The 57671-nt window shown below is 33.4% G+C and carries 48 protein-coding genes, 1 tRNA gene and 2 pseudogenes (2 of these 51 only partly in view); 27 read left to right on the plus strand and 24 right to left on the minus strand.

Annotated elements, in window-relative coordinates; genetic code table 11:
• The 6 genes from CHHT_RS06245 to pheS form a co-directional block, all read right to left on the minus strand.
• Nucleotides 1-445 carry the 5' portion of a hypothetical protein gene (locus CHHT_RS06245; RefSeq protein ID WP_034963840.1) on the minus strand. 29 nt of this gene lie to the left of the window's left edge, so the window shows 445 of its 474 coding nt (coding positions 1-445); it begins with the start codon at nt 443-445; its stop codon lies beyond the left edge, outside the window.
• Between the two features lie 3 nt (nt 446-448).
• Entirely contained in the window at nt 449-2125 is a 1677-nt protein-coding gene (locus CHHT_RS06250; protein WP_034963839.1) for a 30S ribosomal protein S1, read from the minus strand.
• A gap of 98 nt (nt 2126-2223) precedes the next feature.
• Nucleotides 2224-3060, minus strand: a complete 837-nt coding sequence (locus CHHT_RS06255; RefSeq protein WP_034963838.1) for a 4-hydroxy-3-methylbut-2-enyl diphosphate reductase — start codon at nt 3058-3060, stop codon at nt 2224-2226.
• Nucleotides 3050-4327 carry a 3-phosphoshikimate 1-carboxyvinyltransferase gene (gene aroA, locus CHHT_RS06260; protein WP_034963836.1) on the minus strand — a complete coding sequence of 426 codons (1278 nt, stop codon included), beginning with the start codon at nt 4325-4327 and terminating at the stop codon, nt 3050-3052. The genes CHHT_RS06255 and aroA overlap by 11 nt, the downstream gene beginning before the upstream one ends.
• Nucleotides 4324-6663: a phenylalanine--tRNA ligase subunit beta gene (pheT, locus tag CHHT_RS06265; RefSeq protein ID WP_034963835.1), complete on the minus strand. Its 2340-nt coding sequence runs from the start codon at nt 6661-6663 to the stop codon at nt 4324-4326. Before pheT ends, aroA begins: the two co-directional genes overlap by 4 nt.
• The gene (pheS, locus tag CHHT_RS06270) at nt 6660-7652 is read right to left on the minus strand and encodes a phenylalanine--tRNA ligase subunit alpha (RefSeq protein WP_034963833.1); all 993 of its coding nucleotides are present in this window, start codon (nt 7650-7652) and stop codon (nt 6660-6662) included. The genes pheT and pheS overlap by 4 nt, the downstream gene beginning before the upstream one ends.
• Before the next feature lie 117 nt (nt 7653-7769).
• Here pheS and CHHT_RS06275 point away from each other — a divergent pair, with 117 nt between their 5' ends.
• Nucleotides 7770-8129: a histidine triad nucleotide-binding protein gene (locus CHHT_RS06275; protein WP_034963832.1), complete on the plus strand. Its 360-nt coding sequence runs from the start codon at nt 7770-7772 to the stop codon at nt 8127-8129.
• 36 nt (nt 8130-8165) lie between these two features.
• On the opposite strand, the gene CHHT_RS06280 is transcribed toward CHHT_RS06275, so the two are convergent.
• The 12 genes from CHHT_RS06280 to CHHT_RS06335 form a co-directional block, all read right to left on the minus strand.
• Entirely contained in the window at nt 8166-9014 is an 849-nt protein-coding gene (locus CHHT_RS06280) for a universal stress protein (protein WP_034963830.1), read from the minus strand.
• A 9-nt stretch (nt 9015-9023) separates the two neighbouring features.
• Complete coding sequence (locus CHHT_RS06285; protein ID WP_034963829.1) at nt 9024-11210, minus strand: polyribonucleotide nucleotidyltransferase; 2187 nt, start codon at nt 11208-11210, stop codon at nt 9024-9026.
• Nucleotides 11211-11221: 11 nt separating this feature from the next.
• The gene (locus tag CHHT_RS06290) at nt 11222-11902 is read right to left on the minus strand and encodes a phosphoribosyltransferase family protein (RefSeq protein ID WP_034963827.1); all 681 of its coding nucleotides are present in this window, start codon (nt 11900-11902) and stop codon (nt 11222-11224) included.
• Complete coding sequence (locus tag CHHT_RS06295; protein WP_064019815.1) at nt 11899-14088, minus strand: LPS-assembly protein LptD; 2190 nt, start codon at nt 14086-14088, stop codon at nt 11899-11901. The genes CHHT_RS06290 and CHHT_RS06295 overlap by 4 nt, the downstream gene beginning before the upstream one ends.
• Nucleotides 14078-14533 carry an RDD family protein gene (locus tag CHHT_RS06300; protein WP_034963826.1) on the minus strand — a complete coding sequence of 152 codons (456 nt, stop codon included), beginning with the start codon at nt 14531-14533 and terminating at the stop codon, nt 14078-14080. The genes CHHT_RS06295 and CHHT_RS06300 overlap by 11 nt, the downstream gene beginning before the upstream one ends.
• On the minus strand, nt 14530-15777 hold the full coding sequence (gene purD, locus CHHT_RS06305; protein ID WP_034963824.1) for a phosphoribosylamine--glycine ligase: 1248 nt from the start codon (nt 15775-15777) through the stop codon (nt 14530-14532). Before purD ends, CHHT_RS06300 begins: the two co-directional genes overlap by 4 nt.
• A 257-nt stretch (nt 15778-16034) precedes the next feature.
• On the minus strand, nt 16035-16670 hold the full coding sequence (locus CHHT_RS06310; protein ID WP_034963822.1) for a uroporphyrinogen-III synthase: 636 nt from the start codon (nt 16668-16670) through the stop codon (nt 16035-16037).
• 4 nt (nt 16671-16674) lie between these two features.
• Nucleotides 16675-17148, minus strand: coding sequence for a DNA-deoxyinosine glycosylase (locus CHHT_RS06315; protein WP_034963820.1), 474 nt, complete (start codon nt 17146-17148; stop codon nt 16675-16677).
• Between the two features lie 21 nt (nt 17149-17169).
• Nucleotides 17170-18702 (minus strand): glutamine-hydrolyzing GMP synthase, encoded by a 1533-nt coding sequence (gene guaA, locus CHHT_RS06320; protein ID WP_034963818.1) that lies wholly within the window; start codon nt 18700-18702, stop codon nt 17170-17172.
• Between the two features lie 395 nt (nt 18703-19097).
• Entirely contained in the window at nt 19098-21266 is a 2169-nt protein-coding gene (locus CHHT_RS06325; RefSeq protein ID WP_034963817.1) for a hypothetical protein, read from the minus strand.
• Nucleotides 21263-21769, minus strand: a complete 507-nt coding sequence (locus CHHT_RS06330; RefSeq protein WP_034963815.1) for a hypothetical protein — start codon at nt 21767-21769, stop codon at nt 21263-21265. The genes CHHT_RS06325 and CHHT_RS06330 overlap by 4 nt, the downstream gene beginning before the upstream one ends.
• Nucleotides 21770-21781: 12 nt before the next feature.
• On the minus strand, nt 21782-27556 hold the full coding sequence (locus CHHT_RS06335) for a putative barnase/colicin E5 family endoribonuclease (protein WP_172506189.1): 5775 nt from the start codon (nt 27554-27556) through the stop codon (nt 21782-21784).
• 461 nt (nt 27557-28017) lie between these two features.
• Between CHHT_RS06335 and CHHT_RS06340 the strand changes: the two genes are divergently transcribed.
• The 5 genes from CHHT_RS06340 (at nt 28018) to CHHT_RS06360 (ending at nt 34640) form a co-directional block, all read left to right on the plus strand.
• Nucleotides 28018-28467 carry a hypothetical protein gene (locus CHHT_RS06340; RefSeq protein ID WP_034963226.1) on the plus strand — a complete coding sequence of 150 codons (450 nt, stop codon included), beginning with the start codon at nt 28018-28020 and terminating at the stop codon, nt 28465-28467.
• Entirely contained in the window at nt 28454-30262 is a 1809-nt protein-coding gene (uvrC, locus tag CHHT_RS06345) for an excinuclease ABC subunit UvrC (RefSeq protein WP_034963228.1), read from the plus strand. The genes CHHT_RS06340 and uvrC overlap by 14 nt, the downstream gene beginning before the upstream one ends.
• A gap of 71 nt (nt 30263-30333) precedes the next feature.
• Complete coding sequence (locus CHHT_RS06350) at nt 30334-31098, plus strand: hypothetical protein (protein ID WP_034963230.1); 765 nt, start codon at nt 30334-30336, stop codon at nt 31096-31098.
• Nucleotides 31082-34171: a response regulator gene (locus CHHT_RS06355; RefSeq protein ID WP_034963232.1), complete on the plus strand. Its 3090-nt coding sequence runs from the start codon at nt 31082-31084 to the stop codon at nt 34169-34171. The genes CHHT_RS06350 and CHHT_RS06355 overlap by 17 nt, the downstream gene beginning before the upstream one ends.
• Before the next feature lie 31 nt (nt 34172-34202).
• The gene (locus CHHT_RS06360; protein ID WP_255199056.1) at nt 34203-34640 is read left to right on the plus strand and encodes a response regulator; all 438 of its coding nucleotides are present in this window, start codon (nt 34203-34205) and stop codon (nt 34638-34640) included.
• Here CHHT_RS06360 and CHHT_RS06365 read toward each other — a convergent pair.
• Nucleotides 34623-35036 (minus strand): pyridoxamine 5'-phosphate oxidase family protein, encoded by a 414-nt coding sequence (locus CHHT_RS06365; RefSeq protein WP_034963237.1) that lies wholly within the window; start codon nt 35034-35036, stop codon nt 34623-34625. The genes CHHT_RS06360 and CHHT_RS06365 overlap by 18 nt on opposite strands.
• Nucleotides 35037-35124: 88 nt before the next feature.
• Between CHHT_RS06365 and CHHT_RS06370 the strand changes: the two genes are divergently transcribed.
• From CHHT_RS06370 to CHHT_RS06390, 5 genes are all read left to right on the plus strand, one after another.
• On the plus strand, nt 35125-35640 hold the full coding sequence (locus CHHT_RS06370; protein ID WP_034963239.1) for a hypothetical protein: 516 nt from the start codon (nt 35125-35127) through the stop codon (nt 35638-35640).
• Between the two features lie 63 nt (nt 35641-35703).
• Nucleotides 35704-36399, plus strand: a complete 696-nt coding sequence (gene dut / locus CHHT_RS06375) for a dUTPase (protein ID WP_034963241.1) — start codon at nt 35704-35706, stop codon at nt 36397-36399.
• Nucleotides 36396-37130 carry an EI24 domain-containing protein gene (locus CHHT_RS06380; RefSeq protein ID WP_034963242.1) on the plus strand — a complete coding sequence of 245 codons (735 nt, stop codon included), beginning with the start codon at nt 36396-36398 and terminating at the stop codon, nt 37128-37130. The genes dut and CHHT_RS06380 overlap by 4 nt, the downstream gene beginning before the upstream one ends.
• A 51-nt stretch (nt 37131-37181) precedes the next feature.
• Nucleotides 37182-38900 carry a Na/Pi cotransporter family protein gene (locus tag CHHT_RS06385; RefSeq protein ID WP_172506190.1) on the plus strand — a complete coding sequence of 573 codons (1719 nt, stop codon included), beginning with the start codon at nt 37182-37184 and terminating at the stop codon, nt 38898-38900.
• 60 nt (nt 38901-38960) lie between these two features.
• Nucleotides 38961-39143, plus strand: a complete 183-nt coding sequence (locus tag CHHT_RS06390; protein WP_034963246.1) for a hypothetical protein — start codon at nt 38961-38963, stop codon at nt 39141-39143.
• Between the two features lie 191 nt (nt 39144-39334).
• On the opposite strand, the gene CHHT_RS06395 is transcribed toward CHHT_RS06390, so the two are convergent.
• Nucleotides 39335-39556, minus strand: coding sequence for a hypothetical protein (locus tag CHHT_RS06395; RefSeq protein ID WP_034963248.1), 222 nt, complete (start codon nt 39554-39556; stop codon nt 39335-39337).
• 157 nt (nt 39557-39713) lie between these two features.
• On the opposite strand from CHHT_RS06395, the pseudogene actP reads away from it, so the two are divergent.
• Nucleotides 39714-39994 (plus strand): annotated as a pseudogene (gene actP, locus CHHT_RS09325) (cation acetate symporter); the annotation flags it as partial.
• Nucleotides 39995-40027: 33 nt separating this feature from the next.
• Here the strand turns inward: actP and CHHT_RS06405 are convergent.
• Nucleotides 40028-40438, minus strand: a complete 411-nt coding sequence (locus tag CHHT_RS06405; protein WP_034963388.1) for an acyl-CoA thioesterase — start codon at nt 40436-40438, stop codon at nt 40028-40030.
• 80 nt (nt 40439-40518) lie between these two features.
• Nucleotides 40519-41496 (minus strand): peptide-methionine (R)-S-oxide reductase MsrB, encoded by a 978-nt coding sequence (msrB, locus tag CHHT_RS06410; RefSeq protein ID WP_370510344.1) that lies wholly within the window; start codon nt 41494-41496, stop codon nt 40519-40521.
• 187 nt (nt 41497-41683) lie between these two features.
• Between msrB and ciaB the strand changes: the two genes are divergently transcribed.
• The 8 genes from ciaB (at nt 41684) to CHHT_RS06450 (ending at nt 46769) form a co-directional block, all read left to right on the plus strand.
• Nucleotides 41684-43504 (plus strand): invasion protein CiaB, encoded by a 1821-nt coding sequence (gene ciaB, locus CHHT_RS06415; RefSeq protein ID WP_034963252.1) that lies wholly within the window; start codon nt 41684-41686, stop codon nt 43502-43504.
• Between the two features lie 110 nt (nt 43505-43614).
• The gene (locus CHHT_RS06420; RefSeq protein ID WP_002850080.1) at nt 43615-43917 is read left to right on the plus strand and encodes a F0F1 ATP synthase subunit C; all 303 of its coding nucleotides are present in this window, start codon (nt 43615-43617) and stop codon (nt 43915-43917) included.
• 32 nt (nt 43918-43949) lie between these two features.
• Nucleotides 43950-44035, plus strand: a tRNA-Leu gene (locus CHHT_RS06425).
• 119 nt (nt 44036-44154) lie between these two features.
• Nucleotides 44155-44358, plus strand: a complete 204-nt coding sequence (locus CHHT_RS06430) for a YnfA family protein (protein WP_051663777.1) — start codon at nt 44155-44157, stop codon at nt 44356-44358.
• A gap of 65 nt (nt 44359-44423) precedes the next feature.
• The gene (locus CHHT_RS06435; RefSeq protein ID WP_034963254.1) at nt 44424-44795 is read left to right on the plus strand and encodes a YopX family protein; all 372 of its coding nucleotides are present in this window, start codon (nt 44424-44426) and stop codon (nt 44793-44795) included.
• 11 nt (nt 44796-44806) lie between these two features.
• The gene (locus tag CHHT_RS06440; protein ID WP_051663778.1) at nt 44807-45265 is read left to right on the plus strand and encodes a metal-dependent hydrolase; all 459 of its coding nucleotides are present in this window, start codon (nt 44807-44809) and stop codon (nt 45263-45265) included.
• Nucleotides 45266-46024: 759 nt separating this feature from the next.
• Entirely contained in the window at nt 46025-46402 is a 378-nt protein-coding gene (locus CHHT_RS06445) for a hypothetical protein (RefSeq protein WP_034963257.1), read from the plus strand.
• Nucleotides 46403-46451: 49 nt separating this feature from the next.
• A complete protein-coding gene (locus CHHT_RS06450; RefSeq protein WP_034963259.1) occupies nt 46452-46769 on the plus strand; it encodes a hypothetical protein in 318 nt (105 codons plus the stop codon).
• Between the two features lie 508 nt (nt 46770-47277).
• Here CHHT_RS06450 and CHHT_RS09065 read toward each other — a convergent pair.
• Nucleotides 47278-47544 carry a Fic family protein gene (locus tag CHHT_RS09065; protein WP_197736255.1) on the minus strand — a complete coding sequence of 89 codons (267 nt, stop codon included), beginning with the start codon at nt 47542-47544 and terminating at the stop codon, nt 47278-47280.
• Complete coding sequence (locus CHHT_RS06455; RefSeq protein ID WP_197736256.1) at nt 47535-48248, minus strand: virulence RhuM family protein; 714 nt, start codon at nt 48246-48248, stop codon at nt 47535-47537. The genes CHHT_RS09065 and CHHT_RS06455 overlap by 10 nt, the downstream gene beginning before the upstream one ends.
• 353 nt (nt 48249-48601) lie before the next feature.
• Here CHHT_RS06455 and CHHT_RS09440 point away from each other — a divergent pair.
• From CHHT_RS09440 to argH, 7 genes and pseudogenes are all read left to right on the plus strand, one after another.
• Nucleotides 48602-49078, plus strand: a pseudogene (locus tag CHHT_RS09440) (zinc ribbon domain-containing protein).
• Between the two features lie 220 nt (nt 49079-49298).
• A complete protein-coding gene (locus CHHT_RS06470; RefSeq protein WP_034963261.1) occupies nt 49299-50183 on the plus strand; it encodes an AraC family transcriptional regulator in 885 nt (294 codons plus the stop codon).
• Between the two features lie 92 nt (nt 50184-50275).
• On the plus strand, nt 50276-51421 hold the full coding sequence (locus CHHT_RS06475; protein WP_034963263.1) for an iron-containing alcohol dehydrogenase: 1146 nt from the start codon (nt 50276-50278) through the stop codon (nt 51419-51421).
• Between the two features lie 387 nt (nt 51422-51808).
• Nucleotides 51809-53185, plus strand: coding sequence for a sodium-dependent transporter (locus CHHT_RS06480; protein WP_034963265.1), 1377 nt, complete (start codon nt 51809-51811; stop codon nt 53183-53185).
• Nucleotides 53186-53212: 27 nt separating this feature from the next.
• Nucleotides 53213-55036 carry a biotin/lipoyl-containing protein gene (locus CHHT_RS06485; protein WP_034963267.1) on the plus strand — a complete coding sequence of 608 codons (1824 nt, stop codon included), beginning with the start codon at nt 53213-53215 and terminating at the stop codon, nt 55034-55036.
• A gap of 149 nt (nt 55037-55185) precedes the next feature.
• Entirely contained in the window at nt 55186-56760 is a 1575-nt protein-coding gene (pckA, locus tag CHHT_RS06490) for a phosphoenolpyruvate carboxykinase (ATP) (protein WP_115600659.1), read from the plus strand.
• Nucleotides 56761-56874: 114 nt separating this feature from the next.
• Nucleotides 56875-57671 carry the 5' portion of an argininosuccinate lyase gene (gene argH, locus CHHT_RS06495; protein WP_034963269.1) on the plus strand. 592 nt of this gene lie beyond the right edge of the window, so the window shows 797 of its 1389 coding nt (coding positions 1-797); its start codon is at nt 56875-56877; the stop codon falls past the right edge of the window.

The following is a 57671-nucleotide window of genomic DNA, read 5'->3' on the forward strand; positions in this document are numbered from 1 at the left end:
TATATTTTTTTAAATTTAAAACTATATTTTGTGCTATATTTTTATTGTCTGTGTTTAGATATATAAGACTTTCATCACCTTTTTTCATCACAGTAGAATCAACGCCAAATTCTTTAGTTACTCTATTTATACAAAAAATAGAGTAAAAATCACATTTATCAAGAAGTAGTTCAAAATACCTTCCTCCTTTGACAAATTTAGAGTTGCCGTCGATTTCGATAAGCATTAAATTTGTAGGTAAAACATAGTCTTTTTTTGCGAACATAGCAACTTTTTCAAACCAAGTTCCAGCTTCTTTATATGTAAATTCTGTGCTACTATTTATATCTTTTGGTTGGTAAAATCTCGGTGCGGGAACTTCTGCAAATTTCCACAAAAACGCACCGGCTCCAAAAAGCAGCAAGGTTAAAAAGCATATTATTATAAAGAAGCTGTTTAACTTCATCTATTAATCAGCTAGCTGCTCTTTTATGATATCGCCAAGAGTCATTTTGCCCTCGTCGTTTATCTCATTTAGAACTTCACGTTCTTTTTGTTTAGCAAGTCTTCTTACGCTTAGACGAATTCTGTTTTTCTTCTCATCTATAAAAGTTATCGCAGCTTCTATACTGTCGCCGACTTTTAAAGAGTTGATATCTAAATTTCCGATATCTTCTTTTCTTATAAGCGCATCAACTCCATCTTCAAGAGATACAAACACGCCAAAATCTTTTATATCCCTGATAGTTCCAGATACGATATCGCCGTTTCCGTGAGTCTTAGCATATTTTGTTACAGGACTCTCTTTTAGATATTTTTGACTAAGTGAGATTTTTTGGTTTTTATCATCAATTTTAATGATTTTTACTTGAATATTATCGCCTGTTTTAAAGATATCTTTGCATTTATCATTTCTATCCCATGAAGAATCTTCATTGTGTAACAATCCTTCTAAAGCGCCTATTCTGACAAATGCACCAAAATTTGTTAGAGTTGTAACAACTCCATCAACTATATCACCTTCGCTAAATTTAGCATTAAATTCATCAAAAGGTTTTGGAAGTAAATTTTTAAGACTTACTCTAAGCCTTCTATCATTAGCGTCTATTTCGATAACTTCAACGTCTAGCTCTTCGCCTTCTTTTATAAAGTCTTTAGGATTTTTGATATTTTTATCCCAAGAAATTTCACTTATATGTAAAAATCCCTCTATATCATTTCCTAGATCAACAAATGCGCCATAAGGTTCTATATTGCTAACAGTAACTTTTATGGTATCGCCTACTTCTAAGCTATCTTTTATCTCTTCCCAAGGATCTGGAGTAGCAGCTTTTACAGATAGAGATAAGTGTTTTTTATCAGTATCGTATTTGATGATCTTAACATCTACCTTATCGCCCTCTTTATATAATGTATTTGGATTTACCGGACCTTTATAGCTAATCTCGCTATAATGAACAAGTCCGTCTATACCGCCGACATCAACAAACATACCATAGGTTGTGATTTTTTTGATAGTTCCTTCGATAATATCAGTATTATCGATAATATTTTCTATAGCTTCTTTACGTTTTTTTCTATCTTCATCGATAAGTTTTTTACGAGATACGATAATGCTTTGCTCATCTTTATCTATTTTTAAAACTTTTACTTTGAATGTTTTATTTATTACTTGATTTGCATCTCTAAAGCCACTTTGTGATTTTGGCATAAAAAACTCAACATCATCATTGCTAAGTGCAACAAATCCGCCCTTGTTTTTAGATACGATTTTTGCATCATAGATATTGTCTGCATTTTCATCGAAATTGTCTATGAAAGCCTTAACTTTCTCTTTTCTAAGAGCCTTTTTATGAGATACGATCGGTCTACCGTTTCTAGATCCTGTTATAGCAACTTTGATAGTATCGCCTATCTTGTATTGTAAAGTGCCATCATTGTTTGTGATCTCAGAGATATTCATAATACCCTCTGACTTCTTACGAACATCAACAAATACCTCAGTATCTTTTATATTGACGATAACACCATCGCAAACTGTACTCTCTTCAGCCTTTAAAGACTCCTCAAACATAGCGGCAAAATCTTCTTCATAATCCATTTTATCGCTTATGTCGTTACGAACATTTTTGTTCACCTCAGCCATCTTGGTCCTTTTATCTATAGATTTTTCCTAGTGTCATATGACGAAAAGTGATATATATTAGCTTAATTTAGCTTTGAATTTAATTAACTATAATAAATTCAAATATTTGAGTTTAAATTATTTATCTTATCTACGACTTTTTCTATTATCCAATCTGGAGTGCTTGCACCAGCGCTTATGCCGCATAATTTTTTATCTTTAAACCAAATTTGTTCTATCTCGTCTCCACTTTCTACTAAGTAGCTATCTTCACATAATTTTTTTGAAATAAGATATAATTGTTTTGTATTTGAACTATTTTTTCCACCTATGATGATCATCACGTCAGCCCTACTAGAAAGCTCTCTAACGGCCTCTTGATTTTCAAGAGTTGCATTACAAATAGTATTAAAAACTCTAACTTCTTTAACTCTTTGCATTAGATAATTTACTATTTGCATAAATTTTTCTATTTTTTTTGTTGTCTGGGATACGACAGCGACTTTAGACGCAAGCCTTATATTATCAAGTTCGCTCTCATCTAAAATAACATGAACTTTCGTGCTTGCATAACTCATCACACCTTTAACTTCAGGATGATTTATATCGCCAAAAAAGATGATTTCATAGCCTTCATTACTCATCTTTTCGACTATTTGCTGCGGCTTCGTGACAAATGGACAAGTAGCATCTATGATCTCGATACCGCGTGATTTTAAATTTGCCAAACCATCTTTCGTGATACCATGAGTTCTTATAATGGCTTTTTTTTCATCTTTTAACTCATTTATATCTTTTAAAGTTTTAACGTTAAAGTTTTTTTTCAGTCTATCTATCTCTAAGCTATTATGGATGAGCTCACCTATAGTAGATGCATTTTTTGAATTTTCGGCTATTTTTATAGCTCTTTTTACTCCAAAACAAAATCCATAACTTTTAGCTAGTTCAATCTTCAACATTTGCTCCTAAACTCCTTAAAAAACAGCTAAATTTAGGAAAGGATGTCGCTATAAATTCGCTCTTTTGTATATCCATACCACAAAGCAGTCCAAGCACGGCAAAACTCATAGCAATGCGGTGATCTCCGTGGCTATCTATACTGGCCTTTTTAGGAACCCCACCTATGACCTCAAAACCATCTTCAAGCTCACTTGCTTCTATACCGCAACTTTTAAGTGCATTAACAGTTACTGCTATACGATCGCACTCTTTTACTCTTAGCTCTTTTGCATTTCTTAGTACGCTTTTTCCGCTTGCCCTTGAAAATGCAACGGCTAAAGCAGGGGCTTCATCTATAAGCCACGAGATATTTTGTGTAACTTCTACTGCTTTGAGCGGTGCGTATTCAACACTTATATCACCGATATCGTCATAATCACTACTTGTTAGGTCATAACTTATCTTAGTGCCCATTTTTTCTAGAATTTTATATGCTTCTATGCGAGTTTTATTTAAAAGTATATTTTTGATTTTGATTTTCGCGCCAGGGGTTATCGCTGCGGCAACGGCGTAAAAAAAGCACGAACTAGGATCATTTGGAACACTTAAATTTAGTGGTCTTAATTTTCTATCATTAAGTGGATTTATCTGTAAGCTAAGTCCATCTCTTTTGATGTCTGCTCCCATACCTAAAAGCATTCTCTCACTATGATCTCTGCTAAGTTCTGGTTCGCTAAATTTACAACCGTTTCCACAGAGTCCAGCTAAAATAAGTGCTGTTTTTACTTGAGCAGAAGGGATATGGCTATCATACTCGAAATACTTCAGCTTAGTACCCCTAATTGCTAATGGCGCTTTATTTGCAAAGTCTCTACCATCTATCTGAGCACCTATCTTAACAAGTGGATCAGCTATCCTTTTCATAGGTCTTTCGTTTAGATATTTATCTCCACTAAGCACAAAAAAACCATCATTTCCAGCAAGTAATCCCATAAATATTCTCATAGCCGTGCCAGAATTTCCACACTCTAAAATCTTGTTTGGCGATGAGATATTTTTTGGTGGAGTTATATAGTAAGAATTTTCTTGCTTTTCAACTTTAGCGCCTAAAGCGCTTATGATCTTTAGAGAATTTATGGTATCTTCTGCCTCTAAATAATCGCTAATAACGCTCGTTTCATCACTCAAAAGTGAAAATATAGCGCACCTATGACTTATGGATTTGTCTGTAGAAATATTTTTAAACTCAGCGTCAAACGCGTGCTTAAGCGCTTCTATTTTCATCTTAATCCTATGCCTAGTTTATTATTTAAAGCTTGTAAAATTTGATCCATAACAACAGATATCTCTTCATCTTCTAATGTTTTTTGCATATCTTGAAATATAAATTTAATACTCAAGCTTACCTTTGAGTTCAAACTTTTATCCTCATAGATATCAACAGGCAAAAACTCTTTTAAAATACCTATCTTTAGCTCGTCAATACAATTTTTGATCTCTAAATATTCTAAATCTTTATCTATTATTACGCTTAGATCTCTACTTATGCTAGGAAATTTAGAGTAGGTTTTTGCTATCTTATTTTCAAATTTGATCCGCTCAAAATCAAGCTCACAAACATATGTTTTTGGTAAATCTCTTTTTAGTTCTAAATTTAGATCTATTCTACCGATATATCCGATATACTCATTATTTTGATAAACTTTAGCTTGTTCAAATTCACTTAAAAACGGTATGTCATCGCTTTTTACGAGTTCTATTTTTCCAACTGAGTTTTGTATCAAACTAGCAAAATCAAAAAAGTTTATCTCTGAAGGTTTTGCACCATTTAAAAGCGTAGGTTCATTTTTTAAACCACTTGCTAAAAAAGCAAATTTAGCGCTTTGGTCGCCGTCTTCATTAAACACATCACCAAATTCAAAAAGCTTAACTGATTTTTTTGAATTTTTGATATTTCTTTCACATGAGTTTAATAAATGATTTATCAAAGTCGGTTTTAAAACTGCAAGTTCGTTATTTATAGGATTTAAAATTTGTGCTTTACAAGGCTTAAATCCTAAAGCGTCAAGCTCTCCTGCGTTATCAAATACGTAATGCACACACTCGAAAAAACCAAGCGCAGCGGCGTTGTGTCTAAGGCGTTTTGAGTTTTTATAAGATATGTAAGTGTTATTATTTATACGACTTTTTTCACTAAAGATCAAAGGCTTAGAAGGGATATTGTCGATGCCTATTATCCTTACGATCTCTTCGCAAATATCGTGAGAATTCAGTATATCATGGCGATAAAACGGTACTTTTGCATAGATATGCTCTTGTTCAGTGTTAAATGTTATATCAAATCCAAGTCTTTTTAGGATCTTTACAACATCGTTTCTAGAAATTTCTGCGCCTATCATATTTGAAAGTTCTGTACAATTAAAACTTATGATAATTTGATCTTTTTCGAGTAAAATTTGTTGCATTCCAGCATATGGGGTAATATGCTTGTTTTTAGCAAATATATCAAATAAAAAGTTCATAGCCATACTTAGCTTTGGTTCGCTACCTCTGCTACTTCTATAGACTGCTTCATCGCGAGGCTGTTCTTTGTCTTTAAGGGCTGCTTCAGAGACTATTTTTGGGTCTACATAACTAGCTTCTATGATAATAATCTTAGAGTTATTGTCTATGTTTGCCTCTTTTGTCTGCCAAATTCCTAATTGACCTAGGCATTTTGAATCAAAATAAACACCATATGATCCGTTATTAAGGACTTTTATATCTATGACTATTTTCTCTTCTTTATTTGTTGCTAATTTTTCATAATCATAAGCTCTAAAGATAACACCAGTAGAGTGAGTCATATATGATAAAATCTTTTCTACTGGATGTTCTTTAGTCTGCTCTGTATAAGCAAGCCTTAGTTCTGTTTTTAAATTTAAAGATAGCTCTTCTTTTAGCTCTATAGCCCTATATGCTACTGAAGCCTCTATTTTATCTTCACAGCGAATGCTGATAATCCTACCTATACCAAGAAGCTTTTCCTCATCTTCTCTTGGTTCTCGCTCTTTAAGCGGTAGATCAAATCCCGCAGATAGATCACGTGCAACGCCGTGTATGCTTAGGCAGTCACCTCTATTTGGCGTAAGCTCTATCTCTATGAGCTCATCATTTAAAATAGGATACTCTTTTAGTTCGCGTCCTAGCACAAGCTCGCCTATACTATCATCTAATAGCATAATGCCATTGTTTAATTTAGGAAGTCCAAGCTCGGTGCTGCTACAAAGCATTCCAGAGCTTGCTACGCCTCTTAATTTTGCCGCTTTTATCTCAAGACCACTAGGCATAATAGCACCTATAAGCGCACAAGCTACGAATTGTCCAGCAGCAACATTAGGAGCACCGCAGACTATTTGCAAAATCTCACTTCCGACATCTACTTCACAAACGTGTAGATGATCGCTGTTTTCGTGATCTACACAAGATAGTACTTTTCCTACGACAACATGGTTTGGAATACTAAATTTATTTAGGCTATCTACTTCTAGTCCGATCTCGTTTAGTTTTTTACATACTTCTTCTGCGCTTAAATGCGAAAGATCTATAAATTCATTTAACCAATTTTTACTTATTATCATTTAAATTGCTCCAAAAGTCTAATATCTCCTTCAAAAAGGCTTCTAAGATCTGGTATCTGATGAAGAAGCATAGCAAATCTTTCGACACCAAGTCCAAAGGCGTATCCGCTAACGTTTTCATAACCGACTGCTTTAAAGACATTTGGATCAACTATCCCACTTCCTAAAACTTCTAACCAGCCTGTTTGTTTGCATACTCTACATCCATTGCCGCCACAAAATATACAGCTTATATCAACTTCTGTGCTAGGTTCTGTAAATGGAAAAAAGCTAGGACGAAATCTAACTTTTACATCGCCAAACATATATCTTAAGAACTCTTCTAGTATATATTTTAAATTCGCAAAGCTTACTTTTCCTTCTTCTTCGACAACTAGTCCTTCTACTTGATGAAACATCGGTGTATGGGTAAGATCAAGATCACGTCTAAAAACAGATCCTGGAGCTATCATACGAATAGGCGGTTTTTGTTTTAGCATAGTTCTTACTTGAACTGGACTTGTATGAGTCCTAAGCAACCTAAAATCCTTAAGATAAAATGTATCTTGCATATCGCGTGCGGGATGATATTTTGGTAAATTTAAAGCTTCAAAATTATGAAAATCATCTTCTATGAGAGGTCCGCTCTCTACACTAAAGTTTTGAGCGACAAAATACTCAATGATTTTATCCATAGTCTCCATAACCGGATGTATAGCACCTTTATTTAAAGGCTCGTTAAAAAGCGTAATATCAACACTTTCGCGTTTCATTTTATCTTTTATAAACTCACTTTCTAAAATCGCTTTTTTCTGTGCGATTTTAGCATTAAACGTATCTCTTTGAATATTTAAATTCTCGGCAAAGGCCTTTTTTTCTTCTGGAGCTATATCTTTTAATTTTGCAAAAAGAGATGTAATAACACCTTTTTTTCCAAAAAGCTCAACTCTAATTTTTTCAAGCTCATCAAGATTTTTAGCCTTTTCAATCCTATCAATAATCTCTTGCAACTTAACTACCTTAATTTAAATTTTTACTCAATTGTACCCTAAAATCATTAAAGTAGATATAAAATTAATAAATAATCAGATATAATTATGATCAAAATTTAAATTTAGGAGATGATTATGGCTTGCATTTTTGACAAGATAGTCGCCGGAGAAATTCCATCAAACAAAGTTCTAGAAAATGAAAATTTTTTGGCATTTCACGATATAAATCCAAAAGCACCTATACATATATTGATAATACCAAAAAAGCACTATGAGAATTTTCAAGTTATGGATCCGGCTTTAATGGGTGAAATGACAAAATTTATTCAAGAAGTTGCTAGCGTGATCGGCGTAGATAAGACCGGATATAGACTTGTTACTAATTGCGGTGAAAACGGTGGTCAAGAAGTGATGCATCTACATTTTCATCTGCTTGGCGGAACTATGCTAAAATGGACTGATGATCATTTAAATGATCCTAAAGATAGTTTTTAAAGAGCCTAAAGGCTCTTTCTTGTCTAAAGCATAAATTTATACAAATACCGGAACTGGAGTATTTTGCAAGAAATATTTCGTAGTTCCACCAAGATACATTTCTCTCAAACCGTTTTCTCCAGAGCTACTAGCGACAACCATATCAAAATGTCCGTTTTGTGTATTATTTAGTAAAGCTTCGCCGTGCGTAGATGTTGTTTTTACGACTTCAAATGTAGCATTTACGTCATGGAACGATAGATATTTTAGCAGATCATCTTGAATGCTTGGAGCGTCTTGCATATATCTAGCAGTCGTGATGATATGTACGCTTTTAGCCTGCTTTAGCAAAAACATAGAGCCGGTTATCGCTTTGGCTATATTAGCCGTTCCACTCCAACCTATAAGAATTCTATCTGTTTTAAACTCTTTTAAATTTCTTGGTATGACTATAGCGTTTTTTCCACTCTTTATAACAGATGCATTAAAAGTGGCAGTAGGCTCACCTTCTGGTGGGCAAGCACTCACTACTAGATCACAAAATTTAGCTTCGTATTCTACAACCTTACTTCTTAAGCCCTCTTTTGTGACAAACTCCGCAGTAGCGATTCCTGGTAAATTTGTATCTGAAATTTGTACGCCTAATTCACCACAAAGCCTTGTAAAAAGCTCGTGATTTTTATCTTTTTGAGCTTTTAGCTCATCTGCGACACTATCATGAAGAGCGTCAAAGATTTTTCCACTTCTTAGCGCCATTTCCATATTAAACACTAAGTTAAAATCCATTTGAGAAGCTAAAAACTTAATATGCGAATTAAACGCTTTATTTACAAGCAAAGCACCACGAATTCGAGCTTCAATGTCTTCTCCGCCGCCTATTGGAAAAAATAATTTTTTGATATCCATGATAATTTCCTAATTTAATTCCAGTGAAATTTTTCCACTTTTTATCTCACCGACTTTAACTTTTACCCTATCTCCCTCATGCAAAGGAGCACTCATTTTAGATATATGTAAAAGTCCGTCAACGCCGTCTCTTAAAGATATAAACGCACCAAACTGAGCTACTTTTTTTACCTCTCCTTCAAATTCATCTCCAACGCTAAATGCAGATACATTTTTATTTTCTTTTCTGCCTTTAAAGCCTCCACCTCTTGGTTCTTTTTGTAAAATTTGAATAATATAATCTTTTGCTGCTTCAACTTTACCTTTTTGACCACCTGCTATTTTTACTTCACCTTTTTCGCGGTCTAGATCTATGCTAACTTCGAATTTCTCTATGATCTCTTTTATAGTTTTTCCAGCTTGTCCGATGATATCAACTATCTTGCTAGGATCGACGCTAAATAGCTCTAATTTAGGCAAAACATCTTCATTTATGACTATATCATCATTTGCTCTTTGCATAATTTTAAGTATATGCTCTCTTCCTTCTTTAGCTTGATACAAAGCTTCTTTTAGCACTTCAAGACTGATTCCTCCGAGCTTTATATCCATTTGAAGCGCTGTGATACCATCGATACTTCCAGCAACTTTAAAATCCATATCGCCATCATGATCTTCAAGCCCCATGATATCAGTCAAAACTGCGTGTTTATCGCCTTCAAAAATCAGCCCCATAGCAACTCCGGCTACTAATTTTATAGTTTCAACGCCAGCAGCGCGAAGAGCCAAAGAACCGCCACAAACACTAGCCATAGAGCTAGATCCGTTACTTTCTAATATCTCACTAACTATTCTTAAAGAGTAAGGACTATTTATATCAACACTTGGATATAGTGCTCTTTTAGCCAAATTTCCATGTCCTAGCTCTCTTCTACCAGGAGCCTTTATTGGGCTTGCTTCGCCGACGCTAAATCCAGGAAAATTATAATTGAACATAAATTTTTCAGATACGGCATTTCTTTCTGTTAAAAGCTCATTCATCTGAGCGTCATTATCAGTGCCTAAAGTAGCTATTACAAGAGCTTGAGTTTGACCACGAGTAAATAGACAACTTCCGTGTGCGCTTGGAAGTATATTTGTTTCGATAGTGATAGGTCTAACTTCTTTTAGCCCTCTTCCATCCGCTCTTCTTGCTTCTTCTATGATCTGAGATCTAACTATCTTCTTTTTATATTTTCCTAAAATATTTAAAATAACTTCTTCTCTCCAACCCTCTTTTATGGCTATATCGCTACTTGCTATCTGTTTTGCTATCTTTGATAACTCGCTTGCACGTTCACTTTTTGCCATTTGATTTATGGCTAATTTCACATCGTTTTTATAAAATTCATCTATATAAATAGCAATATTTTCATTTTCTATTTCAGGTTTGTATTCTAAGTTTGCATTATCTTTTTTATGGTGTGAAAATGCTTCTTCATAAGCACTACTACCTCTTAAAATAGCCTCACCAGCAAATTTAATGGCTTCTACCATCATATCTTCGCTAAATTCATTCATATCTTGTTTTGGGATAAAACCCTCATTTAGACTCGGATCTATCATAGGATCTATAGCTATGACTGGTACTATCTCATTTTGAACTTGCGGTAAACTTCTCATTTCTATCATCAAAAGCTCATCGCCTACACCAGCAACATAAAGATCTAAACTAGAATTTTTAAGCTCACTATTAGTAGGATTTATAACAAATTCTTTATCTATATAGCCTACTCTAACACCGCAAACAGCGCGTTCAACAGGGATATCACTAAGATAAAGTGCAACGCTTGCAGCATTTAATGCAGCTACTTGGAGATCCACTTCTGGATCGCTACTCAAAACCATTACAACTATTTGAGTAGGATATGCATATCCTTTTGGAAAAAGTGGTCTTAAGCTTCTATCGATTATACGACTTGTGAGAGTTTCAAATTCCCCAGGTTTTGTCTCTCTTTTGATGTATCCCCCAGGTATTCTTCCTGCTGCGTATTGTTTTTCTATGTACTGAACCGTAAGTGGCAAAAAGTCCTCTTCTACCACAGCGTCTTCTCTAGCTACGGTTGCTAAGATTACTGTATTTTTCACACGCAAAAGAACTGCGCCGGCTGCTTGTTTGGCTACTTTATCTAAATCAAAAATCTCAACTTGATTATTTACTTCTATCGAATACTGCATAATACTGCTCCTTATTTTTGTAATGGTAAATAATATGGACTTTCTTCTAAAATAGACATAATAGAATCTGAATTTAAGTCTATTTTGTTGTTATAATAAAAATCCACATCGACAAAATTTGTTATTTTTCTGACACAAAATATATTATCTATCAATGTATTTAGGTATGAAACGATGCCACTTGGCATAAGCGGCGTTGCGTAAGTTATGGACTTTACTCCTAAATTTATAAGCGTTTTTATGCAAGTAACTGCCGTAGCCCCAGTTTCACAACCTTCATCGATCAGCAAGATATTTCTTCCTTGCAAATCCCAAAGTAACTTTCCTTTCCTATATCTATAAACATTTTTTAAGATCTTTTCTTCATATTTTCTATGAGCTTCACCGTAAATAAAATCCAAAGTTATGTTAAAAGCGTTTATAAGCTCTTCATTTATGACTATTTCCTCAGTTTCGCTTACCATACCGACTTCACATTCTGGATTATTTGGTGCTGTTATCTGCTCACTAAATAGCAACTCGTAACTAAGACCTAAAGCGCGAGCCACTCTATCTGTTAAAACGATCGAATCCAAAGACGAGCAAATAAGCACGTAATCGCCACTTATAAGCTCATTTTTAGGCAATATCTCAAAAAGTTTATCGGCTGCATCGAGTTGATTTTCAAATTTAAGCTCGCTTGGACTTATCATTGCAATGAAGCTCCATTATTATTGTTTTGCTCTATAGAAAAGTCATATCCTACTTCGCCAAACGGATAAAAACCAAACATCAGATAAACTCCTTGAGTTTTTTTAGATTCTATACCGCCGCTTGTATTTTTTGGCTCTATGTCTTCTTGATAAATGAGCGAATAACTCCAGCATTTTCTTTTATAATTTATACCGGTTTTCCATCTTTTTGTGTAATTTCTTTCAAAATCATAATCAAACCCACCAAGTAGCGAGTAGTTTCTAGATACGTTTATATTTAGAGAAGAGCCAAAATAACTCTCTCTTTCATAAGTCTTATTTTCACTGTCTTTTTCTTCATAGGTATGATATAAAGATGTATTAAACAGCGAATTTAAATATCCGACTCCGGTTTGAATTTTAGGAAAACGGTTATTTATATGTGAGTATTCGAATTTGTTGGCTATAGTAAAGTTATTTAGGTATAAGTTTACTCTATGTTCTAAATTTGAAAACTCACTATTTTCGATATTAAAGCCTTGTTTGACGCTATGCCTTAGTACTTTTTTACCGTCTCTATCATAAAAATACTGCGTCAAATTCGCAAATGTATTTTCCGTAGTATATTCATCGCTTAAAGCACCGATAAAATTATCTTCGAAAAGATCATCTTGCAAGTTAGATATATCGGTTCCATAAGCTATTTTATAATATTTTAGCAACTTTTGTTTTATTTTACCACTTGAATATCCTGGTTTTATATAATCAAGCCTTAAGTTCATAGTGTGATAAAAATCGTCATAAGCTTTTGCAAGATCTGTTTGCAACGCAAAATCATGATAATGGTTTATAAAGTCGTCAAATTCATCATCTCTTAAAGAGCCATTACTATAAATTTTATTATTATCATACTGGATATGCGTCGCATATAGATTTTCAGTAATACTAAAATTTGCAAAATCATCAAGTATATTAAAATTGATACCGACTGGTAAATTTAGCTCATAAGAAGATGCACTCACTCCCACGCTTCTTGTATAATTATGATATTGTGTATCAAATGAATATGTTAAATTCGGAAGTATAAACTGGTCTAGAAAGCTATGATATTGCAAAGTCGGAAGCTCTTGCAAAGTGTCGTCATTGCCGTATTTAGAGCCGATTTTAGCGGTGTCTATATAATACTTTGCGTACATACCAAAATAATGTTCATTCGTCGTAAGAAAATAGTTGAGTTTAGACTGCACTAATGAGTCAAAGTCATTTTCTTTGCCACGTAAATTTAGATAGTCTATATCGTTTAAATGGGTGTATTTAAGCCACAATCCCTCGTTATAATCCCCGTCTAAAAAGTATTTTACGAGCTTGTCTCTATCGTATTCTATCTCATAACCATAATGTTTGTTATTTTTCAATTTTTCTTTTTGGACGTATGAAGATTTATCCCAAAACTCTCCACCTCTTATGAGTCCTTTTGAATAAGGGGAATCCGCAAATCTAAATGTAGAGTAAAGCCCTGCTCCCCTACTTGTACGAACTTGAGGATCAAACTCTAGATCCCATTCATCGTGGGTTGCTATATAAATAGGTTGCAGATATCTAAGACCTTCTCCTTTACCAAAAGAAATTTGAGGTATCAAAAGTCCACTACGTCTAGTTTTATCCGTAGAAAAACCAAAATAAGGAAGATAAAATATCGGCATATCACCCACGTAAAAAACGGGGTTATAAAGATGAAGAAATTTGCTTGTTTTATTAAGCTCTCCACTAGTAAATTTTATATGCCAGTCTGGATCTTGAACATTACAGCTAGAAACTATCGATTTTGATACTTCATAAGCGTCATTGTTGCTGCAACTCTCATCGCTTTGTATCCATAGCTCTTTACTTTTGTCCATAGCAAAACTACTGTCTGCGTTTATCTCATCTGTTTTTAAATTTACTTTTGCATAATTCGATCTAGTAGTTTCGTTTTCACCTTTTAGTATATTTACGTTTCCAAAAAGCTCAACTATCTCGTTTGCTTCGTCATATTTTGCTTCATCTGCTGTTACTAAATATGTTTGAGAAAAAAGTAGCACATTGCCTTTTGCTTCTATGATCTGTCCGTTTTTATCTACGTTATCGGCTAAAAACTCGACATTTTCTACAGCACCAAATGCTAAAGTTGCGGTAAATACGGTCAAAAAAGTTTTTTTAATAAGCATTACAAACTACTGTCTTTGCCAGTCTATCGTGCCAAGTTTGTCTATAAATATTACCAAAAGCCCAGATAAAACCTAGATAAAAGCACCATTCACTCAGTATTCTAACACAAGCTCTTAGTGCACTAGCGCCAAATGTAGGTTTTGATAGCATGAGCGTATCTAGTGTGATTATTTTAAATATCATTTTTCCCGGAGTTGCGCCGTAGTACCAGATAAAAAATGTATGGTAGATAACCTTTAAAAGCGTGATTTGAAACATTAAATTTGATATAAGCATAGCTAGTTGTTCTACATTATCTGCAGTTTTTACCAAAGAGTTCCAATATGCAAATAAAAATATAACGCTAACTATGATTTCATCAACGCTATAAGCTAAGATTCTTCTATCCATCTTAGCTATACTTATATTTTCCCTATCTAATTTATCTAACAAATTTTCATTCATTTAAGAGCCTGATATGCGATATCTTTTCTAAATTTACTGCCGTCAAAATCTATATTTTGGACAAGCTCATAAGCTTTTTTATGAGCCTCTTTTATATCTTTTCCTACGCCTACTGCTACTAAAATACGCCCACCATCACTATATAAAACGCCATTTTCTTCGCTAACTCCGGCGTAAGCTATATGTGAGCCATCTGGTATATCTTTTATAGTTATTTTTGTTTTAGGAGTACTATCATAAGGATAGTTTTTACTGGCCATGACTACGCCTACTGCTACATCATCTTTTAAAGTGATATCTATAAGTTTTCCAGTAGCTGCGTCATATAGTATTTCACTTAGATTTCCATCTATCAAAGGCATCAAGACTTCACATTCTGGATCCCCAAAACGCACGTTAAACTCTAAAACATAAGGGGTATTATTGACTATCATAAGACCTACAAAAAGAACTCCACAAAATGGAGCATTTTCTTTTTGCATACCGGCTAAAGTCGGAGCTACGACTTCTTGCTCTACTCTTTTTATAAGCTCTTTACTAGCCAAAGGACTTGGTGCGTAAGCCCCCATTCCACCAGTATTTGGACCTTCATCATTATCAAGCAATCTTTTATGATCTTGAGCAACTGGAAGGCTTACAAAGCTTTTGCCATCGCAAATAGCAAAAAAACTAAGCTCAAAACCATCTAAAAACTCTTCTATGACTATGCTTTTACCAGCATCTCCAAAACTATCTCCGCTTAACATATCAAGAGCTGCTTTTTTCGCTTCATCGTGACTTTGAGCTATGATCACGCCTTTTCCCGCACAAAGTCCGTCTGCTTTTACGACTACGATTTGACCTAGAGTATCTATAAATTTACTAGCTTCATCAAAATTATTAGTATTTAAAAATCTTGCAGTCCTAATACCATTTTTATGCAAAAAATCCTTCATATAAGTCTTACTGCTCTCTAACATAGCAGCAGCTTTTGTAGGACCAAATATATTTAGCCCTTTTTCTTTAAATATATCTACTACTCCAGCACTCAGCGCATTTTCCGGACCGACCACACTTAAAGCTATATCGTTTTTCTTTGCAAAATCAGCCAGTTCGTAATAATCTTTTGCGATGATATTTGTGCCAAGCTCTTTTGTAGCTCCATTTCCAGGAGAAAAGTATAATTTTTTTACGTTTTTGTCTTGTTTTAGTCTAAGCCCTATGGCATACTCTCTGCCACCGCTTCCTATAATTAAAATATTCATATTTTTCCTAATAAATTAAGTAAGAAAACCCAAATGGCCGTTGCGTAGTAGAATCGGCCCTAAAAAGCCAATCTTGCAGATAGGCTTATGCTTTAGGTCGCGATTTCTCGCTCTAAGAGTTACAAACGAAGTCGCGTCTCACTGCATAAGCACATCTCCGCCTATACTAATGTGTTGGACCCTCATAAAAAACGCTATCGAACCATTCAGGCTTAGAGATTATATATAAATTTTGCTTAAATTCAAAGAATATTTATTTATTTTATGTCTTTTGCTAAAGCCACGCATTCGTTTATGCTTTGAACTTTGCTTTGAAATGTGTTAGTAAATTTTTCTAGATATTTTGCAGTCGTTTTTCCTATAGCTATAGCTTTATAGCTATTATCCCAGCCGAAATTTCGTATAAACCCTTCTACATTTTTTGGACTAGTAAATATAATTTTTGAGTTTAAAGGCGGTTTTAAACTACTATCTAAGCTCAATATCACATTTTCATAGCCTATTATGGTAGTGATATCAACACTATTTTTTTTAAAAAAAAAGCTTAAATTTGACAGCGTGTCTTTTGCACTTATATACAAAACTTTTTTATTTTTAAGATCATTTATGATCTCCATACCAAACTCTTTGCCATGTGAACTTAAAGCTTGTACTACATCGCTAAATCCAAAATCTAAAGCGCTTTTTGTGGTGGCTTCTCCTATGCTTTTTACGGTTAAATTCCTAGGCGATACACCATTAAATTTAAGAGCGTTTATACCATTTTTACTGGTTAAAACAAGAACATCAAAATCGTCTAAATCAACACTAAATTTCTTGAAAACCACTTCACATACTTTTAAATTTATGATTTCATCATCATTAAAAACAGTATTTGAAACAAGATATATCATAGCTTTACTCCAAGTATTTTAAGATGATCTTCCACTCTTCAAGCAGATCTTCTAGCTTGTATTTTGCATTTGCAGGGCTAGTTGAAGGAAGCTTTACTGGTTCGAATTTATGAAATTTTTTGCATATGATATACGCCCTAACGCCGTTTGCAAAGACTTGCTCTATTTTGGTATTTTCAAAAATTCGGTTTAAATTAGTAGGAAATATATTTTTCATAGAACTATCAGACGATCCTTTTACATCGCAGCTAAAAGCAGCGTCGTACAAAGCTACTTTATGCCTTAACAAGAAATCCACTTTTTCTTTTACATTATTTAGTTTCGGCTCATCAAAAAGCAAAGATAAAACTTTCCAAAATCTATTTTGCTTATGAGCGTAATAAAATCCATCTAAACGTGATCTAACTGATGGAAAAGAGCCCAGTATAAGTATCTTTGAGCTCTCATCGAAAATAGGTTCAAATGGATGAATTTGCATAGCGGTATAAGCTAAGAAGATTTATTCCCATTCAATAGTTGCAGGCGGTTTTGAACTGATATCATACACTACGCGGTTAATGCCTTCAACTTCGTTTATTATACGACGGCTACAGTTTTCTAGCAAGTCATAAGGAAGTCTCGAAAAACTAGCTGTCATTCCGTCGCTTGCATCGACTACACGGATGCAGACCGCATTTTCATAAGTACGGTTATCACCCATAACTCCTACGCTATTTACGTTTAAAAGTACGCAAAATGCTTGCCAAGTCTTATCATACCAGCCGCTACTTTTTAACTCATCTCTTAATATAACATCTGCTTTTCTTAAAAGCTCAAGGCGATCTTTTGTAACTTCTCCCATTATGCGTATCGCAAGTCCAGGTCCTGGGAATGGATGACGAAAAACTACATCTGGGCTTAGTCCTAGCTCAAGTCCTAGCTTTCTAACCTCATCTTTGAATATCTCTCTTAAAGGCTCTATCAGCTCAAATTTCATCCGTTCAGGAAGTCCGCCTACATTGTGGTGGCTTTTAATAGTCTTAGAAGCGCCAGCAACGCTACTTTCGATAACATCAGTATATAAAGTACCTTGAGCAAGGTATTTTACATTTGCATGTTTTTTTGCCTCAGCGTCAAAAACTTCTATAAATGTTTCACCTATAATCTTACGTTTTTTCTCAGGATCGCTTACGCCTTTAAGCCTTTTTAAAAACAGCTCGCTAGCATCTATACTGATGAGATTTACACCGAGTTTTAGTCTAAACATATCTTCTACTTGCTTAGCTTCATTATGTCTAAGAAGTCCATTATCTACAAATACTACTATCAAATTTTGTGGGATTGCATTAGCTAAAAGAGCAGCTACAACAGAGCTATCCACGCCGCCGCTTACCGCGCATAAAACTTGATCGTTTCCTACTTTCGTACGCAAAGCCTCTATCTCTTTTTTAGCGAAGCTTCCCATATTCCAGGTGCTTTCGCAGCCACAAATTTTAGCAAAGTTTTTGAGTATCACGTCGCCAAATTCGGTATGAGCGACTTCTGGATGAAATTGAAGCGCATAGAATTTTTTGCTCTCACAACCAAATACGCAGTATTCGCTATTTTCAGAGTCTGCTAAAACTTCAAAACCACTTGGTAAAGCAGTAACTTTATCTGAATGGCTCATCCAAACTATACTGCCGTTTGTCACGCCTTTTAGTAAAGCACATTCTTTTAGTATATTTATCTTTGCTTTTCCATACTCTTTTTGACCAGCAGGAGCGACTTCGGCTCCATTTTTATGAGCCATCAGCTGCATTCCGTAGCAAATTCCAAGAACAGGAATATCAAGCCCCCAGATCTGATCATCGCAAAAATACGCATCTTTAGCATAAACACTTGCTGGACCGCCACTTAGGATTATACCTTTTGGATTTTTGGCTTTTATAGTTTGAGTACTAACATTAAACGGTAAAAGCTCAGCATAAACGCCTTGTTCTCTAAGTCTTCTGGCGATGAGTTGTGTGTACTGCGATCCGAAATCCAGCACTAAAATATCTGCATTTTTCATTTATACCAACCTAAATTTTATAATTTTCGCAAGGCGCGCTTGCAACTAAAAATAATTAACTTTGGCATTCTAGCCAAATTTAATTGAAACTTAACATAAGCCACATTAAAAAATATTATTAAACGGCGTTTTTATCCTAAAAAACAATATTTTATAAAATACATAAAAAACATTTAGCGTTTAATATGCATTTTATAAGATATCTTATGGCACATTTACGGCACAATCATTTATCTGAAATTGCAAGTTTTTTATGCAAAATCAGATAAGTTATTTTGTAGATTTTTTATGCAAAATCATTTGTCTAATTTTGCAAGTTTTTTTATACAATTTTCCCCTTGACATTTTTATAAAAATATGCTAGGGATAGCTATTTTTTCTTTTTACCGCTACATTTAGCCATTTTGCGTCCTTTCTATTAGTTTAATTTTCTCTCTTACACTAGGTAGATACATCAATGTACCTTTTTCTAAGCCTAAGTCGTAATCCTCGCTAATACTATAATTTTTACGCTTAATTAGCTCAGTATTCATAGGTATAAAGTTGATTTTTGGCTCGTCTTCATTATCAGGCATTTCATCGTCTTCGTATCTGTTTGGGCTTTTAAAAATATCTCTTGTGTCGCCGTACGCCTTATAAAGGTCTTGAAACTTTGATAAGATATTTGAAAATTGATTGTTGCTTATACCGCTACCAGTAAAGACTGAAGGCATAAGAGCGTTTGCGGTAACTGGCGAGTAAAGCATATTTCCACCTGTAATTGAGCTAATAGTGATATTATTTGTAAAAACATTTACTGAGCTCATACCGCTAAAAATGCTATTTGAGCCTGTCATAGCCATAGTAGCACCAGTGCTTACATTTGTAGCAAGTCCGCTACTTGAAATGATGAACGTTCCAGAGTTGCTACTAACCATACTAAATCCACCTGGCAAGGTTGAAGAAGTTACTAGATTTGAGCCTATGGCTGAAGCATTCGCTGAGCCTGTAGTGGTATATAAAGACGCGGTTTGACTTAGCCCTGAGTTAGAAGCAGCGGCTGAAGCACTTAATTTACTAGCATTTGAAGCAAGTTGAGAGCTAAAAGAGTTCCATACGCTAGTTATTGCACTTGCAATACCTAAAATACTACTTATCCCACCAAAAATCTTACCAGCTCTTAAAGCACCCTTACCGCCAAGCCCAAGCATAGCACTAGCAGTCGCTATAAGCCCAAGTCCCATAAACATAAAACTAGCATACGTTAGCATTACCACAGCATTTACAGCAGTGGATGAAGCTGCGCCCATTGCAGCCCCAGCACTTGCAGCTGCTGCTCCACCAGTCCAAATAGAAGCGATGAGTATTACAATGGCTGCGATAGGAAATACCCAGCCCGGCACGCCTTTATCTTCATTGACATACAGATAATAATGACTAGCCCATTCTTTATACCACCTAAAAGAGCCACGAGTTGGCATATTATTTGAGCTATAAAAAGTTTCTGTAAGACTCATACCAAATTCATTTGCAGTATAAAAACTACTATTAAATTTCCCCAATCTGCCGTCATTAAAAATTATATATTCCCCACTAATTCCTACTGGATAAAGAGTATAGCTAAGAGAGCTATTAGCGTCTGTAAAGCTAACTTGTAAATCATATCCACCACTTGTAACTACATCTGCGTGGTTCCAGTATTCAATATATTTAGTGTGGTCGCTCCCTAATCCCGTTTCTAATCTACCATAAGAGTAAATTTGCTTTACGCTCATATGAGCACTTATGTAGTCTTGTTGCATATGTCCGGATACATTTTGCTTATAACTTCCATCTACATCATCACTTGAAGATGGGATATAGGTTAATCTTTTTATTGTGAAACTTGAAGTCTCGCCGGTATCCCTAATAACTTGCCTACCATTTACCATTATTTGCTCATAGACTTTGGTGTAGTAAGTCCAATCAAACCTTATAGTGCTTTCACTAAATCTTACTCCCTCTTGTCTATTCCTTGTAACCTTATAAATTAAACTAAATTTGCGATTTTCTACAAAAGATTTTGGCGCACTCATAAAAACCATATTACCATTATTATCTACTATATACCACATATTAAAAGAGTAGCCAGTTTCTTCGCCGTCGTCATCTCTGTATCTATACGTACTATATCCATTTACTGATAGATTTGTAAAGTTCTTAAATCTATCCATAGACATACCAGCCCAAATTTCACAATCATCGTGGTAGATACCATCTTTTAAATTTCCTTGATAATGCCTATAAGGGCTTTGTCCTACAAAGTATTGATTTAGCCCTAAGGCTGTTCTGCTATGATAATTATAAGGGCTAGGGTCAGGGGATTTAATCCAATAATGCGAATTAAAATATAAATTTTGCTTTAATGTTGGGTGGTAAAATCTATAAAAGTTTCCACCAGCTAAACCTTTTCTCATTAGTTGCAAATGCAAAAGTTCGAGCATTTTATTGCAACTTTTAGTCCTGCTTAAGAGCAGATTTTTAAACTGCTCTACGTAAGGAACTCCAGCAGGGCGATATCCAGTTATCCAAGTTTTATTATTCATGAATTAGGTGTTATTTTATCTATTGCATTTAGCATTTTAGTCATTAGGTCACTAGGAACGCTTACCCCACCACTAGCATATCCAAAGACTGCATTTGTGATAATTTCAGCTTCTTTTATATTGAGCTGGTCATCATAGCTTGTTACCTCTCTTATTACTGCGTTTTTCTTTTCTTTTTCAGTTTCAGTTTGAGCTTCTACTAGCTTTGTACGGGCTTTATTAAAGTCAATCTCAGCGTTTGATAAGTCTATTTGGCTTCTAACTTGTTGCATATTTAAAGCAGTATCAAGGGCTCTTGCTGTTAGGTTTATAGTCATAGCACTCATTAAATTTGCTTGTATGCTTATCTTATCTTTTGGTGCTAGGGTTTTATCGTTAAAACTATCCTCTAAATATTTAAGCGTTTTAGCAAATATTGATCTATCATCAACGATAGCATTTTCTATTTTTTTATAGTCCTCTATTAGCTTTGTAGTATCTAAATTTAAAACTTCATCTGCCATTTTTGCTCCTTTTTATTTGTTTTTTGGTTTATTTAAATCTTTTTTAGCCTTTGAGTAAGCCTTATAAAGCTCATCTGGTGCAACTTGTGTTGGCTCTTTAGCTTCAGATAAAAATTTAGCGTATTGTTTGGCTTTTTGCTCTACTGATAGGTCTTGACTTTTTATCTCTTTTGGGGTAGAATTCTCACTTAAAGGCTGGTTCCTAGTGTAATTCTGCCTATCATAGGCAGACCCAGCCTTTCTATTACTAAAAAAGCTTATTACTCTATCTTTACCGCCACGAGTATCGCCGATAATTGCTCTAAATCTAACGCCATTTTCATCAGTATAATCATACACACGCTTACCACCACTTTCTTTGAAGTCGCCAGCTTTGCGGATATACTCCCCCATATTTAGATATTCTTGTGTTGTTATATAACCTTCGTTTTTTGGGTCTAGGTGTTTTTGTATATGCAGTGAGCCAAAACCATCTTTATTTGCTGTTATATTATCAGCTCTGCCTTTTTCAAACTTTATAACATTTTCTACATCTTCTATATCTTTGTATATTTGCGTAGCTCTTTTTTCATTAAATGCTACATTATACACGCCACGCACTTCTTTTTGCTTAGGTGTATAACTAGCACTCATACCGCTATCATTAAAAACCACTTTTCTAAAATTAGGTATCACATCAGCAGTAGCATTTGGGTGCTTTGTTTTGTTATAGACTTTTAGCAAGGCAGTTGCTAACTCTTCTTTATCTATTTGCCCTACTAACGCACTAAACCTATTATCTAGCTCATCAGTTAGTCTATCTATCTCTTTATCCCTTTGCGGACTGATTTTGCCATACTCTTTATCTAGTGCCATATCTTGCTTTTTTAGTGCTATTAGCTCTTTGCTTATTTGCTCGTTAGCTTGGCTTTTTGGCAAGGCTTTTGCTATCTTTTCTAAGTTCTCTAAATCAGTAGTTCTTTCAAGCTTAGCGTTATTTAGCTTACTTGGTATTAGCCTTGTTTGCTCGTTTCTAGCCTCTACTTCACCAGCTAATCTGCGGTAGTCTAGCACATCTTTATCCATACCGCCACGAGCAAAGCCCTCTATGCTTTGGATTTTATGTTGCATTTCGTGGTATAAAATGCTTCTTAGCATTTCAGGCTTATTATAGAGATTAGAGTTTAAAACTATTTCATCAAGCGTTCTATTATAATATCCGTCGTATATTTCGCCGTCAAGTTCATCAAATCTTACTTTCACATCTCTTAGCTGCGGATAAGCATTAAAGAGCTTTTTATCATCTAGCACTTCGCTAAGTTTTAAACCATCTTTTGCCTTTACGATAATATTAGCTTTTTGGCTTAAAGTAGCGTTTAATTTATTTAGATCGGCTTGGTATTTATCATTTATTTTAGCTTTGTCTTGTAAGAGTTCTAGTTTTTCTCTATTGTTTTGTTTAAAAGCCTTAGCGTCAAACAAATCTTTTATTGCTTTTTTAAACTTGCCACCAAGCGGATTTATCTCAAACTTCCACTTCTTATCTATATCCTTATACCATCCAGTTTTAGCCCATATTTCGCTCTCATCTGCTCCATTTTTTGCCATTTCCCCAGCGGTTTTTAGTTTAGCCTTATTTGCTCCGATTGCGTTCTCTCCGCCAAAAATATAATTATAATTATCCTTTGGTGTTTTGCCTAGGGCTTTACCTATGATATCAGGTCTATCATTTAAAATTCCAGGTAAATCCTTTGCTAATCCTTGGCTAATTCGTGCTAATTGTGGGGCTAATTTATCAGCTGATTTTTCTAGCATTTTTATAGCCCCAGCTGAGCCACCAGCTCCTAATAAAAATCCTTTCACAAATGCTTCGTGCTTTTTACTTGGGTCTTGTTCGGCATTGGCATTTATCACTCCATTTATACCGCCACTACCTAAGTTTAATATGGCTTTTTCCATAGCCATAGTGCTAAAGCCTTTTTTCATATTTTTACCTTGACTTAAAAGCTCTTTTGGGGCGTTTTTATGCTCAAACCCTTTAAAATTCCATTTGATTAAACTTGCTTTATCTAGTAATTCATTATTTAATCTCTTGCCGTTTAAAAGATTATATACTTCATTTAGAAGCTGTGGTTTTTTGATATTAGATAATGTGTCAGTATTCATAATGTTTTTATCTAGTATAGCTCTAAGCTTTTGAATTTGGCTACTACTTCCTTTTACGCTGTCTAAAATACTGTTAAATTTAGTATTAGCTTCTATACTAGCTATACCATCTATTAATTCACTATCCTTTTTTAATAAATACTCGTAAATATTATCATCACTATAACCAGCTTTTTTTAAAGCATCTATCTTATCTGATAAGGTGCTAACTTTAGCCTTATCTAGAGCAATTCCCATCTGTATTTTATCCATGCCAGATATCTTATTATTATCAAATAACGCTTCCTTTGCTTCTTGACTAAGATTGTCTACTATTTCACCATCTCTTACAAATGCAAATCTTCCACCGTTATCATAAAATTTAGTCGTTTGCTCTTCTGGTATAGATACTTTTTTATTGTCAATATAAACGCTAAAATCTTTATTTTTCTCACTACCATAAACTTTTAATGTCTTAACCTTAAAATCCCCGTCATCTGTGTATATTTCTTCTACGGTCTTCATTAGCTTAGTTAAGACGTTTGGCTCTTCTAAATTTGGCTTAGCTTCTTTTTGTTTAACGTTTTGTTGTGCTAATTGCCCCTTGCTTCCATTCTCTTTTTTGATTACTTCCGTTTTTACTACTTCATCTTGCGGTTTTATAGTAGTTTTAGTGTTTTGTGGTATAATACCGGTATTAGAGTTTAAAGGCAGAGTCTCGCCTTTAGTAATCGCAGAAGATGCATATAAACTTTCTGCGTTCTCTTTCTTTATATAGCCAGTAACAATCCAATTATTAGTCTTCGTTCCATAGTAATTATCCTTTATGCCTATGATAAAGTTATCGTTTTCTATACGAATTCTTCCTTTATCATCTCTTACAACATTCCCGTTTTTTATTATTTTATCTATGTTTTTAACAAAATCAATAGCCTTATTTTGTGCTTCTTCTTTGCTAAAACCTTGTTCCATAAACTCAGCTATTCTTTTATCTAAGATATGAGATACGCCATACCCCGTATGCTTTACTTTATCTGCGACTTCGCCCCACACTAAATCGATATCGCCTAACTCTTTTCTCTCAAACGCTCCCGCGACTTGTCCTTGTTTTTCAGCTAATAGCTTTTTAATGGCATTTGCTCCGTCATGGTAAAACTCAGCGTAATTCGTGCCAAATTCTTTAATAGGGGTTATATTTAGCTCTTTCTCGATATTTCCTCTAACATAGCTTGGCAAATATAATATGCTATTTCTCTCTTTAGCGATATTTTCTAAATCACTATCTTTTAGCCCCATTAATCCACGATTTTTAAGCTGTTTTTCTAAGTCATAAGAGTAGTCTTTTTTATCACTATTTATAAATGGATATAGCTTTTTTTCTCTTTGTTTTATCTCATTTTGTAAATACGAAAAGACATTCTCATTAACCCTAGCTTTGCTATTGCTTAGCTTTTGAAATTGCGTTACTAGCTCTTTGTCGCTCATTGATTTTATTTGTACTTGTGCTATTTTGTCTTTTATACCTTTTGCTGTTGGCTTGATTAAATCGCCAATGCCTACGATTCTTAACTCATCGAAATTTTGCTTTAAATTTTCAAAGGCTTCTAATGCTATTTGTCTATTTTCTCCACTTGCCTTTTGATTGATTATCTCTTTTATCTCTTTATCGTGTTTTATTAAAAACTCTTTTGTGATATAATTTGCCATTTCACTAGCATATTGAGGCAAATTTAGCTCACTAGGATGAGCCTTAGCAAAATCATCTAAAACATATCTATATAACTGATTATAAGCGTTTATCTCATTATCTAAGGCTTTATTTGTCTTGCCTTCTACAAATTTCTTAATATTTTCATATCTGCTATTTGTATTTGGACGCGGTTTTTCAGTGTTGTTTATTTCCACTTCTTTGGTGGCTTGTGCGGTTAGTTCTTGCTCTTTGATTGATTGCTTAGTTGGCTCTTTGGCTGTTGGTGTAGCCTGTGTTTTAGCTAAATTTTCAGCTTCTTTTATGGTTTGGTTTGGTATAGTTTGGGTATTGGAATGCTGTAATAAATCGCCTCCCATAGAGCTATTTGCTTGAGTGGTTGCTGGAAGTGGCGTCCCAGTCAGCATTTCTTTATTTCTGCGTTGCAATCTCTCTAAATCTTTGATTTTGTTTTTATTTGCGTGTATGATTTCGCCATCATTCTTAACTATACCTATATTTGCGAATTTATCATTATTTATTTGTTTGCCAATTAACGCAACCTTATCATTATAGTTTTTAAAAAAATGCGTTGGATTGTCCTTTATCTCTTTTATAACTCTAAATACATCCGCTTCACTTCTAAACATTTCTGGGTGTTTATCGGCTAGTTTGCTTAGATTTGCTCTCCACTCATCACTTAAAACGCCACTCATATTCTTAACCCACTCTTGAATATCGAAATTTTGATTTATTGCGGTTTCTTGCCTAGCACTATTTGGATAAGTTACAAACCCATCGCCTTTTATAGATTGATTAACTAAATTTGCTTGATTTTCAGCTTCTTTTATGGTTTGGTTCAGTTTTGGATTTCTAAAAATCATTTTATCTTTTATATTTCTATCAGAATAAAATGTTATAATATCATCAGTAGCCGTAGGTTGTGGTAATTCGGCGGTCGTCGCGTCCCTACGGCTACTATCAACAACAACCCTAAATTTAACCCCTTCTTTATTTTCCCATTCGTAAATTCTAGCTCCATTTTTATCTATAAAAGGCTCTTTGTATGTTTTAATATACTCTCTTAAGGAATTGCCTAAATTTAAAAGCTCTTGATTGGTTATATATCCTGGTTTAGTTTCATCCATTAAATGTCTTATTTTAATATGTTTAGCACCTTTATCCCTGTTAGTATTGGCATATCTTATCGCACTATCTACATTTTCTAAATCAGTCTTGATATAAGTTGCTTTTTTATCATTATAAGTTACATTGTGGATACCCCTTATCTCTTTTTTAGCTTCTGTTTTAGCCTGTGTTTTAGCTTCGTTTTTTACCGCCTGCTCTATCTCTTTCATCGCATTTTTAAACTCATTTAAGAGATTTCTTGTAGGCGTTGGCAAGTTACCACTAGGGATATTATCAATATTTTTTATAGCTAGTTTAAAGTCGCCATTAGCGTTTAAAATGGCTCTATTTAAGTGCAATTTTAAGGCTTCGTTATTGCCTAAATATGGTATTAAAGGCTTCATTTTTTCTACGATGAAATTAGCTCTCATCGTATCAGCTCTTTTTAGTGGGTCATTAGTTACGCCTTGGCTCATTGTTTTTGGCTTAATTACCCTATCACCTAAAGAGTTTAAAATATCGCTAGTATTATTCAAGATAGATTGTTTGCTTAAAATCTGGCTCTTTAGCTCTTTAGCAAATTCACTCCCAAAATCTAAACTATTTAAGCTCTTGTTTAAGGCTCTAAAATCCACTACTCCATTAACGCTATTTTTATCCATTAGATTTTTGATTATATTAGCTTCAGCTACGGCTCTATCTTTAGCCCCTAATGAGCCTAAGAAGTCATTTAGGGTAACGCCGTTAATGTTATCACTGCTTTTTAGCATAGCATTAAGGGCTTCTATGCTTGTTTTTCCATCACGGCTTATTTGGTTCATTAGATTGCTATCGCTGATATTTTTCATCTTTGCATAGTCGCTATTAGCACTTTTATATAAATTTATAAGTTTTTCATCATTTTTTAAAGCACTGTTTATTTCGCTTTCTATTAAGTCTTTTGCTTCATTTAGTGCTTTTTGGTTTATGAAGTCGCTTGAGCTTTTAAAATCAGCTTTATAGATATATCCTAATTGCTCGTTTATCGCATTTTTAGCATTTAAAAGGTTGTCAAGATTGCCACCACCATTTAAAGCGTTAAAAACTCCCCTTGTGCTTATATTTTGTGTATCACTTAAGATATTGCTTAGATTATCACTTAAAGCTTTAAAATCGCTTTGGTAGTTTGAGTTTTTGATTAAAAAATCAACTACTTTGAATTTATAGTTTTACTATTTGTAGTATTCCCATCTTCTACTCCATACCACGGATCTGCTTTATAACCGCAAGAAGTAAGAAAAATTAATAAAAAAAATGCTAGAATAGCTTTATGAAAAGTTTTGAGATTATAGATCATATTTTACAAAATCCTTTGTATAAAAATTTAAAAACAAGCCGCGAATTAAGGAATTTGCTGTCTTTGCTAGGCAGATCAAAAGCTTCGCTTATCAAATTCGCTTATCAAAAACAAAACATAATGTACATCGCCCTAACCCATCCGCTGGCGCTCCAAGAGCTAAAAAATGATAATAACATAAATCAAATAAAATCGCTGTTAAAACAGTACGTCAAATTTAATCCAAACTCGAATTTAAAAGAGATAAATGAAATCAAATTTTTTATAGCCAAAATAGTTAAATTTAAAGAAGTTAAATGGTCAAATAATAGCAAAATCATAGAAAAATCAGACGGTAATTTTTTAAATTTAGCAAAAAATAAAGAGATATATGAAGCCTTTGAAAACCTTAGAAAAGCGATACTTATAAATGCTAAAAGATGAGCTAAAAAGCCTACCAAATAAACCTGGAATTTATCAGTATTTTGACGCAAACTCCAAACTGCTTTACGTAGGCAAAGCAAAAATCTTAAAAAACCGCGTAAAAAGCTACTTTAGTTTTACACCTACTCTAGCTCCAAATGCTCGCCTTAGCGCACGTATAACAAAAATGATAAGCGAAGCAACTCACATAGAATGGATCACGACAAATAGCGAGTCTGACGCTCTTATCTTAGAAAATTCCTTTATAAAACAACTCAAACCAAAATACAACATACTTCTTAGAGATGATAAGACTTATCCTTATATATACGTGGATCTAAGTAGCGATTTTCCACGCTTTGAGATAACTAGAAAGATAGTAAAAGGCAAAAATATCAAGTATTTCGGACCGTTTTTTAAAGGCGCAAGAGAGATACTAGAAGCGTTGTATCTTGAGTTTAAACTCGTACAAAAAAAGTCTTGCTTAAAAGATAAAAAAGCCTGTTTGTTTCATCAGATAAATAGATGCTACGCTCCTTGCATAGGCGCCATAAGCAAAGAAGACTATGCAAAAATAGTAAAAAACGCTATAAAAAAACTAAAAAATCCAGAATTGCTTATAGAAAATCTTTCAAATTTAATGAATAATTTTGCAGCCAATCAAAACTACGAAGAAGCCGCAAAACTAAGAGATATGATACTTACCATCAAAGATATCAGCGTAAAAGTAGAGATAGATATCGCTAAGCTAGAGGATTTTGAAGTGATAGCTGCTTCATTTAAAAATGGGTTTGTGTGCGTCGTAAGATTTTCTATAAGAGATGGGAAAGTCGCTTTTGCAAACCACAGCATAACTCCTGCTAAAGATATGCAAAATACGGATTTAAATGGCATTTATAAACAAGCTATCCTAGAAGCATTCCCGCATGAAATCCCGGTAAATGCGGTAAAAATTTATACATATGCAGAATTTGAAGATATGGAGCTAGTAGAGAGTATTTTATCAAATTTACATGGGAAAAAATTCAAAATATCCACTCCAAAAACAGGCGATAAAAGGTCTATCTGCGAAGTAGCTTTTAAAAACTGCGATAGCTTTATCGACAAGCATTTAAAGACTCACAATTACGAGTTTTTAGAGCAAATCAAAGAGTACTTTGGGCTTTCAAACTTACCTTTAAAAATCGAATGTTTCGACAACTCTCATCTGTTTGGAAAAGCACCAGTTGGTGGTATGATTGCTTGGGAAAATGGTAATTTTAAAAAAGAGCATTATCGCCACGTTCATCTTAAAAGCTCAAACGACTATGATCAGATGAATGAGATGCTAACTTCTAGAGCTCTTAGATTTGATAAACTAAGTCCGCCAGATCTTTGGGTGATAGATGGCGGCGAAGCACTCTTAAGACTAGCAAATAACATCATCTCAAGTAGCGGTGCAAATGTAGATATAGTGGCTATTTCAAAAGAAAAAGTTGATGCTAAAGCACACAGAGCCAAAGGCAGTGCAAATGATAAAATTTATACACAAACAGCCAAATTTAGCTTAAGTCCTAACGATAAAAAATTACAATTTTTTCAAAAACTTCGTGATGAGGCGCATAGATTTGCTATAACTTTTCATCAAAACAGCAGAAAAAAAGCTGACTTAGCAAGTAGCGAACTTGTAAATTTAGGCGTTTGCCAAGGAAGCATAAAAAAGCTTTTAGATTATTTTGGAAATTTTGAAAAAATTTACGAAGCTGATTTTGAAGAGATACAAAAAGTCACAAACAAAAGTACGGCGACAAAAATTTTTGGCAAAAATAAAATATAGAAGTCATTAAAAGCTTGTTTAAATTATTTTTTAGTTAAAATTCAAAAAGACGTTCTTCAATAGGAATTTTTATGGTGCTATATAACCGCGGGTTTGAATTGATAGGTATGAGTAGAGAAACTCTAAATTTGTTTGGTTTTAATGATATAGACACGTTTTTTAAAAACCATAAAGACATATCTGATTTCTTTGTACAAAAAAGCATCATTTACAACCAAAATGTACATTTTATAGATCTCATAGTAAATCATCCAGAGTTTAACTTACAAAATATAGCGCTAAAACTTGATAGCACCGAAGTCATAAACATAAATATAGACGTAGATATCATACTCCTAAAAGACAACGATGATTATCTATATCAAGTCAGCATAACAAAAGACGGAATGAAATGCGATCTCCCTATCCGCGCTCTACCAGAGCTTAGACTTCCAGATATCGGCATAGCAAAAGACGGATCAAAAACCTTAGATTTAGAGCATAACGACAAGTATAAATTATCTAAAGAATGGCTTATAAAACTTGGCAATTTAGTAAGCCCTAGTATGGATAAATTTGAAAAAGACGTCCTTTCTTTTTTAGAATATGCAAAAATTTGCTACGACAAACTTTGCGACGCAGTGTTACTTGAAGACGAAACAACGGTTCATGAGATAACAAGATCTTTATTTCCTCTTTGCGAAGCGTTAAAATTCGATGAGTTTACTAGGACGCTAAAGCAGCTAGAGATATCCATCCACAATCAAAACTCAAGTTTTTCTTTGGATAAATATAATTTTTTTATCACTCAGCTAGAAAATATCATGAAAGAAGGGCTACATGAAAAAGATATTTAGCACGACAAATATATTTAGATTTATAAGCACTATCCCCCTTCTATTTTTGTTTGCTTTTTCAAGTATTTACATATATAAGGCATTTAATAATTATAAAAATATAGAAAATTTAAGAGCCAAATTTGAGACAGCACAAAATCTTTTACTAGTTTCAAAAGAGCTAAATGCTGAGAGAAATATCGATGCTTCTTATATACAAAGAGATAATGAAATAAATAAAAAAGCTATATTTGAGCAACGCACTAAAACCGATTTGGCCATAAAACGCTTTTTAAGACAATACTCATTACAAGCTACGGATAAGGAAGTAGAAGAGATAAAAAAACAGCTAGTAAATATCTCTTCTATAAGAAATAAAATAGATAATTTCGACTATAAAATAGACGATCTTTTTTTCGAATACTACTTTAAGATAAATAAAACCATAGAAAAAGAGATGGAAAATCTCAAAGATTATAGTATCTCCCCAAAAGGCGCCATATTTTTAGATATTTACGCAGGACTCTATAAAGAAGCAAATTTACTAAGCCTAGAAAGAGACTATGTGGCTAGATTTTTGATGATCAGCAGACCTATGGGAAACAATGAATTAAAAATTTGGCTTGAGATGTTCAACAAAGAAAGACCTCTTGGGTTTTATATCCCAGATGATAGGCTAAGTGCTAAAATAAACTCTATCCTAAGCAGCACAGATACTATAAATTTATATATGACCGCAAACAACTTCGCATCTGCGATCATCAGAGAGTCTTATATAGGCAACTACTCAGTAGATGCTCAAAAATGGCATGAGATTATGAACAAAAAACTACTCTTAAATAGCGATATAATAAACTTAGTAGATGAAAAAATAATAAGCAGTATCAATGAATTTAAAAACGAGTATCTACTAAATTTACTGATTTCATCAGTAGTCTGGCTACTTTCTGTATTATTTTTGATACTTGCTTATAAGATGAGGATCAAGATCAAAATAAGCCTAAAAAAGCTAAACAATATACTAAATATCATAAAATCCGAAAACAAAGATGTAAAGCTTGATCTAGACTCAAATGAAGGACTACAAAAAGCGTATGAAGTCATAGAAAACGCACTAGATCAGATACAATACAAAGAGTCAAAAAATCCTGACGCAAGCAGATCAAAATCCATATTTTTATCGCATATGTCTCATGATCTAAGAACGCCATTAAATGGCATAATAGGCTTCATAGAATTACTAAAAAACAGCAAACTTTCCGCAAAAGATAACGAAATAATAGACATTATTCAAAGAAGCAGCAATGATCTTTTAAAAACTATAAACAATCTACTAAGCATATCTAGGATAGAAAATGATGAGATAACCATGCAACCAAACGACTTTATACCGATAAAAGAATTTGAAAATATAGTTGAAATTTACGCACAAAAAGCACGTGAAAAAAATGTAGATTTTAACGCTTTTATAGATCCTGCACTGTCATATAAGATAAATGGCGATATAGAAAAACTAAACGACTCTTTGGCAAATTTAATATCAGGAACAATCAACTTTGCCCATAAAAACAGAAAAATAATAGTAAAGATAACAAAATTTGAACAAACAGATGATTATACAATCATAAATTTCAGCATAAAAGATAACGGTACAAATATTGAAGCCCTTAAACAAGGTAACATTTTTGATGATTTCATATCTTTAAAAAATAGTGCTAAAAACGCATATAGCAATACCCAACTAGGACTTAGTATAGCAGATAACTATATAAGTATGATGGGCGCAGAAGTAGAAGCTAAATCTTTACTAAATGGCGGCGGAGAGTTTAACTTTAGCATTAAATTTAAAAACATAGAGAAAAAACCTGCACACAAATCCGAGTTTGAAAACATAAAAATAGCTGTTTTGACAAACGATAGAGCAGATATCTACAACTCCTTCATCCACAAATACTTAGAATATCTAGGAGTAAATGTCACGTTTTTTACGAATTCAAGCCAAGTCGGCGACTTTGATATAGTCTTACTTAGACTTAAAGATTATGCTATTCCTTTAGATCTCAAAGATAAAAAGCTTATCGTTAGTGTGCCAAACAAGCGCTTAGCTCAAGGATCGATGAGTCTCAAAAAATCAGCCACTATATGCGAGCCAGTAACATTGTCAAAAATGATAAACGCTCTAAATCTTTTGATAAAAGATGAAGAAGAGGAAGAAAAATCATTTAAAGATATCAAATTTAATGCAGATATTTTGATAGCAGAAGACGAAGAGCAAAACCAAAAAGCTATTTTAGAAATTCTTTCAAATATATGTAACGTAAAAATGGTAGAAAACGGCGAACAGGCTGTTTTGGAAGCCAAAAATAACAGTTATGATCTTATATTTATGGATCTAAATATGCCTATAATGAACGGAATTTCAGCTGCAACCAAGATAAGAGAGCACGAAAAAGACAAAGGCAACCATACCCCTATGATCGCTATGGCAAATTACGACGTAAAGGTAAATCGCACAAATTTAGCAGATGATATATTTGATGCTTTTCTAGCAAAACCTATAAATAAAAGCGATATTATAAAGACCTTAAACAACTTTATTCCTGATAAAACGATAACGCATATCTTAGTTTCTCCTATCAAACCTTATAAAAAGATACGAACCAACTATAATATGGAAGTGTTCAACCTACGAGATGTTTTGCTCTTTAAAAAAAGCAGTATCGAAAACAAGATATTTAGCAGTGCGATATCTGGTTTTTGTCAAAATATAGATACGGTAAATAGCTTTGAAGAATTTAAAGAAAGACTAGAGTATAGCCCATATAAGATCATACTTATAGACTATAAAATACCAAATTTCAATGAAAATGAAGTCTATCAAATGATAAATCGCGCCAAGCAAAAGCACCACATAGGTACCATAACTATACTTTTTGTAGATCCAAACAGCACCTTAAAAGATGATCTTAGAAATAAATTTGATGAAATAGTAAAATCAAACATAAGCAAAACACAGTTAGAAACGATAGTAAATTTATGCATTAGAACAGAAGATCAAGATATTTGCATCATAAAACAAAATGATGAAAAATAAAACCGATCGTAGCGAAAGACTAGGGGAATTTATGAAAAAAATTAGAGTTCTAAATGACAGCGCGTACAAGTCTATGGGGGGGGGGTGCATGAAAAAAATCAATGTTTTAATCATAGACGACGATCCTGTCAGCTTAAAACTATTTGAGTTGATACTTGAGAGAAATCCAAATGTAAGCAGGATCTTAAAAGCGACAAACGGACTAGATGGTTTAAGTATCCTAGAAAAAAGATTTGATACAAATTTGATAATCCTAGATCTAAATATGCCCATAATGAACGGTATAGAATTTCTTATAAACATACAAACTATAAAGTATCTCTCAACTATACCTATCATAGCTACAAGCACTGATGACACCCTAAAAACAGCGGCTCTTGAACAAGGTGCTTATGACTTTTTACTAAAACCGGTTCATATAAAAGACGTCGATAAAAAGGTAAATGATATTTTAAATTTGATCTTTTGACCAGTAGAGTTTTTTACCAAATCCTAGCGCATTATCAGTGTATTTGACCCAGCTCAGTTTTATCTCATAAATATCTGGATTTAAAGGCAGCGCATACGGAAATCTTTTAAAATAAACAGTTTTAGCTCTAGCATCCCCTAAAGATATGACGCCACTTGCTTGAACTCCTTTTATCATACCTATTATCTTTGTATCCAAAGCTATGCAAATTCCTACTTTATCTAAATTTGATATAGCTTTTATATGCGTACTATCTTTAGAACTAGCGATAAAAAGAGAATTTTTTTCCTCGTCATAAGCATAAAAACAAGAGCTTAGATAAGGCACACCTTCATTTATAACTCCAAGAGTAAGTAAATTCATCTGTTTTATAAACTGGATTATCTTTTCATCCATAGATCAGACCTTTTTTTATTTTATATTATCATAAAAGCACTTAATCAAATTTTCTTTATACCGATTTATAAGGATTAAAGGAGCAACAATGATATCAAATTCATACACAAGATCATCGCTAAATAACTTTGATTTTAAGTTTAAAACAAGTTCGGGCGATGAGATAAATTTATCTATGTACGACAACAAAAGTTTAGAATACAAAAAGCAAAGTGATAAAAATACCCAAACCTCAGAGCTTACTTTAAGCCGTCATTTCGGATATAAATTTGAGTTTAAAAGCAACGGTTTAAGCCAGCAAGACAAATCAGAGATCGCAAAAGCGCTAGAAGATATCGCACCTAAGATCGATGAGTTCATAAAACAAACAAATGAGAACGCTCCTTTTTCAAATGACGCTATAACAAATTTAGCAAATTCTATAAAAAAAGATCTTCCGCAGATAAAAAATGAAAATCAAAAAAATGCCATAAGCAGCAGTGTTTTAGATCTATTTGACAATCTTTTAAAACAAAATAAAGCAGATGAAAAGACTTTGCAAAGCTCTAAAAATTTATTTGATGAGATACTAAAACAGCTCCAAAGCTTTAGCATTTATGCTTAACTAAACTTATCTTATTATTAGAATATTTTTTATATAATATTCTAAAAAATAAAAGGTAAATTTATGCAATACATAAAACTAGTCGAGGAGATGTTAAATCTCCAGCAAAAATTGAACGATGAAACAAACGGTAAAAATTGGGAAGATGGAACAACTAGCGAAGGAAAGCTCATCAGCTGGAAACGCTGCATTTATATGGAGTGTGCTGAGCTAGTTGATAGCTTTGCTTGGAAACATTGGAAATCCATAAATAAACCCACAAACGAAGAAAACGTTATAGTCGAGATCGTCGATATTTGGCATTTTATTATGAGTTTAGGGCTTGAAAATTACCACACAAACAAGCTTGGCGATATCCATACTTTAGCTATAGACATAAGCTCTTGTAGTGGATTTAGCGAATTTTGCAAAGACGCTTATGGTATCAAACAGTATAATATATATGAGATCATAAATGATATAGAAGTCATCATAAATCGTTGTAGCGGTTTTGATATTAACTTTTTTGATCTATTAAAAGACTACTTTAGACTTGCTTTAAAATGCGGGATAAATTTAGAAAAGCTTTTTGAAGTATATATGGGCAAAAATGTACTAAATAAATTCCGTCAAGACAACGGATACAAACAAGGTCTTTATAAAAAAGAGTGGAACGGTATCGAAGATAACGTCATAATGAACGAGATATTAAACTCTGGTTTACACTCACCAAACGAGATCTACAAGACACTTCAGCAAAGATATGAAAAAGCTAAATGATAAAGATACTCAGCCTATGTCTAAATGACTTTTTTAAAAAAAAGTTCATTTTACTTTCGCTTTTACCATTTATATCATCACTTTTAGTAATCGGTCTTGTTTTGATATTTGGAGCAAATGAACTATTTGATTTGCTAAAACAGAGCCTTATAAGCACAGACTTTTCATTTATAGACGAAACAAAACACGGTTTTTTAGTCTCTTTGCTCTCATCTGATATTACTAGAATACTTGTAATGAGCATATTTTACACACTAGGCGGACTCTTAGGAATACTTCTAAGTGTGATGATAGCAGCTATAATCGCAGGATTTTTAACTCCTATCGTAACTAAATTTGTAGATCAAAAATACTACAACACAAAATTAGAGTCTCAAGTAGGCACCACAAAGGTGATAAAAATCTCCCTAGCTGTATTTTTTAAATTTATACTTATATTGTTGATAACAATACCTTTTTTATTTGTTCCGTTTCTAAATTTATTTATCATAAACGTACCGTTTTTTTATCTTTTTTATAAATTTATGCTGATAGACGTAGCTTCAAACTCACTTGATGAGCTTAGTTTTGAACTTACGATGAGAAAAGACGGTGGATTTGAGTTTAAATTTGTCGCTCTAATTTTTTACGCATTGTCTTTGATACCTTTTGTGGGACTATTTTTTCAGCTATTTTTCGTTATGTTTTTTACTCATTTACTACTTAGAAAAAATCAAATTTACAGGACTTAAAAATTGAATAAAATCCTATTTTTCCTATTCTTACTAGTATTATGCGCTCTTATGTATATAAGTAAAAGTTTTTTGGTGATAAGTTTTGGCGTATGTATATTTTTATACGCTATGATAGTTTTAGAAAACAGTTTTTCTATGTTTGCAGGGATCGAAAGTTTTCTTAAAAAAGCCACTAGTAGCAAAATATCTAGCTTTAGTTTTGGACTTTTAACAACTGCTATAATGCAATCTAGCGGCCTAGTTAGCGTTCTTGCTATATCATTTTTAAGTGCTGGACTTATAAGCCTTATCTCTGGTCTTGCTATCATATATGGAGCAAATTTAGGAACAGTAACTGGAGCGTGGCTAGTTGCAGGACTTGGGCTAAAAGTCGATATAGCCTCATACGCTATGCCTCTTATCGTAGTGGGTATGCTTTTTATTTTCAATAAATCAGACAAAATAAAAGGCTGCGGATATTTTTTATTTAGCATAGGACTCCTGTTTTTAGGTATTGCATATATGAAGTCAGGATTTGACAATATAAAAGATACAATAGATCTTTCAAAGTACGCTATGAGCGGCGTATCTGGACTTTTAGTCTATACCTTAATAGGACTGATAATGACGGTGGTAATGCAAAGCTCACACGCAACTTTAACATTAGCCATAACCGCCCTAGGAGTAAATCAGATCACATATGAAAACTCAGTAGCTATAGCCATAGGATCAAATGTAGGAAGCACTATAATGGCGATCATCGGCTCGTTTAACGCAAATAGCGAGGGTAAAAAGCTAACAGTAGCCCACGTGATATTTAATATTACAAGTGCTATCATAACGATCATTTTTATCAACTTTTTTATATTTATCACAGATGAAACAGCGAAAATAGCCGGTGTAAGAGATGATGATTATACTATCAAGTTGGCTATTTTTCATACGTATTTTAATGTAACTGGGGTTTTACTTTTTTATCCTTTAACAAATTTGATGGAAAAACTTTTAAATAAATTTATAAAATCAGAGCATAAAAGAAGTAAGGTAGATACGGCTTATTATCTAAACGAAGATTCAGCGCAATTTAGCGACAGCGCAACAGAAGTTTTAGTAAAAGAAGTAAAACATCTATACTCAAACGCAAGCTCAATCATCGCAAAATCCATAAGTATAAGTAAAGAAGATATAAACTCGCCTTTAAGCCCAGAAGAAGTCATAAGATCAAGACAACAACCTATAAAAATGGATTTCGATGAATTATATAACAATAGATTTAAAGAAATTTATAGTCAGATCATAGACTTTGCAGTGCTTGCTAGCTCTAATTCTAAAAAAGAAGATATGGGTAAATTTATGGATCTTCGCAGGGTCGCGCTACTACTTGCAGAGGCGTTAAAAGATATAAAAAACTCTCAACCAAACGTATATAAATTTATCACTTCTAACAATCCATACATAAAAACCGAGTATGACAAACTCAGGATAAAACTTTTAAAAAGTCTAAGGATTATGGCTAAAATGGCAAATTTAAAAGATGACTACGATCTAAAAACTGAGCTAAAAGAATTAAAAGAAATTTACAATGATTATAACAATGATGAACTAGCTCTAGACACACTGCTAGGCGGAAAAAAGATATCAAATACGATGGCTACCTCACTTATGAATGATACTGCTTTGATCCAAGGCGTTACTAAAAAGCTATTGAAAATAGTAGAGATCATATTTACTCATTCAAACCAAAATGATGATTTCGAAGTTATCAAAAATAGCATAAAGATAGCTTGATTTTGCTCAACTATTTTTCTATAAAATATAGTAAAATAACAAAAATCGAAAGGAAAAATGATGAAACAAAACGATAAAGTATATTGCAACATATGTCTAGATAGCGACGATAACGCCGTGTTTATCCAAGCAATTCACAAAGGTGAAAATGTAGATATCTGCACGTCTTGTATGCCTACAGTTATCCACGGCTCAGGATCAGCTATAAAAAGCAATGCCGAAGTTAAAAACGAAGTAGAATAACTCAAATGGCCAAATTTACTCATATAAATTTGGCTAATTCTTATAAAGCTCCAAATTTATACATTTTATTTTAATAATTCAATAAAAGCATATTCTTTTTTATTTAATATAATATTTTATTACCTTAAGTAATATTTGTATTGCAAATTTTATATCTAAATTTATAGCTTCTTGCTACGATATATTTAATCTTAAAACAAAAAGAGATAAAAACATCTAGAAAAAATCAAATTAATAGATCTTGAAAAGGTGAGTGAGCCTTTTAGCCCAGTAGTTATAGCAGTACCGATACCCAGCATAGCGGTGCTTGTTTTAGTAACGCTTGAACCTAATGCTTTTATCTTAGTTTCCAACGCCCCAATATCTGTTTTAGCCTTATATCTGAGCGGATTTGCACCAAGCGCAGCTATCATCTTAAGACATTGCGACTATTCCGCTATAAAAATCTTGCAAACCTTTTTGAAGCTTTGCGTAATCTTTCATACTTAGCTCATCACTGCTTAATCAAGTTAAATTTGATATCATTTTAAGTATAGTTTTAAAATATAAAATGTAGCATTTATGGTATAGCTTGCTTTTGCTATAGCCGCAAGCGTAAATTTGCCTATGCTTTTTTACTTGATATATTGAAAAATCTCGCCGCAAAAGGCGCATTTTAAGACGGATTTATATGGCTAGCAGCGGTTGTCGATCTAGCGATATTTTCTATACCTATAACATTTATACTTATGTATTTGATATCTAAATTTAATAATTCATATAGAGAAAAGATAGATAGAAGTGGATTTGAAGCTCAGTATTTTAGAGCGCAAAGCGAGATGGAAGCTAATAAAGAGCGAGTAACTAGATAAATTCGGTCAGCTATAAACTGACTGAGTATAAATTTAATTTAAAAAACCGTGAAGTCTTTTTAACTCAGTGCTTATCGGCTTTTTATTGCCTAATTTATCAACGCTTACGTAAGTAACCTCAGCTGTAGTTACCGGTACGCACTCTAAGAAACCACCGTCATTTAAGCGCTGAACCACCACTTTTACAGCGGTAGTTATAGATGTATTTCCTACATTTATGACTTTTGCGTAGCAACTCACTATATCTCCTATAAAAACAGGCTCTTTGAAGATGACTTCCTTCATAGATATAGTCACTACACGAGTCGGCGCTAACTCTCTAGCTGCTATTGAGCCAGCAAGGTCGATCTGAGATAAAATCCATCCGCCAAATATATTTCCAGCAGGATTAGTATCACTAGGCATAGCGACTATTTTAATTCTAGGCTCGCCCATATCTTTCATCATATTTTTCCTTATAATTTTAATTTTTAGCCGAGTATTTTATCTAAGTTAGTTAAATTGTCTTTAAATTTGATACTAGTTTATTTAACATAGATTATATAATCCTTATACCCTTCTTTTTCCATATCTTCAAGCGGTATAAATTTCAAAGAAGCGCCATTTATGCAGTATCTTAGCCCGCCTTTATCTTTTGGACCGTCAGTAAAAACATGACCTAAATGGCTATTAGCAAGGCTCGAAGTGACTTCCACTCTCTCCATACCGTGACTCAAATCGCGATTATATTCAAGCGCGTCAGTAGTGATAGGCTTCGTAAAACTCGGCCAGCCGCACCCTGCGTCAAATTTATCGCTTGAACTAAAAAGCGGTTTTTTACTCACAATATCTACGTAAATTCCTTTTTTATCAAATTTATCATACTCGCTACTATAAGGTTTTTCCGTAGATTTTTCTTGAGTTACTGCATACTGTAGATCGGACAATTTTACCTTAAGTTCGTCTTTTGAAGGCACTTTAAATTTGCTTTCATCATAAAGTGGCTTATCTGCAAGGCTTAGATCCACATGGCAGTAACCGCCCGGATTTTTATCCAAATACTTTTGATGATACTCCTCAGCCAAAACATAATTCTTAAGCGGCTCTACTTCTACTGCGATCTTTTTATCGTATTTTGTCTGTTCGTGTTTTATGAATTCAAATATCTCATTTTCCAAACCGCTATCATTATAGTAAATTCCGGTTCTATACTGCGAACCGACGTCATTTCCTTGTTTGTTTACTGAAAATGGATCTATTATCCTAAAATAATGGGCCAAGATCTCAGCCAAACTCACTACGTTTTTATCAAATGTTATATGAACAGTCTCGGCGTGACCTGAGTAATGAAGTGAGCGATAATCAGTCTTGTCGCTCTTACCGTTTGCATATCCAACATCGGTTTTTATAACCCCTCGTATCTTATCGAAATACGCCTGTGTCCCCCAAAAGCAACCTCCTGCTAGATATATATCTTTTAAATTTCTCATATCGCTCTCCTTTGCATTTAAAAACAGTGTCATAAATATAGCCACAACCAAAAATAATAATTTTTTCACGTTTCTCCTTATGTGTCAAATTCATAACATTTTAGCACTTATTTGTAAATAAGGTTTTAGCGTCATATAAACAGATATTTTTTCAAATTTATATCAGATGTTAGTATTTTAGTGATAAAATTTATCAAAAATAATCAGAAAAAGGATAACAATGAATGACTTCGCAGCTCTAAACAAGCTGGTAAAAAAACAGAAAAACGAGCTAAATAATTTATATAAAAATATGGACAATGAGATAGTTTCAAAAGCCTTAAATTTATGCTCTTTAGATAGTTCTAGCGTCAATAAAATAGCGGTTTTGAGACGGATCGTAGATTTAAATGAAGTTGGAATTATAAATGAGCTTAAAAACAGCGGTAAAAGCGAAGACGAGATAGATACCATAAAAGCTAAAATGTATGATTTTGTAAGCGAGTTTTATATAAATCGCCACCAGGGCTTGATAAATGAAGTAGAAGAAAAAGGCATTTTAGAGCCGTTTTATTTGGAGCTCATTAAGTCAATACATCGCATCGGTGTATCTCTAAGCAAAATGCAAAAAACATGGCAAAAAAGTATCATAGAGACTACAAATAGGGAATTTGAAACTAAATTTGAGAGTATCGCAAAAGCAAACGAGTTTATCACTAAAAACAGACTTTATCAGATAAATCCTGACAATTCGCGCTGCGATAGGGTTTATGGCGCAGTGATAAAAAACAGCGAGGATTATAAGCTAGCACCTTACGCAGTCTCTTTTAAAGATGAGATGAAAAGCGTAAAAGACGCTTTTGAAACTAGTCTAGTAAATTTGGAAAAATTAAGCAAAACAAAAGACGATGAAAGCTATGTAATATACTTAGCAAAGCTAAAAAATGCATTTTTGCAAACAAATAATGATCTTGTGATAGCTAGCTGGCAAGACGCCGAGCGTGCGTGGATGGATACTAAAGGCAAAATTCAGATAGGTCATCCATTAGAGTATTACGAAGACGCTTATACACACGCAGTAGCGCTCGAATGGGACATCAGACTAGTTGGTGATTTAAGCGTTGATGAGACTAAATTTAAAAATAGCATAAAAGAAAGCTTTGATGAGATCTACTCAAAAACCGGCGTAAAAAACCAAAATATGGTAAATTTAGTACATTCAAACATAGATAAAACCCAGCTTTATATATCCGTGCCTATGGTGTATTACGCTGCTGAGTTTAACGGTCTTTTTTCGGCGCAAGTCGTGCCAAATGATGAGATAGTTAGCCGTGAGTGCGGCAAAAAGATATTTGCTTTTGTAAATTTCGTATATGAAAGCACAAAGGCTAAGCCTTTTATGAAACTAGCAAGCGAGATTTTTGATAAAGATTTCTTGGATTTTGGTAGAGAAATTTTGTATAAAAAACCTGAAATTTGGAAAAAAGTCTATGAGATCTCAACTATCGGACACGAGTTTGGGCATATTTTATTTATAGATAGCGACACGCAAAGCGCTATGAACAAAAGCGGAGAATTTAAATTTATAGAAGAGTATAAAGCTACGACTGGTGGACTTATAAATTTCTTTTTGCATGAAGATGCTACTTATAAAATGGCCGTATTTCACGAACTTATCAAAAGAAGCATAGGACTCATAGCGTGGCAAAAAGTCACCGAAACAAGGGCGTATTATTGTGAGGGGCTCATACATCTAAGCCTACTTTTTAGATCAGGAGTTTTAAAATTTGATGGTAAAAAACTACAGATAAACTTCACTCAAAACGGTTACGAAAGCTTTAAAAATGAAGCTATGCAAAACTACATAAACCTAGCAACACATTATTCAAACAAGTTTGATGCAGGAGAGTTTTTGGCTAAATTTGCTAAGTTTGAAGGTGAAATTTACTTACCGCAAGATAGAGAAACACTGGAATTTGTGAAGTTCTACTACCAAAAATATGAAAAAATGGCAAACGAGATCGATGATAGCGGCGAATGGCAAAAATGGCAGCAGGCATAAATGCTAAATTTAAAGCAAATCAAAGCAAATTTAAAATATAATTACACGTTTTAAGTTCTAAGTAGGGAATTTATCCGAACTAACTTAAACATAAAATTTTAGGAGCATTTATGAAAAAAGTTCTTTTTCTTGTAGTAGCTTTAGCAAGTTTTGCTTTTGGTGCTGATGGCGAACAAATCAAAGCATTTTCAGTTGTAGCAGCTGGCATCGGTCTTGGTGTTGCAGCACTTGGTGGAGCTATCGGTATGGGACATACTGCAGCAGCAACTATCCTTGGAACAGCTAGAAACCCAGGTCTTGGCGGAAAGCTTTTAACTACGATGTTTATCGCTCTTGCGATGATCGAAGCACAAGTTATTTATGCACTTGTTATCGCTCTTATCGCACTTTATGCTAACCCATTTTTAGGTTAATCTTTAGCCCCAAACGGGGCTTTTATTCTACTGCGATCATGGTGGAATTGGTAGACACGCTATCTTGAGGGGGTAGTGCCGCTACGGTGTGCGAGTTCGAGTCTCGCTGATCGCACCATTTTCTAATGCAATAATAATAATAATACAAAATATTGCCCTATTCTTCATTGCTGCATTTTTTGAGATACTTGGATATTTTACTTTTTGACTCTATTTTAGAGATGATAAAACTCATTGATGGCTTGGGCTAGGAGTTGTTTCGCTTCTAATTTTGCTTATATTTTAACTAAAATACACGTCTCTCACGCTGGAAGAATTTACACTATTTATGGTGGAATTTATATCGTAGACTCTCCTCTTGCTTGGCTAGCTTTGGTAGAAAAAGAAAGCTTTAATATATGGGATATTCCAGGTTTGTTTTTAGTATTTCTTGGAGAATAAAGACATTATAGCTAAACTTGAATTAATGGTCAAAAGTCAAGAAAATCTTCTTAAGGATATCCAAAGTGCAAAAACACAAAGTATGGCATAAGCTTGAGAAAGAAACTTATATTGTTTTAGATATATTTTTCACTAAAGATGGAAAAGCTATGGCATTTGAAGGACATAGAATTGATAGCTCTACTATTAAGCTATTGCCTTTGAATGAAAGTATCATATTGCTCCATTCTACTGGCTTTAGCGATAGAAATGGAAATGCAATATTTGAAGGCGATATTGCACGTGCAGATTTTGGTAAAGTAACCATTCAATTTGCTAAGGTTCGTTCAGAATATGTATCAGGATTTTTTGTAACACACAAAAACATAAAGACATTCCATGAATTAACTAATAAGAATTCAAAACAGCTAGAAGTTGTTTTAAGCGCATTTCAGTGACAAGGATATATATGGTCCATACAACACGCGTTAGCTTTGCTATATCAGTAGCATTGGCACCAATAACTACTCTATCATATTTTGCTAATATAAATATTAATGAGCAAGTCTTAGGTCTATTTATTTTTGGCATATCTATTGGAGCGATATTTCCAGATATTGATGAGCCAAATTCAAAGATTGGAAAGAAATGTATCGGAATATCAGAAATCATTAAAACACTATTTGGCCATAGAGGCGCTACACATTATTTCGTTGTGCCTATTTTTATGACATTATTGTTGATATTATCTAATACAAAAAATATCATGGTCCTTAGTATATCATTTGGCTTTATTACTGGTTATTTCTTGCATATCATAGGTGATAGTATGACTAAAAGCGGTATAAATAAAGCATTTTGGCCACTATCAAATAAATCGTTTGGATATTCCCTAAAAAGTATAGATTTTATACAAATTCTAGTGTAGAGCGATTTATAGTTCTACCCTTGAGCACTTCTATAATGCTTTTTGAACTCTATGTTATATTTAGAGATATTTTTGTGCATTTGCAATAACTAGCCTATTAGTTTTTGTAATAGGCTAAATCCTTTAACAATTCTTTGTACTAATATATTGTTAATATGTATGATAACTATTCTCAAAATATTTTCTAAATTCTATCCTATAATTAATCAAAATTTAGACCAAATTTATGTAAACAAATTTAAATAATTTATAAGCAATCTTATATTAATTTTTAAGAATAAAAAAGTTACAATTCTCCCTGTAATTCGTATTTAGAGACACTTAAACATTCTATGGCTACTTTAGCCAAATTCATAAATTTTTATAATTTATATTTAATATTTTATTGATTTTTTACAAAAATCTGCATAGGCATTTTATACCCAAATTTTCAGTTTTAGTTGAGTGTTTTATACTCTAAATTCACTAATTACAAAAATGTTTTGGTCTTTTTTTACGAATTACAATTTAAAAAAAGGAGGTTTAGGTTATGAAAAATATAATCTTTTTAGTTATTGCGGGTCTTTTGGTTGTTGGATGTGGATCTCTAATAAGCATAGGCGACAGCAATACAAATACACTAAACAATGAATCAAAAAAGGATAAATAATGAGCGCAAATATGGTTTTAAATGATAATATAAAAACAGACAATGAAGTAGAAGTAGTAAATAGCGAGTTAAGCTTTAAAGAACAACAAGCTCTATCATACGCATTTTAGATGCCTTTTATGATCGCCAAACTTTGGGTTATGATGTCAAAGATTATACACCAGACGATGTTACTCAAGATATTTATAGATATTGTTAATGAAATGGGAAGGCAAATAGTTACGAATACAAGAATAGTAGCAATAGCTGAAGTCTTTTATAATATTGGAACTGCCGTTGGATTAGGACAAACATTTCTACGTGCATTAAAAAATCAATTTGAAGATATAGACAATGTGCTAGAAATAATATCTTTAATATCTGTTTCCAAAGATAAATTAATTCAGCAAAAAAATATTATAATGAGCAACTTCTTTGCTAGAGCTGTTTTAATACAAATTTTAAACACTAGAAAGCAAGAGATTGAACTTAAATTTTTAGGTTTTTAGTAAATAATCCGTTGCTGCAAAATTTACAGCAGCTTAAAAAGGTATTTTTATGTCCGATATAATAGCATATTTTTTAAATTCATTAAGATGGATGCTGCAAGCTTTTAATTATCTCAGAGAAGAACATGAAAATAAATTTTTAACAGTAATTTTAGAGAGCTCAATTGCAATTGGCTCAATAGTTTTGACTTTAACTAAAAGTTTTAGTACTGCTGTTACGGTGCAATTTATATATTTTTTAATAATATATTTTATAAGAGATATAAAAAATATAGAGTTATATATTAAAAAACTAAATAAGATACTTTGGATATTAATACCTTTGATGATAGGCATTACAATTATAAAATACTTTTTAAATAATTAAATACTAATTCACCACTCAGTGGAAAATTAATGCCTAAAAGTAAGTAAGCTTGTAAACTTAAATTTTTAAGAATAATATAAGATAATATTTAGGATGATGCTATCAAAAAGGCATTATCTGTATTTAACTTTTTATTTAATTTTACCGAATTTTTAGTGCTAATACTTTCTAAAAGAAAGTTGTATTATTATATAGTATCTTCATGGCTTACAATCTCAATTTTTATCAATATCTTTTTTAGTATAAAAATAAGTCAAAATATAGGTATCAGCATAATTTTTTATTTTATAATGTATTGTTTAAAAGATTCTACTAACTTTAAAATATATATTAAAAAAAATAAGCTTTATATGCTGGACGATTTTAATTGTATCTTTTATTATTTATACTTGTATGATCTTACAAGAATGAACCGAAAGTCAAAAAAATAGCCCACCTTATTTTCAAGGTATTTTTTTCAAGAAAAGGTGAATAATGCTATACTCCTATCATTTTAAACACAAATTCACTAATCCCCTAGCAAATTCACTATAAGCTTTATAATAATATCTTTTTGATTTGGCTCACTTTTGGCAGTCATTAAAGCTAAAGCAGTAAGGGCGTTATCGTTTATTTTTAGCTCTTTATTTGGTTTATAAAGCAATGAGTTTTTAGATAAAAACAAAATAAACATAAATGCACCTATTCTTTTATTGCCATCACTAAAAGGGTGATCCTTAATAATGTAGTAGAGCAGATGAGCTGCTTTTTCTTCTATGCTTAGTATTAGATCCACACCGCCAAATGTCTGATATATATTGCCAAGAATTCCACCGAATTCATTTGCTTTTTGTCTACCAAAAAGCTCACTCGCCTCGCCTTTTTTACCAGAGATGATTTGAGCGATTTAATAGCTTCTAGTGCTTCATCTATCTCTAGTACAAATCCATTTTGGTTTGCTTTTGGATTTATCAATAATGAGTTTTCATCATAGCCTTGTAGTAAACTCCAAGTTTTTGAATAGCCTATAATTACGTCAAGAAGCCCTTTTGCTTCAATTAAATTTAATTCACTTGAATCTATAGTTTGTTTGAGTAAATTTATGGTTTGATCTAGCTCTTTTAATCCTTTTTGAGCTAATTTCTTTTGATTTATAGCATAACCACTTACGATATAGCTCTTTAAAACAGATGTTGCCCATTGACGGAATTTGGTAGCTTTTTTGGAATTGACACGATAACCAACAGAGATAATCATTTCAAGGTTATACAAATTTACTTTTCTAAGCTTGCCATCTTTAGCAACTTGTTCCATTTTGGAACAAGTTAAATTTTGACTGAGTTCCTCATCTTTGTATATATTATTTATATGCTTCACAATAGCTGGTCTTTGTACGTAGAAAATCTTAGCTATATCTTCAGCATTTAGCCAAATCGTATCACTCTCTACCGAAACTTTAAGCTCTATCTCTCCATCATTATACACTACTATATCTGACATATTGCGCCTTTTGTTGTTTTGAATATTTTATCAGATTTATGAGCATTAAACAATATAGTATAATCTTTATAAGTTTTTCTAGCTTTTATAAGTATTTTAATAATGTATATTAGTATTTTTAAGATGTGTAAAAGTGTTTTTACAGATTTTTAAAAACTTATCTTTAGCTCTTTTAATCCTAGTGCCTTAGCATATTTGATTATAGTGCTTAGCCTACTATCGTAGCTACTCTCAAATCTAGCTAAATTTTATATAAAATTAGCTAATTAAAGAAAAGATTATTTCTTTAATTAGCTTCTTATTTAGCTAAAAAATGTGATAATGTCTTTATTGAAGACCTCAATTTAAAAGCTATGGCTAAAATTTGGGGTAGAAAGATAAATGATTTAGCGTTTAAAGAATTTATTTCTATTTTAGAAACAAAAACAAATGTTATTAAAATAGATAAGTTTTATCCAGGTTCTAAGACTTGTAGTTGCTGCGGATACATCAGAAAAGATTTAAGTCTTAAAGATAGAATGTTTGAGTGTCCTAATTGTAATGCAAAATTAGATAGAGATTATAATGCTAGTTTAAATATTTATAGAGTTGGGGCTCTTAGAGGAGAATTTGTAAGACCTACGAAAGTAGGCTAGATTTGTTGATATTAGAAACCTCTGCATTTATACGTTGGGGGGGGTATGTCATATAAATTCGTAAATAAATCAGTAGGATTAGTTCAATCCGAATTTACGCCTATGGACTTGACGGCTCTGTTAGATGATTTAAGCTCAAATCAAATAGCAACTAGCAAGGTTGAAATAGGAATACAACAGAAATTCTATTTATAGATTTTTATATCTATTTATAGGATTTTATAGGTTTATAGGAAAGGTTTTGTAATATTTTTTGGGAACTTGAAGTAGATTAAAAATTTAGCTCGTTAGATTAATTTTACATACACAAATCACAAATTTAAATAAAACAGATAAAACAAAGTTTATCCTGCTTTAAAAATGCATATTCGATATTTTAAATTTTATGACATAATATAGACTTCAGGAGAACACAATGGACTACAAACAAAATATTATAAATTTATTATCCGATAAAAAAAGCAAAAAGATCACTACAAATTTAGATGCTCTAAATTTTTATGTAGAACAAGAGAAAACAGAATTTACGAGCGTTATGTATGAACCTTCGCTTTGTGTCATTTTACAAGGCAAAAAAGACGTGAGCTACAATGATGAAAAGTATGGTTATGATAACAAAAGTTATCTTATCTCCACGCTAAGCGTTCCTGCAAAAGTGCAAGTTACAGATGCTTCAAAAGACAAACCTTACATCTGTTCTGTTCTTACTTTTAGTTTAGAAGAGATATACAACGTCATGAAAGAGACTGGGATAGATAGATCTTCAAAAGATAAAAATTTAAAAAGTTGTTTATGCTTAAATACTTTAGATGATGATATATTAGAGCCATTATTTAGACTCACAAAGTTAGCTCTTAAAAGCAAACGCGAAAGCTTTCTTATAAATTTAACCAAAAAAGAGATCATCTACGCCCTACTCCAAAAGAACGAAGCATTGCTTAAACAGTATGTTTTAGAAGGAAGTATAGCAAATCAAGTAGCAAGAGTCATAGTCGATATAAAAGAAAATTTCGATAAAAGTATCAACATAAAAAAACTCTCAAAAAATATAGGCATAAGTGAATCTTCCCTATATCAGAATTTCAAAAAAATCACTACTTTGAGCCCTCTTCAATTTCAGAAAAAAATCAGACTAGAAGAGGCTAAAAAAATGCTTGTCTCTACAAACAAAGAAGCATCTGATATAGCATTTTTAGTCGGCTACGAAAGCCCGTCTCAGTTTAGTAGAGAGTATGCAAGAATGTTTGGAATGCCACCAAAAGCGCACTGTAGCTTTTTAAGAGATAGTATAAATTTGTAGGATCAGGCAATCAATATGGAATATTTTTCTATCCGAAAATTAAAAGAAACAGTATAATTATAAAAATAAAAATTCAGATCAAGGAGAGAAAAATGGTAAATTTTTCATATTATAACCCGACAAAAATAGAATTCGGAAAAGGTAAAGAAAATAGTATAGGCGAGTACTTAAATGAGTATGGTGCAAAAAATGTTTTGATACTTTTTGGCAGCGATAGAGTCAAAAAAGACGGACTTTTTGATAAAGCAACCGCAAGTTTAACTAAATTTGGTATCAAATTTAGTGAACTAGGCGGTATCGTAAGCAATCCGGTTTTAAGTAAAGTCTATGAAGCTATAAATTTAGCTAGAAAAAACGGCGTAGATAGTGTGCTTGCCATAGGTGGTGGCTCTGTGCTAGACACTGCAAAAAGCGTAGCCGCTGGAGCAAAATATGATGGCGATGTATGGGATCTATTTTTAGGAAAAGCACCGATAAAAGATGCACTTATGGTATTTGACATCATGACTTTAGCAGCAACTGGAAGTGAAATGAACTCATTTGCCGTTGTAACAAACGAAGATACAAAAGAGAAAATATCTATAACTTCAAGCCTTATAAATCCAAAAGTTTCAGTCATAAATCCAGAGCTTATGAGATCAATCTCTAAAAACTACCTTGTATATTCGGCTTCTGATATCATCGCTCACAGTATCGAAGGGTATTTAACCGCGACTCATCATCCAGAGATCATCAGTAAATTAGTAGAAGCAAACATCTCAACCATCATCAAAACAACAGAAATTCTACTAGCAGATCCTGACAACTATGACGCTAGAGCCGAGTTTGCATGGGCTGCAACCTGCGCACTAAATGGCACTACTTATGTTGGCGTGGGCGGCTACTCTTATCCAAATCATATGATAGAGCATTCCATCTCAGCGCTTTATGGCGTTCCACACGGCGCTGGACTTTCAGTCGTGATGCCTGCTTGGATGAAATGGTACAAAGATAAAAATGAAGCGCAATTTAGCAGATTTGCAAAAGTTATCTTTGGTAAGAACAGCGCAGATGAAGGTATAGAAGCCTTAAAAACATGGTTTGAAAAGATAGGAACTCCTACAAAACTAAGAGATTTCGGACTTGATATGAGTGTGAGTGATATCACTACCACAGCGCTTCATCACGCAAAAGCTTTTGGTATAGCTGATGTCTATACAAAAGATGTACTTGAAGAGATACTAAATTTAGCCTACTAAAATGATTTTGCACCAAATTCGGTGCAAATTCCGTTATAATATCAAAAAAATAAAAGAAATTTGATATGATACTTCCCAAATTATCTACTACATAAATATAAATTTATAGGCGACAATGAGCTGATATTTTTAATATACGGCTCTGAAATAACAAATTTAAAATACCAAGCCAAATTTGAAAAAAATGCAATAATCTTTGTAAAAAATGGTAAAAAGTTAGTTTATATATAAAAATTTAAATATATAGATAATATAAACATAAGCTACCTATCAAAATATTTCCAAAAAGTTACACTACATATAAAAAAATATTTTTTTATACAATTATAAAAGCATTTAAAAGAAAATTTTGTTAAACTATTCATTATTTAAAATTTAAGGCTTATGATGATAGAAAAGTTTTCTAAAATCGGTTTCGTTCTTGCTATGGCAGGAAGCGCCGTAGGGCTTGGAAATGCTTGGAAATTCCCAACAATGGTCGGAAACAACGGAGGTTCGGCTTTTATACTACTTTATATCGTGCTTACACTTAGCATCGCCGTAGTCGTGTTTTTGGCCGAGCTTAGCATAGGAAAGTTAGGCGAGAGCGATCTTGTGAGTTCGCTACACAAACTAGCTCCAAATCATAAAAAGCAGTGGAGTTTAGCTGGATTTTTTATGATAACGGCCGTACTTATAGCTTCATTTTATATGATAGTTATCGGCTGGATATTAAAATATACTTTTATGAGCTTTGGCTCACTTCCCAAAGACCCAGCAAGCGCCGGAGAAACATTTGGAAATTTAGTTACAAATGATCTTTTGAGCGTATTTATATGCTTTAGCATAGTATTTTTGATAGTATTTTACGTAGTTTCAAAAGGTATAAAAAGCGGTATAGAAAAACTAAATTTATGGATGATGCCATCTTTATTCGTATTACTTATTTTATTGCTTCTATATGCTATTTTTGAGAGCGGTAGATTTGGCGATGCTCTAAGCTTTATATTTATTCCCGATTTTAGCAAGATTTTAAACCCGACTATTATTTTACAAGCTTTAGGACTTGCATTTTTCTCTATGTCGATGGGCGTAGGAACAGTTTCTACATACGCTGCAAGCTTACCTGATGGAACGAATTTAGTTAAATCTACATTTTCGATAGTATTTATAAATATATTAATAGGAATAATGATGGGGCTTGTAGTTTTTTCATTTATCCCTATCGTTGATGGACAGCCTGCAAGTGAGGGCGCCGGACTTATCTTTGTTTCTTTAGCTTCACTTTTTGCACAAATGGGACTTGTCGGAAACTTTCTTGCGGTACTATTTTTCGTCTCATTGCTATTTGCAGGTATTACGTCCGCAGTTTCTATGATAGAGCCATTTACGCTTTATCTTATAAATAAATTCAAATTTACTAGAAAAAAAGCACTCGTAACGATCGGAATAGTCGTGTATATATTAGGTCTTTTTTGTATATTTTCATACTACGGTATTACTTCAAATCTGTTTTCATTGCCAAAAGAGCTATTAAATACACAAAAACCTATACCGTTTTTTGATGTACTTGATTTTATGACTTCAAATGTTCTTATGCCTTTAGGAGCGATTACATTTAGTATTTTTGTCGGTTGGGTATTAAAACGTGAAGGAATTTATATATTATTTTCAGGATTTATGAGTAAAAATGTGTTTGAAATTTGGTATTTTACACTTCGTTTTGTTGCACCGATGGCTATTTTGGCTATCGGAGTTTATCAACTTATAGTTAAGCTTAGCTAATAAAAATTTATAAAAGGAAATAAAAAAATGGCAAAAAAATTTATAGATATTATGGATACCACGTTTCGCGACGGTTTCCAATCTGTATTTGGCGCTAGAGTCTTAATGGAAGACTTCTTACCCGCGGTTAGCGCGGCAAAAGAAGCCGGTATAAACCACTTTGAATTTGGTGGCGGAGCTAGATTTCAAAGTTTGTATTTTTATTTAAATGAAGATGCTTTTACGATGATGGATAAATTTAGAGAAGCTGCTGGAAAAGAAGCAAATCTACAAACTCTATCACGTGGCGTAAACACCGTTACATTAGATACCGGAAGTCGCGAACTAGTCGATCTTCACGCAAAACTTTTTGCAAAACACAGTACAAATACCATCAGAAATTTTGACGCATTAAATGACGTAAAAAATTTACAATACAGCGGAGAAAGAATAGTTCACCACGGACTAAAACATGAAGTAGTAGTTACTATGATGGATCTTCCGCCAAACTGCGTTGGAGCTCACGACGCTGCATTTTATGAAAAAAGTTTAAGAGATATACTTGATACTGGTATCAAATTCCACAGCGTATGTTTTAAAGACGCAAGCGGAACAAGCAGTCCTGAAAAAGTATATCAAACTATAAAAATGGCTAGAAGACTACTTGGCGATAGTGTTCATATCCGTCTTCATACTCATGAAACTGCCGGCGTAAGTGTAGCTTGCTACCTTGCAGCACTTGAAGCAGGAGCCGACGGTATAGACTTAGCTGCCTCTCCAGTAAGCGGAGGAACGAGCCAACCAGATATTCTTACTATGCTTCACGCAGTTAAAGGTAAAAACTACGATCTTGGCGGACTTGACGTAGAAAAAATCCTAAAATATGAAGAAGTATTACAAGACTGCTTAAAAGACTATTTTATGCCGCCTGAAGCCATTCAAGTAAGTCCTCTTATACCGTTCTCTCCTATGCCTGGTGGCGCACTTACTGCAAATACTCAGATGATGAGAGACAACAACATACTAGGTAAATTTCCAGCAGTCATAAAAGCTATGAGAGAAGTAGTAGAAAAAGGCGGATATGGTACAAGCGTGACCCCTGTTAGCCAGTTCTACTTCCAACAAGCATTTAACAATGTGATGTTTAGACCATGGAAAAAGATAGCAGACGGATATGGAAAAATGGTTCTTGGATACTTTGGAAAAACACCCGTTGAACCAAACAATGAGATAGTAGAGCTTGCCAGCAAACAACTCGGTCTTGAACCTACAAAAGAGAGTGCTATAGATATCGCAGATAAAGACGAAACAAAATCACTCGCCTATACAAAAGCTATCCTTGAAAAAGAAGGAATCGAACAAACCGAAGAAAATATCTTTATAGCAGCCGCTTGCAAAGAAAAAGGAATAGCCTATTTAAAAGGTGAAGGCAAAGTTATGGTAAGAAAGATCGGCGATTTAGGGACTTCTTGTAAACCAAGTTCAAAACAAGCAGATGCAAACAAATACAGCGTAGTTGTAAATGGAAACAAATATAATGTTGAAGTTAGTGATGGATTTGATAATTTTGAGATAAAATCTGTTACAAAAGTAGAGGCTAGCAAATCAAAAGCAGAAATCAAAACAAATGATGTCAAAAGTAGCAGCGATAGTAGTAGTACCCAAAACGAGATAAAAGCCACTATGCCAGCAGGAGTATTTAAAATACTAGTAAAAGTCGGTGATACAGTTGGTAAAGGTCAAACTCTCATCATACTAGAAGCTATGAAAATGGAAATTCCTATAGAATCACCAAATGCAGGCGTAGTAAGTGAAATTTTAGTATCTCAAGGCGAAACAGTAGAAGACGGACAAGTACTTCTAAAATTATAAAAATTTATTATCCGTAGATTATCTACGGATAATTTTCAAATTCAAATTTCTTTCCTGATATGAGCAAAAATAAAAGATATATTAAGCAAAAAGTTATTACAATTTCAGCAGACTAAGAAAAAAGATTTCACAAGAGGTACAAAATGATGATAAAGGATCTAGACAAATTAGGGCTCACAGATATAAAAAACATTTATCACAATTTAAGTTATGAAGAGCTTTTTGAACACGAAAAAAACAATAATGAAGGTTATGTAACTAGCAACGGAACTTTTGGCGTGGATACTGGTATATTTACAGGTAGAAGTCCCAAAGACAAATACTTTGTAAAGCAAGAACCAAGTGAAAAACACATAGCTTGGGGTAAAGTAAATAAACCCATAAGCAAAGAGATCTTCAACAAACTATTATCAAAAGCAAAAAAGCAACTAAGCAATAAAGAAATTTACATACAAGACGTATATTGTGGCTCAAGTCTAGCAAGTAGAAAAAGCGTAAGATTCGTAACTGAAGTCGCGTGGCAAGCACACTTTGTAAAAAATATGTTTATACGCCCAACAAAATCAGAGCTTGAAAATTTCAAGCCTGATTTTATCGTATATAATGCTTGCAAATGCGTAAATGACGAGTATAAACAAGACGGTTTGAACTCAGAGGTTTTTGTAGCTTTCAATATAGAAGAAAATATCTGCGTGATCGGCGGAACTTGGTATGGCGGAGAGATGAAAAAAGGTATATTTTCTATGATGAATTACTGGCTTCCATTAGAAAATAAACTCTCTATGCACTGCTCGGCAAACGTTGGTAAAAATGGTGATACTGCACTATTTTTCGGACTTAGCGGCACTGGAAAAACGACTCTTTCAACAGATCCTAATCGCGCCTTGATAGGTGATGATGAGCACGGCTGGGACGATGAGGGTGTATTTAACTTTGAAGGCGGATGCTACGCAAAATGTATAAATTTAGATCCAAAAAGCGAACCTGAAATCTTCGGCGCGATCAAAAGAGATGCTCTTTTAGAAAATGTATGTTGTGATAAATGCGGTTGCGTAGATTATAGTGACGCTAGTAAAACAGAAAATACAAGAGTAAGCTATCCTATAGAGCATATAGAAAACCATGAGCAAAGCTTAAAAGCTGGACATCCAAAGAATATCATATTTTTAACAGCAGACGCATTTGGCGTACTTCCTCCTGTTTCAAAACTCACAAAAGAACAAGCTATGTACTACTTTTTAAGTGGATACACTGCAAAAGTAGCAGGAACAGAGCGCGGTATCACTGAGCCTCAAGCTACATTTTCAGCTTGCTTTGGCGAACCATTTATGCCTCTTCATCCGACAGTTTATGCAAGACTTCTTGGGGAAAAGATCGACAAACATCAAGTAAATGTATATCTAGTCAATACAGGCTGGAGCGGCGGTGCTTATGGTATAGGTAAAAGAATGAGCATAAAAGCCACTCGTGCTTGTATAAATGCGATACTAGATGGAAGTATAAAAAAATGCGAATTCGAGAACTTTGACAAATTTGATCTTGCGATACCAAAAGAACTTGAAGGAGTTGAAACAAAACTCTTAAATCCTTTAAATACTTGGAACGACAAAAACGAATACATAGCAGCTAGAGATAAGCTTGCGAATATGTTTGTAGAAAATTTCAAACGCTATGAAGACGTCGAAGAAGGTGTACAATTCGCAAAAGCCGGTCCAAAAAATTAATCAAATTTCCGCAGCGCAAACTTACGCGCTTGCGGATCATCATAACCTAACCTTAAATAATCTTTTAAAACCGTGTTAAGATTGCCAAATTTAAAAATACAAAAAAGGACAAAAATGCAAAAAATGTGGGAAGGGCGTTTTAGCGAAAGTAGCAGCGAACTTTTAGAATCTTTTAACGCTTCTATAGACTTCGATAAAGCTCTGTATAAGCAAGATATATTTGGCTCCATAGCTCACGCAAATATGCTAGGAACTACTGGCATACTTACAAAAGAACAAAGCGAAGCCATCGCTAACGGGCTAAGATCTGTATTAAAAGAGATAGAAGACGGCAAATTTGAGTTTAAAACACAGGACGAAGATATACATATGTCCGTTGAAAAAAGGCTTTCAGACATCATAGGAAAAGAGCTTGGCGGCAAACTCCACACAGCAAGAAGTAGGAACGATCAAGTAGCGCTTGATTTTAGATTATTTGTAAGACAAGAAACTATAAATATCTCAAAGCTCGTTCTAAATTTGATAAAAACCTTAAAAGATATCGCACTAACTAGTAAAGATATACTTATGCCTGGCTTCACTCATTTACAGCACGCTCAGCCAGTAAGCCTTAGTTTTCATATGCTAGCCTACGCATTTATGTTTAAAAGAGATTATGAAAGACTACTTTCGAGTTACGAGAGAAACGATCTCAGCCCTCTTGGTTCATGTGCACTTGCTGGAACTCCGCACCAGATAGACCGCCAAATAGTTGCAAATGAGCTTGGATTTAAAGGAGTCACTCAAAATGCTATGGATAGCGTTAGCGATCGTGACTTTGCGCTGGAAATTTTATTTAACATAAGTCTTATTTTTATGCATACATCAAGACTATGCGAAGAGCTAATCCTTTGGAGTAGTAGCGAGTTTAG

It is taken from the genome of Campylobacter hyointestinalis subsp. hyointestinalis, assembly GCF_013372145.1.
Lineage (GTDB): Bacteria > Campylobacterota > Campylobacteria > Campylobacterales > Campylobacteraceae > Campylobacter > Campylobacter hyointestinalis.

Excerpts from the sequence above, each read along its gene's own strand:
- CHHT_RS06315 (WP_034963820.1), bottom strand. The coding sequence starts at position 17,148 with ATGCAAATTCATCCATTTGAACCTATTTTCGATGAGAGCTCAAAGATA.
- CHHT_RS06355 (WP_034963232.1), top strand. The coding sequence starts at position 31,082 with ATGAAAAAGATATTTAGCACGACAAATATATTTAGATTTATAAGCACT.
- CHHT_RS06340 (WP_034963226.1), top strand. The coding sequence starts at position 28,018 with ATGAAAAGTTTTGAGATTATAGATCATATTTTACAAAATCCTTTGTAT.
- CHHT_RS06280 (WP_034963830.1), bottom strand. The coding sequence starts at position 9,014 with ATGGATATCAAAAAATTATTTTTTCCAATAGGCGGCGGAGAAGACATT.
- CHHT_RS06475 (WP_034963263.1), top strand. The coding sequence starts at position 50,276 with ATGGTAAATTTTTCATATTATAACCCGACAAAAATAGAATTCGGAAAA.
- uvrC (WP_034963228.1), top strand. The coding sequence starts at position 28,454 with ATGCTAAAAGATGAGCTAAAAAGCCTACCAAATAAACCTGGAATTTAT.
- CHHT_RS06385 (WP_172506190.1), top strand. The coding sequence starts at position 37,182 with ATGTATATAAGTAAAAGTTTTTTGGTGATAAGTTTTGGCGTATGTATA.
- CHHT_RS06295 (WP_064019815.1), bottom strand. The coding sequence starts at position 14,088 with ATGCTTATTAAAAAAACTTTTTTGACCGTATTTACCGCAACTTTAGCA.
- CHHT_RS06325 (WP_034963817.1), bottom strand. The coding sequence starts at position 21,266 with ATGAATAATAAAACTTGGATAACTGGATATCGCCCTGCTGGAGTTCCT.
- CHHT_RS06420 (WP_002850080.1), top strand. The coding sequence starts at position 43,615 with ATGAAAAAAGTTCTTTTTCTTGTAGTAGCTTTAGCAAGTTTTGCTTTT.
- CHHT_RS06335 (WP_172506189.1), bottom strand. The coding sequence starts at position 27,556 with ATGAAAAATATCAGCGATAGCAATCTAATGAACCAAATAAGCCGTGAT.
- CHHT_RS06370 (WP_034963239.1), top strand. The coding sequence starts at position 35,125 with ATGATATCAAATTCATACACAAGATCATCGCTAAATAACTTTGATTTT.
- CHHT_RS06390 (WP_034963246.1), top strand. The coding sequence starts at position 38,961 with ATGAAACAAAACGATAAAGTATATTGCAACATATGTCTAGATAGCGAC.
- CHHT_RS06275 (WP_034963832.1), top strand. The coding sequence starts at position 7,770 with ATGGCTTGCATTTTTGACAAGATAGTCGCCGGAGAAATTCCATCAAAC.
- CHHT_RS06480 (WP_034963265.1), top strand. The coding sequence starts at position 51,809 with ATGATAGAAAAGTTTTCTAAAATCGGTTTCGTTCTTGCTATGGCAGGA.
- aroA (WP_034963836.1), bottom strand. The coding sequence starts at position 4,327 with ATGAAAATAGAAGCGCTTAAGCACGCGTTTGACGCTGAGTTTAAAAAT.
- CHHT_RS06395 (WP_034963248.1), bottom strand. The coding sequence starts at position 39,556 with ATGATAGCTGCGCTTGGTGCAAATCCGCTCAGATATAAGGCTAAAACA.
- CHHT_RS06360 (WP_255199056.1), top strand. The coding sequence starts at position 34,203 with ATGAAAAAAATTAGAGTTCTAAATGACAGCGCGTACAAGTCTATGGGG.
- CHHT_RS06430 (WP_051663777.1), top strand. The coding sequence starts at position 44,155 with ATGGCTTGGGCTAGGAGTTGTTTCGCTTCTAATTTTGCTTATATTTTA.
- CHHT_RS06445 (WP_034963257.1), top strand. The coding sequence starts at position 46,025 with ATGCCTTTTATGATCGCCAAACTTTGGGTTATGATGTCAAAGATTATA.
- CHHT_RS06405 (WP_034963388.1), bottom strand. The coding sequence starts at position 40,438 with ATGAAAGATATGGGCGAGCCTAGAATTAAAATAGTCGCTATGCCTAGT.
- ciaB (WP_034963252.1), top strand. The coding sequence starts at position 41,684 with ATGAATGACTTCGCAGCTCTAAACAAGCTGGTAAAAAAACAGAAAAAC.
- CHHT_RS06380 (WP_034963242.1), top strand. The coding sequence starts at position 36,396 with ATGATAAAGATACTCAGCCTATGTCTAAATGACTTTTTTAAAAAAAAG.
- CHHT_RS06450 (WP_034963259.1), top strand. The coding sequence starts at position 46,452 with ATGTCCGATATAATAGCATATTTTTTAAATTCATTAAGATGGATGCTG.
- CHHT_RS06330 (WP_034963815.1), bottom strand. The coding sequence starts at position 21,769 with ATGGCAGATGAAGTTTTAAATTTAGATACTACAAAGCTAATAGAGGAC.
- purD (WP_034963824.1), bottom strand. The coding sequence starts at position 15,777 with ATGAATATTTTAATTATAGGAAGCGGTGGCAGAGAGTATGCCATAGGG.
- CHHT_RS06455 (WP_197736256.1), bottom strand. The coding sequence starts at position 48,248 with ATGTCAGATATAGTAGTGTATAATGATGGAGAGATAGAGCTTAAAGTT.
- CHHT_RS06350 (WP_034963230.1), top strand. The coding sequence starts at position 30,334 with ATGGTGCTATATAACCGCGGGTTTGAATTGATAGGTATGAGTAGAGAA.
- CHHT_RS06485 (WP_034963267.1), top strand. The coding sequence starts at position 53,213 with ATGGCAAAAAAATTTATAGATATTATGGATACCACGTTTCGCGACGGT.
- CHHT_RS06310 (WP_034963822.1), bottom strand. The coding sequence starts at position 16,670 with ATGATATATCTTGTTTCAAATACTGTTTTTAATGATGATGAAATCATA.
- CHHT_RS06365 (WP_034963237.1), bottom strand. The coding sequence starts at position 35,036 with ATGGATGAAAAGATAATCCAGTTTATAAAACAGATGAATTTACTTACT.
- CHHT_RS06290 (WP_034963827.1), bottom strand. The coding sequence starts at position 11,902 with ATGATAAGTCCAAGCGAGCTTAAATTTGAAAATCAACTCGATGCAGCC.
- CHHT_RS06250 (WP_034963839.1), bottom strand. The coding sequence starts at position 2,125 with ATGGCTGAGGTGAACAAAAATGTTCGTAACGACATAAGCGATAAAATG.
- CHHT_RS06470 (WP_034963261.1), top strand. The coding sequence starts at position 49,299 with ATGGACTACAAACAAAATATTATAAATTTATTATCCGATAAAAAAAGC.
- CHHT_RS06300 (WP_034963826.1), bottom strand. The coding sequence starts at position 14,533 with ATGAATGAAAATTTGTTAGATAAATTAGATAGGGAAAATATAAGTATA.
- msrB (WP_370510344.1), bottom strand. The coding sequence starts at position 41,496 with ATGACACTGTTTTTAAATGCAAAGGAGAGCGATATGAGAAATTTAAAA.
- guaA (WP_034963818.1), bottom strand. The coding sequence starts at position 18,702 with ATGAAAAATGCAGATATTTTAGTGCTGGATTTCGGATCGCAGTACACA.
- CHHT_RS06285 (WP_034963829.1), bottom strand. The coding sequence starts at position 11,210 with ATGCAGTATTCGATAGAAGTAAATAATCAAGTTGAGATTTTTGATTTA.
- CHHT_RS06440 (WP_051663778.1), top strand. The coding sequence starts at position 44,807 with ATGGTCCATACAACACGCGTTAGCTTTGCTATATCAGTAGCATTGGCA.
- dut (WP_034963241.1), top strand. The coding sequence starts at position 35,704 with ATGCAATACATAAAACTAGTCGAGGAGATGTTAAATCTCCAGCAAAAA.
- pheT (WP_034963835.1), bottom strand. The coding sequence starts at position 6,663 with ATGATAATAAGTAAAAATTGGTTAAATGAATTTATAGATCTTTCGCAT.